Raw genomic sequence first — 54,989 nt, forward strand, 5'->3', positions numbered from 1 at the left:
TGATCAGCGCCCAGTCCTCCAAAGTGATCACTCTCCCATCGTCGAGTGCTCACTTTTCACCGCCGAAAGTGTTCAGTTTTCGAGCGCCGCCGACAGCATCGAACCGCAGTCGAGGTGCAACCATGCGGTACTCACGCGGGACAGGCCGGACAAACGGCGAATTTGTCCATGCCGTGGGAGCTGATCGCCTTGCCTACTTGTGTCTGGGGCTCGTTGCGTCACGGCCGTGACCCGGCCGCCGCATAGTCTGCGAAGACCGCGGCGCGGACATCACTTCGCATCACAGATGAGGAGTAGATGGCGCGAGACGACGTTCCTGATGAGGACCTCTGGCAGACGGTTAGCAGGGCATTCGACGGTGCCTCGGGTGGGCCGTTGGATCGGGCTGCCGCGTCGCGTCCTGCGCGTCTCACTCAGGATCAGCTGGTCGCGTGGGAGACGATCGAGGCAGCCCGCGAATCCGTTAACGCTGCGAGCCGTTCCTTCGCAGAGTTCCACCTGCCCGACGATGCTCAGCACGACGGCTTGCGAGGGGCGTTGGGCGACCGTGACACCGAGTGCCTCGTCGAGATCGCTCGTGGCTGGAAGGACAGCCTGAACTACGTACAGCGTCGGGCTGGGGCTGTGCTGGGTCACTTGGAACAGGCGTCGCGCGGGCTGAGTCACCGAGACGCCCCCGCCCATGGCATGGAAGAGATCAGGCCGTCCAGGCGCTGAGGAGGAGCACTGCCGGGGCGGTTCACACGTACGCGTCACTTGAGCCCTCGTGGGGTGGATGTCGTGTGCAACACTTCGAGCATGTTCAGGAGGCGGCGGACGGACCGGGGTGGACAGACGGACCGCACCTCTGGCGAAGAGGTTCAGACTGGTCTGCCGAGGACTGAGATCTTCGGTGTCACTACTGCTCCACGGCATGACGTCGCGAGTGGCGGCACCGGCCTGTACGAATTCTGGACCGCCGACGGTGTGCCGGTGTACCTGCACGACACCACTCTGGTCAGCATCGAACTGCGACCTCCCGAGCGGAGACTCATCGTTCGATTCGACTTTGGCAAGTCCCAATCGGCTCCAGCGGAAGCCGCTCGAACACCGATCATCGTGATGCGATCCAGTTCACCGCGGGGAGGCTGGCCGTCACACTGCAGCCCCGCCAGGCCTGACATGCGACCTGGTTGCTCTTGTGGTTGCAGTTCGAGGCCGCCGTCCGTCTTTGCGCCGTGCCCTTAAGGAGCAGGCCTCGGCCGCGAACTGCGGATACGGCTGCACTCTCTCCTCGTTCCGTTGGCTGGCCTCGACGAACGTTTGGGTGAGGACCTGTCCGGGGGCCAATGTGGCCAGACGTTCGAGCGTGAACTCGACGTGCCCTGTGTACCAGGAGTTGTCACGGGTCCAGCCGAATGCGACGTACCGAACGCCAGGCTGCAACTTCTCTGCCGGGCCGGCCAGACGCCATGACGCGGACGGCTTCGCAGTGTTGAGACTGGCGTGCATCGCGCTGGCGCGAGTCACCGGCGAAAGCGCGTCCCACTCCCCACTGACACCGAGGAATCGTCGTCGCCCGGGTCGGCGTCGGTTCGGTCGCGGTAGATCGTTGCCCCGTCGATGTGATCGTTGCAGAGCGCGAAGACGACGACCGGGAGACCCTCCCCGTCAACGCTGATCCCAGTCGAGCCCGGCGGGTGCGACAGTCTCACACCCGGTGAGGACCGCGACCGAAGTCAAGGCGAGCATGCCGTACGCCGAACTCACGAGCCAGCGAGGCCGGCAGGTCCATCGCACGCCAGACGTGTTCACGTGGCAAAACCTCGCATGCGCGCCCCACCTCAGGGGAACCCGTGGCCGAACTGCAACATCCGCACCCGCTGCGATCCGGTAGGCGGTGGATCGCTACCACACGGTAGTGGGGAGCACTGTTCCTCGATCTGTGTGATCGCTGCTCGATCCAGGTGCAGGGCGCTGCGGCTCGCCTCCATGAACCACAGCGCCTCGAAGGCGGCATGGTGCAGCCAGAATGACTCGTCGTCCTCGAGGATGGTTTGCCAGGGCGCGTTGTCGTCGTTCTCACGTTCGACGTACTCACCGGTGTGTTTGCGGGCCCCACAGCCAAACGCCCTGGTTCTCAACAACCAGTATCTGTACACCTCGGTCTTCCCAGGGCTGTGGGGGCACACGGTTGAACCTGAGGAGCGGCTTCACGAGGGCGGCACTGTCGGGCTGTCGGGCTGTCGGGCTCTGGCGCCGAACCAGAGTTCGACCCATTCATGAAGAGCGGCGGGCACGACCACATCATCTCCAAGCAGAGGCATCCGACGGACACCCGTGGTCAGAGTTTGGTGACGATGCCGCCGATGATGACCCAGACGAACAGGGTGATGTTGAGGAGGAGGGCCAGCCAGGCGATGGATTTGCCGCGTTGGCCGGACCATTGGATCTGGCGGAGCGCGGTGATGGACAGGTAGATGGAGACCGGGGAGCAGAACGGGACGGTGAGGAGTGCGGCGACGGCCTGGCGGCTCACGCCTGGGCGTCGGGGCTGGTACGCCGGGGCGGTGAACGGGTTGTTGTACGGCGGGGCCGTGTACGAGTCTTGGCGCGGCGGTGGCGTGTAGGGGTTCCGGCGCGGTGGGGAGTACGAATCCCGGTAGGTGGTACCGGCGCCGGTGGACCATTCGAAGGGGTCGTCGTCTGGCTCGCGGCGCGCGTCTTGCGTCGGCGCGGTTGGTGGTTTGGGGTCGAGGAGGAGGGCGTAGTCGGCGCGGCGGGCTGGGTCGGAGAGGATCTCGTAGGCCCGGTTCAGCTTGGCCTGTTGGGTGGCGTTGCCGCCGACGTCGGTGTGGTGGCTGCGGGACAGGCGGCGGTAGCTGCGTTTGATCTCTTCGGGGCCGGCGTCGCGGGCTACGCCCAGCAGCTTCCAGGGGTCGGCTCCGTCGAGGTCCCGGAAGTCCCGGCGGGAGCTCATCGAGCGACGTCCGCCTGGTAGCAGGTCAGGCGCCAGGACGCTTGCTGCGGGTCGGCACCGGTGGGCAGGGTGCGGTGGCCGGACGCGAACGTGACAGTCCGGTCGCCCGCGAGGTAGACCCACAGGTCGAGGTCTTCGTCGTTGCCGTAGTAGTAATACCGGTAGTGCTTGATGGCCTGCGACCCGAGGAACGGGGTCTGCAGACGCTGCTGCGCTTCCAGCGGCAGGTTGCCGAGCGTCCCCCGCATGTCCTGCGTGAGCTCGAGCTGCGGAGCGGGCGGCGAGGGCTCGTCCCGGCCGCGGGACACGAGCGAACGGAGACCGCCGCGCGGCCTCGACGGTTGCTGCTGTACGACGGCGTGCTTGATACTCCCCGGCACGAACGCGTCGATCCGCACGCTCTGCGTCCGCTGTCCCTGGTTGTTGACGCGCGGAGTGGTCACCGCCAGGCCCTGAGGCCCGAGCACGACGGCGTACGGGCGGTCGCGCTCGCGCTCGTGCAGGTCGGCCCACCACTCGATCGAGGGTCCGACCTTGCGCTCGACGTACGCCTTGACGTCGTCGTGGATCTCCGCCCACCAGTGGAACCGGTCCGGGCTGGGCACGAACCCCAGCGGACCTGCCTCGTGCGCGGCAGGCATCCGCGGCGCGGCCGGTGCGCGCTCCACGCCGCCACCAGCGGGCCTGTGCTCGGCCGGGCGTCCCCGAGAGTGCTCGGGCAGGTTGTCACGCGTCATAAGGGCAGCGGCGTGGGGCGGCATGCATAGTCGGCAGCTTCCAATACGCCCCGTACCCAGGTCAACTCTGGTGCCGGCACAGGACAATGACCTTCATGGACCACGCGGAGTTCTACCGGCGCTATATCGAGCACTGCAACGAGCGGCAATGGGACGAGCTCGGCGCTTTCGTCGCGGAGAACGTGCAGGTGAACGGGGTCACCGAAGGGCTCGAGAGCTATGCCGCCGGTCTGCGGGACGTGGTCGAGGCCTTCCCCGATTTCCGCTGGGAGGTGCAGGAGCTCGTGGTCGAGGCCGACGTGCTCGCGGCCCGCCTCACCAACTCGGGCACCCACCGCGGCACGTTCGAAGGCGTCTCGGCGACCGGACGGCGGGTCGCCACCACGGAGCTGGCGATGTACCACCTCGACAGCGGGAAGATCACCAAAGCGTGGGGCGATCTGGGCTCAACCATCCGCAACGAGCTGCTATCGGGCGAGGGCTTTCGCGCGGAGTAGGACAGCGTCGAGCATCTCTTCGGTGAGCTTGCCGGTGAAGGTGTTCTGCTGGCTGGGGTGGAAGCATCCGAGGACGCTGACTTCGCCTTGTGGGGTTGAAATCCGGTACTCGACCGCGTGGCCGAACTTCGGCCGCGGCCGCGGTACGTCGGCGCCGAGCGCGACCAGTGCGGCGAGCAGGGCGTCGTACGCGAACTTGCCGAGGCAGACGATCGACCTCGTGGCTGGAAGGACCAGCTCGAGCTCGCGCCGGTACCACGGGGCGCAGGTGTCGCGCTCGACCGGCGTGGGTTTGTTGGCGGGTGGGGCGCAGCGAACCGCGGCGATCATGCGCGTGCCGATGAGGTGCAGCCCGTCCCCGGCGTGTTCGCTCGTGGGCTGGTTGGCGAGGCCGACGCGATGCAGGCTGGCGAACAGCCAGTCGCCCGAGCGGTCGCCGGTGAAGACGCGGCCGGTGCGGTTCCCGCCGTTCGCGGCCGGCGCGAGACCGACGATCAGGATCCGCGGGTCGGCGACGCCCCAGCCCGCGATCGGCCGCCCCCAGTACGGCTGGTCCGCGAACGACTTCCGCTTGCCGACCGCAACGTCTTCGCGCCACTCGACCAGCCGTGGGCACGCCCGGCACACCGACACCCGCGCCTCGAGCTGCGCCAAATCGTCCGTCGCCGCGAGCCGCACCACCTCCGACGCATCCCGCGCCACCGGAGTACGGCGCGCAGCGGGATCCTCCGGCCACCCGCTCCCCGGCGGCACCGGGCTGTCGAACAACTCCCCCGTCAACGGATGCGGAAGCTTCATCCGGACAGCCTAGAGGGCCGGGCCGGGGAGGATATTCCGCCCGATTCGGCACCCGATCCTCCCCGACCCGGATGGTCAGGCGGCCAGCTGCTCGACAGGTTGTGGAGCGGGGGCGGCCGGCGTACGGCGGTGGCTCGGGATGGCCAGGGCGAGTACGACGGCCGCGGCCGCGAAGGCCGACAGGAGGAGGAAGGTGTCGGTGAAGCCGGACTCGGCGGGGAGGCCGGAGGGCTGGATGTGGCCGGTGATGATGGAGCTGGCCAGCGCCGTGCCGATCGAGCCGCCGATGGTGCGGATGTTGGCGTTCATGCCGGTGGCCGCGCCGGTCTGTTCGCGGGGGACGTTCTGCACGATCAGGCTGGTCATGGCCGCGTAGGCGAGGCCGAGCCCGACACCGAACAGGGCCGTCGAGACCGCCACCTGCCACTGCGCCGCGTGGAACTCGGCGAACATCAGCGCCGCGACCAGGCTCAGCGCCGATCCGGACACCACCTGCGCCTTGGCGCTGAACCGCGCCGCGAGCGGACCGCTCACCGACCCGGTGATTGCCATCGTCACCAGCATCGGCAGCATCAGCAGCCCGGCCTGCGTCACGCTCGCGCCGAAGCCGAACCCGGCCGCCTTGGGGATCTGCAGGAACTGCGGCACGAACGCGTACACCGCGAACATTGCCGCCCCGAACAGCAACGCCACCAGGTTCGTCGTCCAGACCGCCGGGCGGCGCATCATCCGCATGTCGATCAGCGGGTTCCGCGAGCGCAGTTCGACCATGATCCAGCCGGCGAACAACACGACGGCCAGCCCGAAGAGCCCCGTCGTACGCAACGAGCCCCAGCCCCACGACCGGCCCGTGCTCAGCGGGAGCAGGAGTGCAATCAGCCAGCCGGACAGGAACGCTGCGGCCAGCCAGTCGATCCGGCCGGGGACACGGTTCGGCGACTCCGGGACGTAGCGCCGGACCAGCAGCGTCGAGACCGCGACGACCGCCATCGGGATCCAGAACAGCCAGCGCCAGCCGAGCCACTCCACGATCGGCCCGGCGAGCACGATCCCCAGTCCGCCGCCGGCCGCGATGATCGCGGACACCACGCCGACCACCGACGGCACCCGCTCGGCCGGGAACTCGTCCCGGATGATCCCGAACGACAGCGGGAAGACGGCGCCGCCGACGCCCTGGAAGACCCGGGCGGCGATCAGTACGCCGACGTTCGGCGCGAGCGCGGCGATCAGGCAGCCGACCGCGAGCGCGATCAGCGCGACGAACAACGTGCGCTCCTTGCCGACCATGTCGCCGATCCGGCCGAGCAGCGGTGTTGCGACCGAGACCGAGAGCAGAAGCGCGGTGAAGACCCAGGTGACCGTGCCGGGGGTGGTGTGCAGGTCGTGCTGGATGACGGGCAGCGCCGGGCTCACCAGCGACTGCAACATCGAGAACGAGGCGACGACCGTGGCGAGCACCGCCAAGGTCACGCGGGGGTTTCCAGACCTGATGACAGGCATGCAGAAAGTCCTTCGAAAGGGGTGTGTGCGCCACACAGAGGGGCGCGAGATCTCCCCGGCCTGGTAAAGTCGAGGTATGCCTCCACTATAGCGGAGGGATGCCTCCGCTATCAACTGGCTAAGGTGATCGAATGGAGCAGAGCAGGCCTGTGTTGCAGGTCGACGTCCGGCGGCCGCAGCGGGCGGACGCGCGGCGCAACTTCGACGCACTGCTGGCCGCCGCCCGGGACGCGTTCGCGAGCAAGGGCGTCGGGGCGTCGCTCGAGGACATCGCCCGGCAGGCCGGCGTCGGGATCGGCACCCTCTACCGGAACTTCCCGGCCCGTCAGGACCTGCTGAACGCGGTCTACTTCGGCGAGATCGAGGAGCTGTGCCTCGCGGCGGAGCAGGCGGCCGACCTCCCGCCGTGGGAGGCGCTCACCACCTGGCTGCACCGCTTCGTCGGGTACGCCGCGACGAAACGCGCGATCTGGGAGTCGCTGAACCGGGAGGCCGACAGCTTCAAGGCGGCCCGCGAGGCGATGTACGCGGCGGGCGCACCGCTGTTCGAGCGCGCCCAGGAGGCGGGCGAGGCGCGTAACGACGTGTCGTTCGACGACCTGCTCCGCATGGTCAGCGGCCTGACCGCCGCCGGCTTCGTCGACCAGGCGCAGCGCGACCGCGTCCTCACCATCGCCCTGGACGGCGTCCGCGCCCGCTAACCGATCAGGCGCGCGGGCTGACGACCGCGAATCCGGCGTCGCTGGCAGCCCCGGCAAGCCGATCGTCGTACGTCACCAAGCCCGTGAGGTCCTGCCCCAACACCCGGGCGGTCGCAAGGTGTATCGCATCGAGCGACCGCAGCATGCGATCCGGCTCGTTCATCGCGGCATCCACGATGTCGTCGTCGATGCTGATGAAGTCGAACGCGAGCAGCAGGTCCCGCGCATCCGGCAACAGGGCCGGAAAGACCCGCGCGACCGCGCGCATCACTTCGATCCGCAGCAACGCCGAACTGACCCACGTCGCACTCGTGGCCTCGTCGTAGAAGGCCGCAAACGCCTTCGAGTGCGTTTCCTCCACCAGCAACTTCAGGGCGGCGGAGGTATCGACGTAATAGAGCGTCACCAACGCTCCTCGTCGCGCAGCGCGGCGAGGGAATCGCTCAGCCGGTCGGTGCCGTCGGCTGCCCGCATGCGCGGCCGGTACCCGGGCCGCACCGCCTGACGGACCCGCCCCTCCGCAGTGAGTCGATCCAGCACCGGAGTCGCATCACGCTCCTCCACTGGCACGATCCGCGCCACCAGGCGCCCGTACTCGGTCACATCAACCGTCTCGCCGTGCCGGACACGAGCCAGCACCTCACTGGTGTGGTGCCGCAACTCGCGCAGGCCAACGGCATGCTCGTTAACCATCGCCATGCACTCAAAGTAGCACAATTTTGTTGCACATCTGAGGGCTGGATCAGGCGAGCGAGAGGGCTACGCCGTCGAGGATGTCGTGTTCGGAGACGGTGAGGGTGTCGACGGGGAGGCGGTCGACGAGGCGTTGCAGGATGAGGGCGCCGGCGCCGATGACGTCGACCCGGCCGGGATGGATCGAATGGACGGCCGCCCGGGCCGCTCGGGTCGAGGTGGTCAGCCACGTGGCGGTGTCGCGGAGCTGAGTCGCGCTGAGGCGGGCGCGGTGGACGGCGTCGCGGTCGTACTCCGGAAGGTTCAGGGCGACCGCAGCGACAGTGGTCGCCGTACCCGCGACGGCGATCAGGGCCCGCGCGTCGGCCAGTGGGACCTTGGTGCCGGCGAGCAGGGCGTCGATGTCCTGGGTGATCGCGGCCAGCTCGGGCGCGGAGGTCGGGTCGGTGGTGACGTGGCGTTCGGTGAGGCGGACGGAGCCGATGTCGAGGGACTCGGCGGCGATGACGCCGGTCGCGTCGCCGAGGACGAGCTCTGTGGAGCCGCCGCCGATGTCGGCCACCAGGTACGGCGCGGGCAGGTCGAGCGACGTGGTGGCCCCGCGGAAGCTCAATTCGGCTTCTTCGGTGCCGGTGATGATCTCGGGTCGTACGCCGAGGCGCTCCTCGATGCCGGCTGCGAACGTGTCCCGGTTGCTGACGTCACGGGCCGCGGAAGTCGCCACGAAGCGGAGCCTGCTGACGGCCTGGGACTGGATGACAGCTGCGAAGTCTTCGGCGGCCCGGAAGACCCGGGCCAGCGCCTCCGGCGCGAACGCGCCCGTCGCGTCCACGCCCTGACCGAGCCGGACGATCGCCATCCGGCGGTCGACCTCGACCAGTTGACCGTCGACGAGGTCGGCGATCAGCAACCGGATCGAATTGGTCCCGCAGTCCACCGCCGCAACCCGCACACCGCCGTCAGACACAGGGGCCCCGGCGGCCCCAGTCCTCCAGGGCTTCGAGGGCCTCGTCGCCCAGCGGGTTGACGCCCGGGCCTGCCGCCAGGGAGTGGCCGACCAGGACGTGCAGGCACTTGACGCGGTTCGGCATGCCGCCGGCGGTGATCCCGGCGATCTCCTCGACGTGTTCGATCGACTCGCGGTGCGCGAGGTACGACTCGTGAGCCGCGCGGTACCGGGCGGCCAGCTCCTCGTCGGACTCCAGCCGGTCGGTCATCTCCTTCATCAGGCCGGAGGACTCGAGCGTGCCGATCGCGGACGCGAGCCGCGGGCACGTCACGTAGTACGTGGTGGGGAACGGCGTACCGTCCGGGAGCCGCGGCTCGGTCTCGACCACGTCGGGCAGGCCGCAACTGCAGCGATGGGCGATCGACCGGATCCCGCGGGCCGTGCGGCCGAGCTGCTTGCTGACCGCTTCCTCGTCCGACATGCTCACCGGGTCGCCTCGGGGGTCGGTGTGAGGATCGTCGACGGCGTCGGCTTGGCGGGAGCCGGAGTGGCCGGCGCCGGCGGCGTGCCCGCGCCCTCGACGCTCCCCCACAGCTTGGTGTACCAGGTCGGCTTCTGCGCGTCCGTCGTACCGTCCGAGGGCGCGGACGGCTCCGGCGGGGCACCGACCGGCTTGCCGTCCGCGCCGATCACGCGGTACCCGACCTCGCCGGGCATCACCCATCCGAGTCGTTGCCGGGCCTGCGCCTTCACATAGGCGTCGTCGCCCCAGCGGGCGATCTCGTCGTTCAGCTCGGCGACCCGCTTCTCCCGGTCGCGGATCTCCTGCTGCAGCGCGCTGACCTGCTGGTGCTGGTCGAACCAGACCCGCAGGCTCTGCGCGTACGACACGATCAACGCGCCCAGCACCAGCAGTACGACGGCCGCGCGCCCGGTCAGGTTGCGCGACCCGCGGGTCCTGGCCGGCTCGGCCGCGGTCCCCGCCGTACGGCGTTTGGGCTGGTCGCCCCGCCGGGCCGGTGGGCGCGACTGGGTCCGGCTCGACGGACGCGAGCCGGGTCGTGCACCGGAATCCCGACGGGACGACATAGCTGAACCTCCGCAGAAATCAGACGCAGTATCAGCCCTGGAAGCGCGGGAAGGCCGAGCGACCGGCGTACGTCGCCGCGTCGTCGAGCTCCTCCTCGATCCGGAGCAGCTGGTTGTACTTGGCGGTGCGGTCGGACCGGGCCGGGGCGCCGGACTTGATCTGGCCGCAGTTCGTCGCGACCGCGAGGTCGGCGATCGTGGTGTCCTCGGTCTCGCCGGAACGGTGGCTCATCATGCAGGTGAAGCCGTTGCGGTGGGCCAGGTCGACCGCGTCCAGGGTCTCGGTCAGCGAGCCGATCTGGTTCACCTTGACCAGCAGGCTGTTCGCCGACTTCTCGGTGATGCCGCGCTGCAGGCGCTCGACGTTGGTGACGAACAGGTCGTCGCCGACCAGCTGGATCTTGCTGCCGAGCTCACCGGTGATGGCCTTCCAGCCGTCCCAGTCCTCCTCGTTCAGCGGGTCCTCGATCGAGACGATCGGGTACGACGCGACCAGGTCGGCGTAGTAGGCGATCATCTCGTCGGCGGACTTCTTGCCGCCCTCGAACGCGTACACGCCGTCGGTGAAGAACTCGCTCGCGGCCACGTCCATCGCCAGCGCGATGTCCTTGCCGAGCTGCAGGCCGGCCTTCTCGACCGCGACCGCGATCAGGTCCAGGGCGGCCCGGTTGCTGTCCAGGTTCGGCGCGAAGCCGCCCTCGTCGCCGAGGCCGGTGGACAGGCCGCGCTCCTTCAGCACCGCCTTCAGCGCGTGGTAGACGCCCGCACCCTGCATCAGCGCCTCGCCGTACGTCGCGGCGCCGATCGGGGCGATCATGAACTCCTGGACGTCGACGTTGCTGTCCGCGTGCGCGCCGCCGTTGAGGATGTTCATCATCGGCACCGGCAGGACGTGCGCGTTCGGGCCGCCGACGTAGCGGAACAGCGGCAGGCCGGAGCTGTCCGCCGCGGCCTTCGCGACCGCCAGGCTGACGCCGAGGATGGCGTTCGCGCCCAGCTTGGCCTTGTTCGGGGTACCGTCCAGGTCGAGGAGCGCGTGGTCGATCAGGCGCTGCTCGTGGACGTCGTACCCGACGATCTCCTTGTCGATGTCCTCGAGGATCGCGGTGACGGCCTTCTGCACGCCCTTGCCGCCGTAGCGGTCCTTGTCGCCGTCACGCAGCTCGACGGCCTCGAACTGGCCGGTGGACGCGCCCGACGGGACGGCCGCGCGGGCAATGGTGTCGTCGTCGAGCAGAACCTCGACCTCGACAGTGGGGTTGCCGCGCGAGTCGAGGATCTCGCGCGCGCCGACGGCCTCGATGGTGGCCACATTGACTCCCAAGTTCTCGATGACGAATCGCTGCTGAGCCTAGTCCCCAGACCAGCAGGCTCAGTGGACCGCGTCGACCCTAACAATCGCATCAGGAGGTACCTCGCGCGTCAGTAACACTCCGTTGGGAGCCCGATAGACGGCGAGATCACCGCAATCCACGCCCAGCAAGACTTCTACTCTTGTCCGCCGCCCGACGTGGCTGTCCTTCGAGGGCGCCAGGTGGACGTGTGTACGCCGTCCCGCCCGCAATCCCTCACGCTGGATCGCCGCGAGGACGGCCCGATTCGTGCCGTGCCACAGCAGATCTGCCGGGTAAACCCGTTCCCAACTGTTCTCCAACGCTTCACGTGTCACCGGCATCCCGGCCAGCGAATGCCCCTGGCACGCCCGGATCCGCTCCCCGTCGACCTGCAGCCGCTGCTTGTCGTTCTCCCGCACCGCGACGTCCAGCCGCTCGCGGGTGAGCCCGAGAACCCGCAGTACGTCGGGAATCGCGGCCCACCCGTCCGCACTCATCGTGAGGTCGTGTTCACCCGCGGTGTGACGGAGCAGGCGGGAGATCGCTCTGCTGTCGCGGCTCATGACAGAAAAGTACTAGTGGCCGAAGGAGCGGCGGGCGTCGGCCAGACCCTTGTGATTGTCTTCGGGGCCGGAAATACCGGTCAGGAGGTTGTTGGTGATCCGCCACGCGAAGTAGCCGGCCTGGACCGCGTAGCGGACGCGCAGGAAGGTGTTCAGGCCGCGCTCGACCTCGTCGGTCAGGTCGGGGCGCAGGCGGAGGTACGCCGGTACGACAGGCTCACCGTTGTACATGCGGGCCGACGCGACGTCGTACAGGATCGGGCCCCGCATCGCGCTCCCCCAGTCGATCAGCGCGACCTGCCCGTCCGGCTGCCGCACGAACGCCTCGGCCGCCGGGTCGCCGTGCAGCCAGGACCAGGACAGCGGGCCGAGCGCGACAGCGTCGGCAATCGCCCCCTCCACCGCTGGACGGATCCAGGGCTCGAGGTCCAGACACTCGTCGAACGGCAGGAGGAACCGCAGCCAGTCGGCGAGTTCGCCACGATCGACGGCAGCGGCCGAGTGCACACGCCCGAGCAGGTCCCCGATGGCCGCGTGATCGGCCATGGTCAGCGGCACCCCGTCGACGTACTCCAGAACCGCGACCTGCCGGCCGTCGACGCACTCGACGTACCGGCCGTGCTTGCCGGCCCGCGGACGCCCGGTCCGGATCCCGGCATCGTCGAGCCGCGCCGCCAGCTGCAGCCCCGGCTCGAACGCCGAGTCGCCGGCCTCCACAGCCTTCAGTACCACCCGCCACTCGTCCGCGCACGCCAGCCAGACAGCGGAGTTCATCCCGCCCGTCAGCACCTCGACCCGCACCGGCTTCAGGTCCCAGTACTCCCGCAGTACCGCGGCAACATCCACCCGCGCAACCCTGCCAGCCGGGCCCGGCGCCGTACATCCGATTTCCGGACGACGAGGGCCCGGCGAACGGGCCGCAGTAGGTCAGGAGGACTCGGCGGCGCGGATCTCGGTGGCCAGCTCTTGTACGGCGACGCGGAGGGACTGCTCGGCGTCGATGCCGAGCCTGCGAGCCTCGCGAACGACGGCCAGCAGTTGGTGGCCGATGCGGTCGGCGTCCGAGTCGCCGGGCGTGGCGAACTCGGCCGGGAGGACCTTCGCGGCGCGGCCCAGGACCTTGTCGGCGAGCGCGAGGGCGGGGAGCGCCAGCGGGATGCCCTCGAGGACCGAGGAGCGCTGCTTCTCGGCGGCCTTGATGGATTCCCAGTTCGCCTCGACGGCGGCCGCGTCGGCGGCGTCGACCGTGCCGAAGACGTGCGGGTGGCGGCGGATCAGCTTCTCGACGATTCCGCCGGCGACGTCGTCGATCGAGAACCCCTCGTCGGCGGAGTCCTCCGCGACCCGGGAGTGGAACACGACCTGCAGCAGCAGATCGCCCAGTTCCTCCTGCAGATGCGAGAGGTCGCCGGTGTCGATCGCCTCGAGGGTCTCGTACGTCTCCTCGAGCAAGTACTTCGCCAGGCTCTCGTGCGTCTGCTCCTGGTCCCACGGGCAGTTGCGCCGCAGCCGGTCCATCACCCGGACCAGGTCGATCAGACGCGAACCCGGGACGTCGTACGAGCCGTGCAGGATCTCCACCGCGTACGACGGTTCGCGGACGAGCTCGTCGGACACGACGCGGAGCAGTCCCGGCTCGCCGTCGTCAGCGGTCAGCCAGACGACCTGGCGCCCGTCCGCGGCCGCTGACGACAGCCACGTCCACGCCGCGGAGACGCCGGCCTCGACCTGGGTGACGACGAGGCCGGAACCGATCACCGCCTGGACGTCGGGCCGGTCGGGGCCGCCGGCCGCGCCGATCTCGTCGGCGGCCTCGAGGGCCTGCCAGGTGGCGCGGGTGAGCAGCCCGGGGGCGACACGAGGGCTCGTGAGGACGACCTTGATCCCGCCCGCGGACTCGTCAGGCATGCGGCGTCGTCAGCCCTGGCCCTGCTGCTGGGCGGCCTCGGCGGCCTTGCGCTTCGCGGCGGTCTGGTCGGACTCCTGCGACAGCGACCCGGAGATCGTGGTGTCGAGCTTGCCGTTGGTCCACTGGCCGTAGCGCGGGGACACCGTGACCTTGATGTCCTTCGACGCCTCCTTGACCGCTTCCGACCCCGCCTGCAACTGCTGCTGCGCGTCGGCGGTGTCCAGCCGGCCGTTGCCGCCGGCGAGCTTCGCCGAGGTGACCGCACCGGCGGCGATCTCCTTCAGGAACGCGCTGCTCAGCGGGTCGGCCTGGAGCTTCTTGGTGACCTGGTCGTTGAACATCAGCGGGATCGCGGCCGCGACCTCGGCGTCGCTGACCGAGATCGACTTCTGCTGCCCGACCTGCGCGGTCAGCGCGTCGCTGACCATCTGGTTGACGATCGCCGGGACCGGCACGCTCTCGCCGACCGCCGCCGAGAACGCGCGGGCGGTGTCGTCGACGTGGCTGCTGCTGATCTCCGTCCCGCCGACCACGGCGGCCGCGCCCGGGTGGGTGCCCGCCGCACAACCACCGGTCAGCAGCACGATCGCCGCCACCGCACCGAGAGCCCGAAGCCGTGTGCTCACCGAATCTCCTCGCCAGTGTTTGTCAGTTTCACGCCGGCACCACAATAGGTTCGCCGATCACGTCGTCGATCAACCGGGTGCACCATTGCAGCAGATCCTGGTCGCGGAGCGGCTGCCCGCCGATCTGCCTGGTCGCAGGTCTCGGCACCAGAATGGTATGCAGTTGCGGCTTCACCAGACTCTTCGGGTACAGCCTGTTCAGCCGCAGCACCTTGGAGTCGGGCAGCTCGACCGGCCCGAACCGGATCAGGTTGCCCTGCAGCGTGACGTCGTGCAGCCCCGCCCGGCGGGCGTGGTTGCGGAACTTCGCCACCTCGATCAGGTTCAGCACCGCCTGCGGGATGTCGCCGTACCGGTCGTGCAACTCCTCGACCAGCTCGGCGATGCCCTCGTCGTCGCGGACCGCCGCCAGCCGCTGGTACATCTCCAGCCGCAGCCGCTGCGACGGGATGTAGTCGTGCGGCAGGTGCGCGTCGATCGGCAGCTCGATCTTGACCTCGGGCTCCTCGGCCTGGGTGTCGCCGCGGTACTCCGCGACCGCCTCGCCGACCAGCCGGACGTACAGGTCGAAGCCGACGTCCGCGATGTGCCCTGACTGCTCGCCGCCGAGCAGGTTGCCGGCACCGCGGATCTCCAGGTCCTTCATCGCGACCGCCATCCCGCCACCGAGGTCCGCGTGCTGCGCGATCGTCGCCAGCCGGTCGTGCGCGGTCTCGGTGAGCGGCTTCTCCGGCGGGAAGAAGAAGTACGCGTACGCCCGCTCGCGGCCGCGGCCGACCCGGCCGCGGAGCTGGTGCAGCTGGGACAGGCCGAGCAGGTCGGAGCGCTCGACGATCATCGTGTTCGCGTTCGAGATGTCGATCCCGGACTCGACGATCGTCGTACACACGATCACGTCCGAGCGCTTCTCCCAGAAGTCCTGGATGACCTGCTCGAGGGTGTGCTCGTTCATCTGGCCGTGCGCGACGCTGACCCGGGCCTCCGGCACCAGCTGGCGGATCCGGGCGGCGGCCTTCTCGATCGTGTTCACCCGGTTGTGGACGACGAAGACCTGGCCCTCGCGGAGCAGCTCGCGCCGGATCGCGGCGGTCACCTGATGCTCGTCGTACGCGCCGACGAAGGTCAGCACCGGGTGCCGCTCCTCGGGCGGGGTGGCGATCGTGGACATCTCGCGGATCCCGGTGATCGACATCTCCAGCGTCCGCGGGATCGGCGTCGCGGACATCGTCAGGACGTCGACCGCGGTCCGCAGCCGCTTCAGCTGCTCCTTGTGCTCGACGCCGAACCGCTGCTCCTCGTCGACGATGACCAGGCCGAGGTCCTTGAACTGCACCTCACCCGACAGCAGCCGGTGGGTACCGATCACGACGTCGATCGACCCGTCGGCGAGGCCGTCCATGGTGGCCTTCGACTCCTTGTCGGTCTGGAACCGCGACAGCGGCGCCACATTCACCGGGAACGCGGCGTACCGCTCGGCGAAGGTCGCGTAGTGCTGCTGCACGAGCAGCGTCGTCGGCACGAGTACGGCGACCTGCTTGCCGTCCTGCACCGCCTTGAACGCGGCCCGCACGGCGATCTCGGTCTTGCCGTAGCCGACGTCGCCGCAGACGATCCGGTCCATCGGCGTGATGCGCTCCATGTCGTGCTTCACGTCGTCGATGGTGGCGAGCTGGTCGGGGGTCTCCACGAACGGGAACGCGTCCTCGAGCTCGCGCTGCCACGGGGTGTCCTTGGCGAACGCGTGCCCCTTGGTCGCCTGGCGCGCGGCGTACAGCTTGATCAGCTCGCCGGCGATCTGCCGGACCGCCTTCCGGGCGCGGCCCTTGCGCTTGGCCCAGTCGCCGCCGCCCATCTTGTCCAGGGACGGCTGTTCGCCGCCGACGTACCTGGTGACCTGGTCGAGCTGGTCGGTCGGCACGTACAGCCGGTCGCCGGGCTGGCCGCGCTTGCTCGGCGCGAACTCGATCACGACGTACTCGCGGGTGGCCTTCTGGGATCCGGTGCCGACGGTCCGCTGCATCATCTCGACGTACCGGCCGACGCCGTGCTGCTCGTGCACGACGTGGTCGCCGGGCTGCAGCTCCAGCGGGTCGATCGTCTTCTTGCGACGCGACGGCATCCGTTGCTGGGAACGGCGTTCGGCCGCCGAGCGCTGGCCGGACAGGTCGTTCTCGGTGAGCACCGCGAACTTGATGCCGTCAGCAACGAAACCCTGCTCGAGCTGGCCCTGCGAGATCAGCACGACCCCGGGCTCGGGGATCTCCTCGATCCCTTCGACCACCCGAGCCGGCAGCTCGGCCTCGGAGAACAGCTCTGCGAGTCGCTGCGCGGGACCGTGACCTTCGGTGACGCAGACGACCCGCCAGCCGTCCCGCAGCCAGCCGCGGATGTCCTCGGTCGCCGCGGCGGTCTCACCGCGGTACGGGTCGACCTCGTGGGCAGCCAGGATCCGGCTGGTGACCGCACCGGCCTCGGTGTCGATGTCGAACGCGACCCGCTCGCCCATCGAGTCCCGCAGCTCGGGCTGGTCGGTCGGCGCGGCCGCGAACGGCGACAGGCTCCACCACGCCAGGCCCCTGCCGAGCGCCTGCGACCGGACGTCGCCGAGCGACATGTACGCCGCCGCGCCCAGGTCGATCGGGGCCTCGCCGCCACCAGCGGCCGCGGCCCACGACGCCTCCAGGAACTCCTGGCTGGTCGCGACCAGGTCGTGGGCCCGCGCCCGGACCCGCTCCGGGTCGCTGACGACCACGTGCGTCCCGGCGGGCATCAGGTCGACGAGCAGCTCCATGTCGTCGACGAGCACCGGAGCCAGCGACTCCATGCCCTCGACCGCGTGCCCTTCGGCGAGCTTCTCGAACAGCTCGGCCAGCTCGGGGTGTTCCTTCGCCAGGACGGCGGCCCGGGCGCGGACCTCGTCGGTGAGCAGCAGCTCGCGGCACGGCGGCGCCCACAGGCCGTGCTCGGCAATCTCGAGCGAGCGCTGGTCGGCGACCGCGAAGTACCGGATCTCCTCGACGTCGTCGCCGAAGAAGTCCACCCGCAGCGGGTGCTCCTCGGTCGGCGGGAAGACGTCGATGATGCCGCCGCGGACCGCGAACTCGCCGCGCCGCTCGACCAGGTCGACCCGGTGGTACGCCGCACCGGCGAGCCGCTCGACGACGTCCTCGAGCTCGACCGTGTCGCCGACGTGCAGCTGGACCGGCTTCAGGTCCGCGAGGCCGGCGACCTGCGGCTGCAGGACGGATCGCACCGGCGCGACCAGGATCTTGATCGGGCCGGTCGTCTCGTCGGAAGGATCCGGGTGCACGAGCCGGCGCAGCACGGCCAGCCGCCGGCCGACGGTGTCGGACCGCGGGCTGAGGCGCTCGTGCGGGAGGGTCTCCCAGGCCGGGTAGTACGCGACGGTGCCGGGCTCCTCGACGAGGCACTGCAGAGCCTCGGTGAGCTCCTCGGCCTCGCGGAAGGTGGCGGTGACGGCCAGCACCGGCCGGCCGGCGCCGTTCTGCGCCGCGGCGATCGCGGCGAGCAGGACCGGGCGCACCGGCGTCGGCGCGCTCAGGTCGAGCGTCGTGACCCCGTCGTTGCGGGCGTCACGGACGGCCTCGGACACCACCGGATCGGTGATCAGGGTGTCGACCAGACCGCTGAGCTTCACGAGTTGTACTTCCCTTGGGTGGACTCGAGGCCGTCGGTGAGCAGCGACTCGACCGCGTCCGCGGTCCGGTCGACGGCGAACGGAAGGTCCTTGCGTTCGGCCGCGGAGAACTCGTTGAGGACGAAGTCGGCGGGCGCCTGCCGGCCCGGCGGACGACCCACACCGAACCGGACTCGATAGTACTCACCGGTGCCAAGCGACTTCCGCAGCGATTTCAGCCCGTTGTGGCCGTTGTCCCCGCCGCCGAACTTGCACCGCAGGACACCGAAGTCGATGTCCAGCTCGTCGTGCACGACGAGCAGGTTGGCCGGATCCAGCTTGAAGAACTTCAGCAGCCCGGAGACCGGGCCGCCGGACTCGTTCATGTACGAACGGGGCTTGGCCAGCACCGCCCGCAGGCCGCTGATCCGGGTCTCGATCACCTCGGCCTTGACCTGCTTGCTCTGCTTCCACTTCGCACCCGACCGGGCGGCCAGCTCGTCGGCGACCAGGTGCCCGATGTTGTGCCGGGTCCGGGCATACGAAGGGCCGGGATTCCCCAGTCCGACGACCAACCACACGTCGTCCGCCACGGATCCCGGCCCTCCCGAAGATGTCTGGTGCTGCGGCAGAGGTTACTCGGCCGCGGCGGCCACCGGCTCCTCGGCCGCGGTCGGCTCGTCGCGCTCGATGCCCGCCTCGGCCTCGGCCTCGGCCAGCTCGCCCTCGACCTGCTCGGCGGTCGGCTGCGCGGTGACGTTGACGATCAGCGTGTCGGGCTCGATCGCCAGCGTGGAACCGGACGGCAGGGTCAGGTCGGACGCGTGGATCTGGGCGCCGATCTCCAGGCCCTCGATGGAGACCACGATGCTCTCCGGGATGTGCGTCGCCTCGGCCTCGACCAGGACCGTGGCGTGCTCGGTGACGACCAGCGCATCGGACGCGGCCTCACCCTCGAGGTGCACCGCGACCTCGACCTGGACCTTCTCGCCGCGGCGGACGATCACCAGGTCGACGTGCTCGATGAAGCCCTTCAGCGGGTCGCGCTGGACCTGCTTCGGCAGCGCCAGGTGCGACTCGCCGCCCTCGACCTCGATCATCAGCAGGGCGTTGGCGGTCTTCAGGGCCAGCATGGTGTCGTGACCAGGCAGCGTGATGTGCACCGGGTCGGTGCCGTGGCCGTACAGGACGGCAGGGACCTTGTTGTCCCGGCGGATTCGGCGGGCAGCACCCTTGCCGAACTCGTTGCGCGCTTCGGCTTGGATCTTGACCTCGGCCACGAGATGACACTCCTCAAAAGCGTTGCGGTGATCTGTTGACTGGATGAAACTCGGCTGCGGCCTCAGCGGGCGCCTGCTGACCCCGAGAAGGTGTCAGGCAACGAACCACCGCGTCGATCACGGAGCCACGCCCAACAGTTCTCGGGGGGCGTCCCTCGCCGAGGCAACCAAAACAGTCTACCCACGAGCCTGCCCAGACGGGAAATCGGTCCTGCAAGGGCACTTTGCTCCGGCGACGGCGAGGTTCCCGGTGACCCGTTGCCGCACCCGATCTTCGGTACGTTGCCGAGGTGATCGCGCCGTTCGCCGTCCTGAGTCTGCTGCTCCCGCTGCTGTTCCTTGCCGGCGTGCTCGGCCTGGTCGTGTGGACCCAGCGCCGGCGGCGGGCCCGGCGGTTGCAGCGAGCCGCGGAGGTGGCGTCCGTCGGGTGGTATCCGGTTCCGCCCAGCCCGTGGCTGCTGCAGATCGCGGCGAACCTGTTCCGCGAGGGTCAGCCGGGTGAGGCATACGCCGGCGAGTACCTCGGCCGCGGCATGTGCGTGCTGGATTACACCTATGTCACCAGCAATGGGAAAACGCAGCAGACGCACACCGTGAACCTGGTCGCCCTGACGCTGCCCGTGGGGCTGCCACCGCTCACGGTCATGCACGAATCAGGGCTGCGGCGGATGTTCCGCGGGCGCGATCTCGAGTTGGAGAACGAGCAGTTCAACGACCGGTTCCGGGTGGAATGCGACGACGACCGGTACGGCTCAGCCCTGATGCATCCCCGGATGATGGAGTGCGTGCTGGTCAATCCCGGCCTCGAATGGCAGATCGCCGGCAACGCGTTCGTCTCCTGGAGCGCCGGCGGTTTCGCCGTACCGGACGTCTTCGCCCGCCTCGACGCGATGACCCGCCTGATCGACCTCATCCCGCCGTTCGTCCTGCGCGACTACGGTCAGCCGACCTACTGAGCGGCCCTCGTGTAGGTCGACCTGGGAGTGCAATCCCGCTTTGAGCACCCATCAACCATTTCGGACGCCGCGAACTGGTTGGTGGGGGCTCAAGGTCATGCCCTAAGTGAGCTTGGTCCAGACCTGGCGGAGGGCTCGGGCCGCGTCGCCTTCGAGGCCGGCGGCGTCCAGGGTCTCGGCGAGTTCGTCGAACTCGGGGCCCCAGCGCCACGCAACGCTGCGGAGCTGCTCGGGCAGTCCCGGATCCTTCAAGGACCCGGCGTCCGCCCGGGTGTGCTGCGCGATCAGCGCGTCGGTCACGCCGTGCTTGTCCGCCAACTGGAACGCGAGCACCGCCAGCGCTGCCTTGCCCTTGTTGTAGAGCGCGTACGACGACTTGGCCGCGCTCGCCGCGCCCGGTTCGGCGCCGACCACCATCGGCGTGACCGCCGTACCGGCCCACAACCCCGCCGCGGTCTCGGCCTCCGCCCCGGACAACATCAGATGCGTCGGACTCGCCCCGCCCGTGGGCGGCGGCCCGACCACGCCAGCGTCGACGAACCTCGCCTCGGGTACGGCGGAGCGCGCCTCCTCCAGCGACGCCGGGGACAGCGGGTTCGCCTCGACGTACAGACCGCTGAAGCCCGCACCGCCGACCTGCCGGGCGATGTCGACGGCGCCCTGCGGCGCGCAGGAGCAGAGGATCGCCTCCGCGGCCCCGACCGCCTCGGCGAACGGCGTACCGATCAGACCGGCCTCGTCGGCCCGCGCCTTGCTGGCGGCACTGCGGCCGTCCGGCACCCAGTGCACCTCGTGACCGGCGACAACCAGCTGCGCAGCGAGTTTCGAGCCCATGGCTCCCGGGTGGAACACGGTGATCCGCATGCGGCGTCCGATCCTCGATCCGGTCAGTTACCGCCCAACCTATGTCAGTCACCGTCCCCGGCGAACCGTTGTCACATCGCCGTGCCCGGGTGCAGCGTGGACAGGAACAGCGGTTCTCAGGGGGAGGGTTTCATGAGCGAGAACGCGATCGGGCGCCGGCAGGCGCTGAGGGGTGCGGGGATGGCAGCAGGAGGTGTCGCCGTCGCCGGTCTGGCGGCGACCACACCGGCGATGGCCGACAGCGGCGGAGGGTTGCTGGGAAGCTGGATCTGCACGCGGCAGGACGACGGATCGGCCGACAAGGTCCGTCTGGTACTGAGTTTCGCTGGCGGCGGGGTGATCGTGTCGCACGACATCAGCCCGGCGGGGCCGCCTTTCACCGGGACCTGGGCATCGCACGGGAAGTCGTTCCGGCTGACGATGTGGACCGGGATCGCCGGTGAACAGGGGCCGGAATCGGTCGGGCCGACGATCCGCGTGCAGGCCTGGGGCTCGGTGTCCCACGGCACGATCACGGCGAAGTACCGCTTCACCGTGTTCGCACCGGGCAGCCTCAGCCAGGTTGTGGACTCCGGCACCGGAAAGCTGAGCGGACGCCGGATCACCGCCTGACCGGCGCCGGCACTGCTGGGACGCGGCGGCACGGCTGGACGCCGCCGCGTCGGGAGGTCGCGGTCAGGCGCGGCCGTCGAACAGGCTGGTGACCGAGCCGTCCTCGAAGACCTCGCGGATGGCCCGGCTGATCAGCGGCGCGATCGACAGCTCGGTGAGCTTGTCGAAGCGGCGCTCCTCGGCGATCGGAAGCGTGTTGGTGACGATCACCTCGCTGGCCTGGCAGTTCTTCAGCCGGTCCACCGCCGGGCCGGACAGGATCGCGTGCGTGGCCGCGATCACCACGCCGGCGGCGCCCTCGGCGTACAGCGCGTCGGCCGCCTTGGTGATCGTGCCGGCGGTGTCGATCATGTCGTCGACCAGGATGCAGACCCGGCCCTTGACCTCACCGACGACCCGGTTCGCGACGGTCTCGTTCGGACGCTCGATGTCGCGGGTCTTGTGGATGAACGCCAGCGGCGCGTTGTTCAGCCGCGCCGACCACTGCTCGGCGACCTTGATCCGGCCGGCGTCCGGCGACACCACGGCCAGTTGCTGGTCGCCGTACTTGTCCGCGACGTACGAGCTGAGGATCGGCAGCGCCATCAGGTGGTCCACCGGGCCGTCGAAGAAGCCCTGGATCTGCGAGGTGTGCAGGTCCACGCAGATCAGCCGGTTCGCGCCCGCGGTCTTGAACAGGTCGGCCATCAGCCGGGCCGAGATCGGTTCCCGGCCGCGGTGCTTCTTGTCCTGCCGGGCGTACCCGTAGAACGGGAGCACCACGGTGATCCGCTTGGCCGACGCCCGCTTCAGCGCGTCGACCATGATCAGCTGCTCCATGATCCACTCGTTGATCGGCGAGGTGTGGCTCTGGATCACGAACGCGTCACTGCCCCGGACCGACTCCTCGAACCGGACGTAGATCTCGCCGTTGGCGAAGTCGTACGCCTGGGTCGGCACCAGACCGGACCCGAGCTCGGTGGCCACCTCCTCGGCGAGACCGGGATGCGCCCGGCCGGAGAAAACCATCAGGTTCTTCTCGGTGGTTCGTTTCATCCCGCTCATCGCCCGCGCCTCCCGTTGTCCTCGTACCGCTCAGGCCTGCTCGTCCGGCTGGTCCGCCGGCTGGTTCGCGAGCGCCGCCTCGGCCGCCGCGGCGGTCTTGGTGCCGGCCCGCTTGCGCGCGACCCAGCCCTTGATGTTGCGCTGCCGGCCGCGGGCGACCGCGATCTCGCCCGGGCCGACGTCCTCGGTGAGCGCCGTGCCGGCCGCCAGGTACGCGCCGTCCGCGATCGTCCGCGGCGCCACCAGCACCGAGTTGCTGCCGATGAACGAGTGCTTGCCGACGTGCGTCGGGTGCTTCGCGACACCGTCGTAGTTCGCGAAGATCGTGCCGGCGCCGATGTTCGCGCCCTCGCCGATCGTCGCGTCGCCGGCGTACGTCAGGTGCGGGACCTTGGCGCCGTCGCCGATGGTGGAGTTCTTGGTCTCCACGAACGTGCCGATCTTGCCCTTCACGCCGAGCTTGGTGCCCGGGCGCAGGTACGCGAACGGGCCGACGCTGGCCTGCGGGCCGATCTCGGCGCCGGAGCCGTGGGTGCGGATGATCGTCGCGCCGGCCCCGACGGTGATGTCGGTGAGCGTGGTGTCCGGGCCGATGGTGGCGCCCTCGTCGACCGTGGTCGCCCCGTGCAGCTGGGTGTTCGGCAGCAGGGTGACGTCGCGGGCGACCTGGACGGTCTGGTCGACCCAGGTGGTGTTCGGGTCGACGACCGTCACGCCCGCACGCATCAGACGGGTGAGCGTACGCCGGTTCAGCTCGGCGCGGAGGGTTGCGAGCTGAACGCGGTCGTTGACGCCCTCGGTCTGCATCGCGTCGTCGGTGACGTGCGACCCGACCCGCTTGCCGTCGTTCCGGGCGATGCCGATCACGTCGGTCAGGTAGAGCTCGCCCTGGGCGTTGTCGGTGGTCAGCCGGCTCAGGCCGTCCCGCAGGGTGGCCGCGTCGAACACGTAGATGCCCGCGTTGATCTCGTCGATCGCGCGCTGCTCGGCGGTGGCGTCCTTGTGCTCGACGATCGCCGCGACGGTGCCGTCCGGCCCCTGCACGATCCGGCCGTACCCGGTCGGGTCGGGCACCCGCGCGGTCAGCACGGTGACCGCGTTGCCCTGCTTGTCGTGGTCGGCGATCAGGTCGTGCAGCGTCTCCGCCTCGAGCAGCGGGACGTCACCCGACGTGACGACGACCGAGCCGTCGAAGTCGGCCGGTACGGCACTCAGGCCGGCGCGGACCGCGTCGCCGGTGCCCAACTGCTGCTCCTGGACGGCCGTGCGGGCCTCGGGATCGACGGCCTTCAGGTGTTCCTCGACCAGTTCGCGGCCGTTACCGACCACGACGACGAGGTGTTCGGGGCTGAGCGCCCGGGCGGTGTGCACGGCGTGCCCGACGAGACTGCGCCCGCCGATCTCGTGCAACACCTTCGGGGTCGCCGATTTCATCCGGGTGCCCAGACCGGCGGCCATGATGACGACCGCCGCGGGGCGATGGGAAGTCACGCGGTCTTCTCCTCGAGTTCCCTGCGAGTTTCTTTCAACAAGTATCAGCATGGGCACCCGAAACAGCGCCCGCGCAAGCCTACTTGCTGTCCGCGCGACCCCTCGCACGGGGACGGCGAGACCGATCTCACCCTTCCCCGCACCGTGCGTAGCGTGACCCGTTACTCTCCGTGGCATCGTGACCTACTTCACCGCTTGTGCAGTGCCGTAGGCCGGGGCAGGTCAGCGGGTGAACGCGGCCAGTGCAGTGAACGGGGACTGCGTGGACGCGGCCGACATGCCGACCGTCCACATCCGGTCCTTCGCGGTCGTGATGCCGGTGAGCGTGCCGGTCGCGGCCTTCGGTGCGGGCGCGGCGACGAGTTTCGAGCCGCTCAGTCGGAGGACGTACGGCGTCGCGGTCTGGTTGTCCTTGAACTGTTCACCGACCACGACAGGGCGCTTGTCGCGCAGCGCCACGTCGTACAGCTGGGCCATGCCGGCCGGGACCGCGACCTTGGTCCACTTCGTCCCGTTGTAGCGCAGGGCGAGCGGGGCGATACCCGACGTGTACTGGACGCCGACGAGCCAGATGTCCTTCGGACCGGCGGCCGCCATCGCGGTCGGGATCTGGGAACCGTCGGTGGGCAGATCCGTGACCAGCGTCCAGCGTTTTCCGTCGAAGTGCGCGAGACCGGCGTTGAGGCCCAGCCAGGCGTTCTTCGCGGACAGCACGGTCAGGACGTTGCCGTTGACGGAATCTTCCAGACCGGCGTTGAGTGCTTGCCACTTTCCGCCGGCGTAGCGGTAGACGACGGCGCGTTCCTTGCCGCCGACGTTCGCCCAGCCGGTGACCCAGACCGACGCGTCCGGCGCGATCACGACGTCGTCGAAGGATCCAGTAGGTACGGCGGGAGGCGTGACGACCTGCCACTTGGTGCCGCTCCAGTGCAGGGCGAGCGGTTTCGGCTTGTCCGGGTCGGTGCGGTCCTCACCCACGGCCCACACGTTCTTCGTCGTACCGACTGCGACGCTTTCCAGGGTCGCGTTGGTCTTCACCGGTTGCGCGGTCGTCTTCCAGGCCTCGCCGTCCCACCGCATCGCGAGCGGGCGCTGGTCCTGGAAGTCCTGCTTCTGGTCGCCGCCGACCGCCCAGGTGCCGCCCGCTCCGGTGGCCACGTCGTTGAACGTGGCGGGCTGCCGATGGGTCGCGGTCGTTGTCCAGCGCAACGAATCTTCCTTGGCCGGGTGGGCGGCCGCGGGTGCTGCCGTCAGCGCGGCGCCGGTCAGCGCGACCAGAATGCTCGTCCTCAACGATCCCCTCCGAGTGCGGCGTCATCTACACCTGTCCCGACGCCGCGACTCCGTCCCTGCGTTACACCGCGGATTCTGCGAGGGTGGGGAGATGGCCCTGACACTCGGAGCAATCGTCCTGAAAGTCCCGGAGACCGGACCCGCCGCGGAGTTCTGGCGCCAGGCCCTCGGGCTCACCGCCGACGACAACCCGGACTTCCTCGTGCCGCCACCCGGCACACCGCCCACCCGGATTCACCTCGACAGCACCGACCGCACCCATTTCGACCTCTGGGTGGACCACGAAACCTCCACCGCGGAAGCCGAGATCAACCGCCTCATCGGCCTCGGTGCCGAACGAGTCGAGGACTGGACCTACCCGCCGGACGCAGACTTCACCGTCCTCAAGGCCCCCGACGGAACCGTCTTCTGCATCATCGACTGATCAGCGCGGCGACCTGTGGGCTGTTGAAGAACCTCGCCGTCAGGGGCGCGTGACTGTCGCGGTCGTACGGGTCGTCGTCGTGGGCGTTGGCGATGATCAGGGAGTACGCGCAGCGGTAGAGCAGGAGCTGATCGGCGTCGTACCCGAGGCTGGTGGCGAACGCCGCGTCGTACGCCGCCTCGACCTCGCGGACCCGGGGCGACCAGAGGTCCATGACGCTCGCGGTGGCCGCGGCCTCGAACACCGGATCGCCGGCCATCGTCAGCAGGCCGAAATCGAGCAGCGTCACCGGGCGCAGGTTGTCGTCGACCAGGATGTTGCCGGCAGTGACGTCGCCGTGGACGAGCCTGGGCTCGGGCTCCTTCAGGTCGGCCAGCAGGCTCAGCAGCGCCTCGACCTTGGCGTCGAAGTCGTCGATCAGCCGCGCGTCGAAACGCGCTGCCCGGCGCCGGACGAGACCGCTCAGCGCCTCGCGCCACGACACGCCTGCCGGGCGGAACGGGTCGGTTTCGTCCAGGACCGACGTACGGGCGAGGACCTCCGGCGCCTCGATCTGCGCCAGCGCCTCGACCACCTCGATGACACAGTCCCGCACGCGCGCCCACCCCGGCGTCCCGAACTCCGGCGCCACCTCGTGCAGCGGGACGCCCGGCAGTTCCTCCTCGACCGTCACCCAGTACGGGCCGGGGTGATGCAGGCTCAGGATCTTCGGTGTGCGGTAGGGCAAGCCTTTGAGCTCGGCGTACAGCTCGGCCAAGGTGCGGAGCTCGCGCTCGTCCGCGTGGAACCAGATCTTCGCGACCTTTCCCGCGCCGAGCCGGTAGACCGCGCCCTGCATCCCGATCGCTAGCTGCTCCGCGTCGCGGTACCCGATGAGGCCGAGCTGTTCCTGCAGGAAGGCGTCCGGCAACGGCATGCCGAGAGACCTTAGCCGCCGGGCGAGGCGCTGTCGCCCGAATTGTCGGTGGGGCCTGGAACGCTTGCCTGCATGGGTGATTCGCTGGTCGACGTCGGCGGTGTCACGCTGTTCGTGCGGGAGCTCGGGCGGCGCGGCGACCGGCCTTCTGTGCTGGTCATGCACGGCGGGCCGGACGTCGGGCACGGATACCTGGTGCCCGGGTTCGAGCCGTTGGCCCGCGATCATCACGTGGTGCTGTTCGACTCCGCGGGTGCGGGCGGAGCAGCCGCGGATTGCCCGACGACGATCTGCAGCCGGAGTACGTCGTGCAGGACACGCACCGGTTGATCGACCGGCTCGGGCTCGGCGCGGTCGATCTGGTCGGGTTCTCGACCGGCGGCCGGGCCGCAATGCAGTTCGTGGACAAGCATCCGGAGCAGGTACGGCGATTGGTGCTCGCGTCGACGTCGGCGTACTCGTCGGCGGACGCGGCCGGTTATCTGGCGAGCTGGCACGAGTACCAGCGCCGCCGACGCATCGAGGACGAGGCAAAGGGCGCCCTGCGCAACTCGACGGTTTTCGTGTGGGACCTCGCCCGCGCACCGGCATACCTGCAACTGCTCGAGTCGCTCGGCACCGACCCCGGCGACTGGTCCGAGGAACGCGCGCTTCAGCGTCTCATGCACCCGTGGTGCCCCGGCGATCCCGAGCAGATCCTCCGCTCGTTCGCCAAGCCCGTCCTCATCCTGCACGGCGACAAGGACATGGGCTTCCCCGTCCAACTCGCCCACCGCCTCCACGAGGCCGTGCCCAGCCACCTGATCGTCATCCCCGACACCGCCCACATGTGCCACTTCGAACAACCCGAGATCTGGTCGTCCCACATCCGCGAGTTCCTGGACAGTTAGGGCGGTGAGGCTTGGAAAAGCCGGAGCAGATACGGATCTCACACGGCGTACTGGACACCGCCAGGGTCCCCAGCCCGAGCGGATCTCCGTCCTCGACCGCCCCTGCCAGTCCCCGACTGTGCCGTAGGCTGCGGTCTCGTGCAGGGGACACGGCTCGACATGGACCGGATTCGCGCGGCCCGGCAGGTCATCGCCCCAGTCTTCCTGGACAGTCCTCTCTATCGCTGCGAAGCACTCGAGCTCGGCTGCGCGGTCGACATCAAGCTCGAGACGGCGAACCCGCTGCGCAGCTTCAAAGGCCGTGGCACCGAGGTCGTCGCCAGCCAACTCGGCAGCTCAGGTGCCGTGGTCTGCGCCAGTGCGGGCAACCTCGGACAGGCGCTGGCGTGGTCGGCACGCGATCGCGGTCTGGACGTCACGGTCGTCGCATCACGGTTCGCGACCACGGCCAAGCTCGACCGCATCCGCGCACTGGGCGCCAAGCTCGAGCTCGTCGACGGTGACCACGAACTCGCCCGCGTCCGGGCCGCCGAGATCGCGCGGCACGACGGGATCCGGCTGCTCGAGGACAGCCTCGACCTCGAAACCTGCGAGGGCGCCGCGACCATCGGCCTCGAACTCGTCGACGCTCTGCACGCGACCGATCAGCGTCCCGCCGTACTGATCGCGCTCGGCGGCGGCGCACTGGCGACCGGCGTGGGGTACGTCCTGAAGGCCCTCGCTCCCGCCGTCGAGGTGATCTGCGTCCAACCGCTCGGCGCGCCGGCGTTGACGCGCTCCTGGCACGAGCGGCGCGTCGTCACCACCGAAACGGCCGACACGATCGCGGACGGCGTCGCCGGACGGATCCCGATCCCGGAGGTCCTCGGCGACCTGCTCGTCGTCGCCGACGACGCCGTCCTGGTCCAGGAATCCTCGATCGTCACCGGCCTGCGCCTGCTCCTCGACCACGCCGGCCTCGTCGTCGAACCGTCCGCCGCGCTCGGCATCGCCGCGATCCTCGAGGACCGCGACCGCTTCGCCGGCCGGCAGGTGGTCACGATCGTGTGCGGCAGCAACGTGGACCAGGACAAGTACCGGCGCTGGGTCGGCCTCTGATGGCGAGACTCGCGGTGAAGCTCCTGCTGCTCGACGAGGACGACCGCATACTCCTCATCCACGCCCGCGACCCGAAAACCCGGACCGACTGCTGGTATCCGGTCGGTGGCGGCGTAGACCCCGGCGAGACCCTGCAGTCAGCTGCAGCCCGCGAGGCGTACGAAGAAACAGGCCTCCGCGACCTACCACCCGGCACCCACGTGTGGACCCGCGACCACACCTACAAGTTCAACGGCCAAACCGTCGACGTGCACGAAGAATGGCTCCTGCACCGAGTCGGCCACTTCACCCCCACCCCAGCCGAACTCTCCCCGTACGAATCCACCACAATCCGCGGCTTCGCCTGGTGGACCGCAGACGACCTCCACACCACCACCGAAACCATCTACCCACCAGAGCTCGGCCAACTGATCACCAACGCGTCCACCAGAACGTGACGCCAGGCGGGTTCACAAGCTCGATTCAGCCTTACCGGAATTGGGTTGCCCAGGTCAGTGGACGAGCTGAGACTCGGGTGATGGCAACAGAGGAAGTGCGGTACGTCGAGTACGGGCCGGGAATGCTGCCCGCGGTGCTGAAGGCTCAAGTTCTCTCGTTCCTGCGGATCGTTTGGCCGGAAGGGTTCACCGGTGGGCTCAGGTATCGCGACTGGATCACCAACCCGGCGTACGAACCGCACCACCTCCTGTACGTCGCCGGCGACCTCGTCGTCAGCCACCTGGAGATCGTCCACGTCGACCTGCACCACAACGGCACGACCTACCAGGCCGCCGCCCCCACCAGCGTCCTGACCTTCCCGTCCTTCCGCGACGAAGGCTGGGCCGGCCGCCTCGTCGCCACCGCCTGCCGCCGGATCGAATCCAGCAACGCCGACCTGGGCCTCATCTGCTGCGACCCCCACAACCAGCCCTTCTACACCAAAACCTCCGGCTGGCCGGCCATCCCCGAAGCCAGGATCATCGCCGACGAAGCTCCCACATCCCAAGCAGTCCTCCTGCGCCTGCTCTCCCCCGAAGCCCGAGCCCACGAGCCCGACTTCCGAACCTCCCCGATCCACCTGAAAGACGAGCTGTGAACAAAGTGCGCGTCGCATCCGTCCGCCCAGCCCGCCTCGACGACCGGGAGCAAGTCTGGCCGCTGGTCCAGGCGTTCGCCGTGTCGTTCACGCCAGAACGCCGCGCCTTCGACACGACCTGGCCGCAGTTGCTCGACGTACCGAACACGCTGTTCCTCGTCGCAGAAGATGCCGACGGCACCGTCGTCGGCTACCTGCTCGGCAGCACCCACCTCACGTTCCTCGCCAACGGGCGCGTCGCGTGGGTCGAGGAACTCATGGTCGACGAGACCGTACGGCAGTCCGGAGTCGGCCGCCGGCTGATGGAACACGCGGAGCAAGGGGCCAAGTCCGCCGGCGCCGCCTACGTCGCACTCGCCAGCCGCCGAGCGGGACCGTTCTATCTCGCACTGGGCTACGAAGACTCCGCGGTTTTCTACAAGAAGCCGCTGACCTGAGCTACTGCGGAAGCCTCGGAAGCCCCAGCGTCTCCAGGAACCTGGCCGTCTTCAGTTCCACGAACACGTCCTCGTCCGGTACGTCGTCGTCCTCGTCGACGTCCGGTGCATCGTCGCGCGCCAGGAAAAGCTCGACCTCATCCGCGGCAGGAGACGCACCGAACAACCCAGCCCACGCGGCGAGCCCGGCCGCCTCGATCCCCGTATCACCCGCTGTTGGCGCGGCCGGATCGCCGAAGTACGCCCGCGGTGTGTACCCGAGAAACGCCTCCCCGGTCCCGGTACCCGCCGGCGCGTACTGGATCGCCGCGATGTCACTGTCATGGATCATCACGATCATGTACGGCTCGGACGGCCTGCCGCTGTCCACGTCCGGATCGACCTCGGTCCACGCGCGGTCGGCGTACACGTAACTTCCGAAGAACCCCACCCTCGTCCCCTCTCGTTCGGATGCGCCGAGGCTAGCCGAGCGGGACGGCCTCGAGCGTTCGCCACTCGTACATGCGGTTGTCGCGGTGCATCTCGATGAGGGAGACCGTGTTGAGGGTGAGATCGGCGGGTGCCGGGCTCACCCGGTCGAGGGCCACGACGGCGGGCGCCGCCGGCTGTGCGGTGTTGGCGTACGCGAGGCTGATGTGCGGGCGATAGCCGTCCACCATCTCGGGTACGCAGCCGAAAACGTCGGCGATGGCGGCGCGTACGGCGTAGCGGACGGTCTGCAGCGGTTCGGCAGGATCCGCTGGGAGGAGAACCGCCTCCCGACGTACGACACTGCGGTGGAAGCGGACCTTGACCGGCTCGAGCTCCGCCAGCCGTGCCCGTGCCGCGGCGAGCAACTCGTCCACTCGCACGTCCGGCACGTCCTCGCGGAACCCGACGCCCTGCATGGTCAGGTGCAACCATCGCAACGGGATCAGGTCGAGCCCGGGGACCGTCGAGAGCTCCTGCTGGTACGCCGTGGCGAGCCGACGGACCGGGTCCTCGAATGTGTTGATGTGCCACGCGTAGAACCGCGTACCGACCGTCCACCCCGGCCGCCACCACCAATGGTCGACCAACGCGTCCTCGTGCTCAGGCTCCGGCGAATCCATCCGTCAAGTGTCGTACCCGAGGCCGTCCCACGGCGCGTAGTACGCGATGAAGTCACCGGGCTCGATGTGGATCGAGTACGTCCCTTCGAACTCGTCACCGACCCAGCCGAACGTCACGCCGTTCCTCTCCACCGAGAACGGCTCGACATCGATCGGCTCGAGCACGTACTTCCCGAGCTCGGCGAGCCGCGCGGCGACAAGCCCATCCGCGCCCGCCGAAGCCGCCTGCCCAGGCGGAACCCCTGCAGCCCGGCGGACCTCGTCGACCTTCACCTCGTCGAACGTCCCGTCCGCGTTCCACAGGTACAACCCGACGTACGCCGTCCCCGGACCGAACAACTCATCACCGAGAAAGAACTTCCGCCCGTCCGCAGCCGTCCCCGCGTACGGCACGTGATAGTCGTCCGGCACGATCCTGAACCGCGCAGGCGCTCCACTCACAACCGCCTCCCCCTCCGACTCAACCGATGGCGCCCCACACCCGGCCAACGCCACAAACAACAAAACCAAGCCCCACCGCAGCCGATCCACGCCCAACAATGTAGCCACTCAAGGCACACCGACTGACCCGGTCGGCGAGCGCTGCAAGGAAGCGGAAGCGTGGCCGAGCTCTACGAGGGTGCGTCGGTGTGTCGCGTCCACGGGGCGCCGGGGTGCTGGCGGGAAGCGGATTCGCCGGGGCTCAGGTTGAGGACTTCGAGGAGGGTTTGGTCTTCGTCGATCGTGTGGCTCAGGTGGCCGATTTTGGCGTCGTTGCCGGCGTCTGTGGTGCCTATGAGTTGCCAGAGCTCGTCATCGGCCTCGTGGGCGATCAGGAGTACGGGCTCTTGCATCTCGAAGACCTGCGCCGTCTGGATGCAGCGGGTACCGAGCAGCCAGTGCCGCAGCCACCAGGCGCGGCGGTCCCGGGCGAAGGCGTAATCGGCCACCCACCATACGAACGGAAGGTCCGGGTGTGCGCGGGCCTGCTCGGCCGTGAGGTCCGGGCCGCCCTCCGGTACGTCCTCGAACGGCTCGTCCACGAGGCTGAACGCATACTCGCCGCCGTTGTCGAACACCACCGCGTGGAACGTCGCTCCACCCGGGTTTCCCGCGCCGATCCCGACCGAGATCCGGCCGATGTGCTGATCCTGCCCGGTGATCCAGCCAACGGCGTACGACGCGAGCTCACCCTGCGGCCCGACGAACTCCCCGAACGCCCGCCGATCCATCCCGGTCGCATCCGCGGTCGGGACCTCCACCAGTCGCCCCTCGATGATCTGAACATCCATCCGCGAACGTTAACGCCACTCGGGTCGACCCGATCTCTGATCGAGGCAAGCCTGGCGCACGATGCCGGCCAGTTCGCCGTCGGTCGGTTCCAGGGCTCACCGGCCTCGTCGTCGAGTGCGTCGATCCGGCCCAGCGGCTCTGCGAGTCCGCTCAGGTACAGGGTGGCGACGTGCTCGAGTGCGACTTTGAGCGTGGCCTGCCGCGAGGACATAGGCGGCACACCAGCTTCGGCCAGCGCCACCGGGAGCAGATCCCGAACCTCACGGGTGTCCCGCCCGCTGAGACCCGCGAGCTCCGCCAGTACGGCGCCGTCATACCCCTCAACAAGCCAGTTCGCGGCCCACATCGGGACGGCCTCCACCCGCAGCTCGCCCAGCACCAGCCAAGCAGCCACCAACTCAGGCGCCGGCGTCCCGCCACCCGGCACAAGCTCCTCCACCATGCACCCCATTGTGCGAAGCTCCCCGCGCAGCCGCATGCGGTTTGTGAGCCGCGTTGGTAGCTTCCCCGCCGCCTGACAACTGCCGTACTCAGGTCGAACTCAGAGACGTTGTCTTCAGGGGCAGCGGCATCCACAGTCGGACCTCATCGAAGACAAGGCCGTCATGATCGCGATATCCACCGGGCAGCCGGCCCCACACCTCGAAGCCGAGGCCGAGGTAGGCCGCCTCGGCGTGAGTGTCGCCGCGACAGCTGAGCTCGAGGATCGAGCAACCCCATTCGCCGGCCTGACTGGCCGCAGCGTCCACGATCCTGCGAGCGAGGCCTGTCCCACGAGCCGCGGGACGAATGACAAAGCCGCCGAGTTCGGCCCGATGCCTGCACAAGCGATGCTCGAGTCGCTTCACCGTGGTCATCCCCAGCACGCCTGCGTTCTGTTCGGCCGCCACGAGAAAGCGGAACTCGTGGCCCGGCTCCTGGTCGATCGCCGACGTGACCATTTCGGTGGTCTCTTCGATGGTCAGCCCACACAGACGGTTCTGGTGCAGGCTGTCGATGTCGCTCTCACGAACAGGGCGGATGATCATCCAGCGACGATAGTTGCGCCCGAGTCCCCAGCGTCTAAAGCCAAGGTGGGGCGTATCGGCTCACGTAGCCGCGGGCGCGTTCGGTCGGATCTGCCCAGTACTGACGTGGCTGTCGGTGGACGTGCTTTCGCAGAAGTGCCGGAGGTCGGTGGTGATGGTCTCCACCTCGCGGACGGGGAGGCCCTCGAAGTCGCTGTTGACCTGCAGGACTTCGGACTCGGGGTTCCAGCCCGACGCGTCGAACGCCCAGGTGCCCCACCTCGCGTACACGTGGAGTGGATGATCGAAATCACCCAGGTACAGAGCCGCCAAGGCGATCTCCTGATCGGGATAGAAATCCCGGCACGTCCAGGCGAGCACGTGGCAGGCGCCACTCCCGAAGAAGGCCTGGTCCGTTCGTCCCCAGGAGACTCTTTGATCGGCCCGCTCGATCGCGGTCCGCCGGAACACCCCAGAAGCCGTCGCTGTCACGCAGCGATGCTAGCCCGGCTCAGAGCGTCCCAAGCCGGGGTGTGCTGCTAGCTCCCCCGCCAGGTTTCGATCCTGGTCTTCGAGATTCAAAGTCTCGCGGGCTGCCGATTACCCCACGGGGGATCGTGGTTGCCGGGACAGTTTGCCATGAGTGGGGTGGATGACACGCTCAGGGGTTCCTTACCTACGGGTCCGTAGGTTACGGTGGCGTAGGTAAGGAACCCCTGACTCGAGGGATGAACAGCTATGACTCCACCCGCCGTAGCCACTCCGGACGCGCCCACCCGTACCGTGCCGGTCGACGAGGAGGTGCACACCGGGACGCTCGGTGGTGAGCAGAAGAAGGTCTGGGAGCAGGTCGCCCTGGCGCTGTTCATCGGGATCCCGTTCCTGGCGGTGCTGGCCGCGGTGCCGATCGCGTGGGGCGGGTTCCTGGGCTGGCGGGACGTCGTGCTCGCGGTGGTCTTCTACACGATCGCCGGCCACGGGATCTCGATCGGGTTCCACCGGCTGTTCACGCACAAGTCGTTCAAGCCGAACCGCCCGCTGAAGTACGTGCTCGCGATCGCCGGTTCGCTCGCGATCGAGGGCCCGGTGATCCGCTGGGTGGCCGACCACCGCAAGCACCACAAGTTCTCCGACCGTGACGGCGACCCGCACAGCCCGTGGAAGTACGGCAACACGCTGGGCGCCCTCACCAAGGGGTTCTTCCACGCGCACGTCGGCTGGCTGTTCGACACCGAGCAGACCCCGCAGCGCCAGTACGCGCCCGACCTGCTGAAGGACAAGGACATCGTCAAGGTGTCCCGGATGTTCCCGCTGCTGGTCGCCGTGAGCCTGCTGGCGCCGGCCGTCATCGGCGGCCTCTGGTCGTGGTCGTGGACCGGTGCGCTGACCGCGTTCTTCTGGGCCAGCCTGGTCCGGATCGCGCTGCTGCACCACGTGACCTGGTCGATCAACTCGATCTGTCACACGATCGGCGACCGGCCGTTCAAGAGCCGTGACAAGTCCGGCAACGTGTGGTGGCTGGCGATCCTGAGCCAAGGCGAGTCGTGGCACAACCTGCACCATTCGGACCCGACCTGCGCTCGGCACGGCGTGCTGAAGGGCCAGATCGACACGTCCGCGCGCTGCATCTGGTTCTTCGAGAAGCGCGGCTGGGTCTCCGACGTCCGCTGGCCGGTCAAGGAACGACTCGAGGCACGCCGTACCGACAACTGCCAGCGCATTCTCAAAGCGGCCTGACCGTTAAACCTCCGCAAGCAACACCCGAAGTACGGCATGATGCTGACGTGATCACGACGTGACGGAACCCAAACCGCGGCGGTCCGGCCGGATCCGGATGACCAGTGCCGAACGTCGCGAGCAACTCATCACCATCGCCCGCGGCCTGTTCGCCCAGAAGGGGTACGAGGCCACGTCGGTGGAGGAGATCGCGGCCCGGGCCGAGGTCTCCAAGCCGGTCGTGTACGAACACTTCGGCGGCAAGGAAGGCCTGTACGCCGTTGTCGTGGACCGCGAGGTCCGGGCACTGTTGGACGGTGTCACGCAGTCGCTGACGGCCGGCCGGGCGCACGAACTGGTCGAGCAGGCCGCGCTCGCGCTGCTCGACTACATCGAGAACAACTCCGACGGGTTCCGGATCCTGGTCCGCGACTCGCCGGTCGGGTCGGCGACCGGGTCGTTCATCTCGATCCTGAGCGACGTCGCGACCCGGGTCGAGCACATCCTGGCGGAGAACTTCAAGCGCCGCGGCCTGGACCCGAAGAACGCCCCGATGTACGCCCAGATGCTGGTCGGCATGGTCGCGCTCACCGGTCAGTGGTGGCTGGACGCCCGCAAACCGAAGAAGCCGGACGTCGCCGCCCACCTGGTCAACCTCGCCTGGAACGGCCTGTCCGGCCTCGAGGCCAAGCCCACCCTGTCCACCCGGCCGCACAAATAGGACGCCAGTAGTACACCGACATCAGCCCGCGGCATGACCCCCGCCGAAGAGCCAGCCCGTACCCTGGCCAGCATGACGGGGATCCTGACCGCGCGGCCGGTGCCTGCCCGGAGCAGGGCGTTCGATCTGCTGCTGGCCGGCAGCCTCTGCATGGTCTTCGGCTTCCTCTCGCTGGCTCAGGCGCACCTGAGCGGCATCCTCGCGTTCGGCATGCTGGCCCCGCTGATCTGGCGCCGCACCCATCCCGAACTGGTCTTCTTCGGCGTCTGCGCGGTCGCGGTGCTGCAATGGCTCGGCGGCTTCCAGCTGATGCCTGGCAACGTCGGCCTGCTCGTCGCCCTCTATGCGATCTCCGTGTACGGCGACGTGCGGCTGAGCCGGATCGCGCTCGGGATCGGCGGCCTCGGCGTCCTGATGGCGACCTCGCGGTACTGGGCCAACTCGGACTGGAAACAGCAGGTCACGATGATGGTCGCGCTCGGCGCGCTGGTCTTCGGCGTCTGGGCGTTCGGCGAGCGCCGCCGGACCCGCGGGCTGTACGTCGCGCAACTCGAGGAGCGGGCCGCCCAGCTCGAGCGGGACCGGGACCGCGAGGCGAAACTGGCCGTCAGCAACGAACGGACCCGGATCGCCCGCGAGATCCACGACGTGGTCGCGCACGGGCTGTCGATCATGATCGTCCAGGCCGACGGCGGGCTGTACGCCGCCGACCAGTCCCCCGACGCGGCGAAGAAGGCGCTGGCCACGATCGGCGACACCGGCCGCGCGAGTCTGACCGAGATGCGCAAGATGCTCGGTCTGCTCAAACAGGACGAGCGCGACCTCGACCCGAACCAGCCCCGCCCGCAGCCCGGCGTTTCCAGCCTCCCCGAGCTGATCGACAACGTCCGGGAGGCCGGCCTCAACGTCACGTACGACGTCACCGGCGAGCCCCGCGATCTGCCGGCGCTGCTGGGCCTCACGGCGTACCGGATCGTGCAGGAGGGACTGACCAACACGCTGAAACACGCCGGGCCGGGAGCGCGGACCTCCGTCACCTTGGACTTCGGGCGCGAGATGCTGACCGTGGTGGTCACCGACGACGGCCGCGGCGCCGGCGTCGCGCCGAGCGCGGACCCGGGTCACGGCCTGGTCGGGATGCGGCAACGCGCGTCCGTCTCGGGCGGTACGGTGAGCGCCGGACCGAAGGCCGGCGGCGGTTACGAGGTGATCGCCAGGCTGCCGTACAACCTGCCGACTGGAGAGTAATGGAAGACGACGTGATCCGGGTGTTCCTTGTCGACGATCAGGAACTCGTCCGGGCCGGATTCACGATGCTGGTGGACTCCCAGGCCGACATGCGGGTGGTCGGGCAGGCCGGTGACGGCGGCGAGGCGATCGAGAAGATCCAGGTGACCGCGTCCGACGTCGTCCTGATGGACGTCCGGATGCCGCGACTGGACGGCGTCGAGGCCACCCGCCGGCTCCAGTCGTTGCCCGAAGCACCGAAAGTGATCGTGCTGACCACCTTCGACCTGGACGAGTACGCGTTCGCCGCGATCAAGGCCGGCGCGGCCGGCTTCCTGCTCAAGAACACCCCACCGGCCGACCTGCTGAACGCGATCCGGCAGGTGCACTCCGGTGACGCCGTGGTCTCGCCCAGTACGACGAAACGCCTGCTCGAGCACTTCGCCGGCGCCCTGCCCGACGAGCAGACCGAGCAGCCGGACCTGGCCGACCTGACCGCCCGCGAACGCGAGGTGCTGATCGAGGTCGCCCGCGGCCTGTCGAACACCGAGATCGCCAAGCTGTTCACGTTGTCCGAGGCAACGGTCAAGACGCATATCGGCCGCATCCTGGCCAAGACCGGCCTCCGCGACCGGGTCGCCCTGGTCGTCCTCGGGTACGAGACCGGGCTGGTCCGGCCCAGCAAGTAATACCCAGGTAGTACGCGGACTCCAGTCCGCGGTCCGACGAGATTCGCCGGCGAGATCACTAACTTCTTGGACAACAACGAATCCAAGGAGTGACATGAGCTTGCAGACCGGGGAGCTTGCGGCGGGGCGGCTGCCGCAGGACGGGGAGCCGCGGACCGCGATCCGGGCGCACGAGCTGCGCAAGGTGTACGGACAGGGCGACACCGCGGTCGCCGCGCTCGACGGGGTCTCGGTCGACTTCGGGGTCGGCCGGTTCACCGCGATCATGGGGCCGTCGGGCTCCGGCAAGTCGACGTTGATGCACTGCCTGGCGGGGCTCGACACCCCGACCAGCGGCCAGGTCCTGCTCGGCGAGACCGAGCTGACCCAGTTGCCGGACGCCGAGCTGACCAAGATCCGCCGGGACCGCGTCGGGTTCGTGTTCCAGTCCTTCAACCTGCTGCCGATGCTGTCCGCGAGCGACAACATCCTGCTCCCGCTCGAGCTCGGCAACCGCAAACCCGACCAGCAGTGGCTGACCACGCTGATCGACGTACTCGGCCTGCAGGACCGGCTCACGCACCGTCCGTCGGAGCTGTCCGGCGGCCAGCAGCAGCGGGTCGCGGTGGCGCGCGCGCTGGTCGGCCGGCCGGAGGTCGTGTTCGCCGACGAGCCGACCGGCAACCTGGACTCCCGGTCCGGCGCCGAGGTGCTCGGCTTCCTGCGGCGTTCGGTCCGCGAGTTCGGCCAGACCGTGGTGATGGTGACGCACGATCCGCTCGCGGCCTCGTACGCCGACCGCGTCGTGATGCTTGCCGACGGCAAGCTGGCCGGCGAGCTGCTGCAGCCGACCCCGGAGAGCGTTCTCGACGCACTGCGCCAGCTGGGGGCCTGACGTGCGACGCTCGCTCCTCTCCTCGTTGCGCGCCCACCTGGGCCGCCTGATCGCGGCCTGCCTGGCGATCGTGCTCGGGGTCGGTTTCGGCTCGCTGGCGATGATCGTGCACTCGTCCGCGTCGCACGGCGTCGACGCGACGATCGGCGCGCAGTACAAGGGTGTCGACGCCGTCGTCGCCCCGGACTCGTCGACCATCTCCCCCGGCGACATCGCGAAGGCCCAGAAGGTCCCCGAGGCCGCGTCGGTCGTCACGCTGACCACTGCCTACCTGGAGGTCGCGTTCGCCGACCTGGTCCGCCCGACCACGATCCCGATCGACGCGCTGTACGACAGCTCGAGGATCGCCGGCCCCGGCACCTCGTCCGGGCGGTTGCCAACCGCAACGAACGAGATCGCCTTGCCGGCCAGGACCGCCGCGAAGCACAAGGTCACCGTCGGTCAGACGCTGCGGATCAGCTCGTACGACGACAAGTCCTGGACCGTTACCGTCGTCGGGCTGGTGGACGACTCGCAGTACGTCGGAACCGCCTCCGCGGTGGCGACTCCGGCCGCGGTGAAGATCTTCGACCCGGGCGCGTACACCCGGGCGATCGCGCTCGCCGCGAAGCCCGGCGTCAGCCAGCAGCAGCTCGCCGACGCCACCCGGGCCGCGGTGACCGGCGGCGTGCAGACGTTCACCGGTGAGGCCTTCATCGACCACGAGGTGCAGAGCTGGACGAACGGTATCGACGTCCTCGGCGGCGTGTTCGGCATGTTCGCGGTGATCGCGCTGTTCGTCGCCTGCTTGGTGATCGGCAACACGTTCACGATCGTGATCGCCCAGCGCACCCGCGAGATGGCGCTGCTGCGCTGCGTCGGCGCGTCCCGGCGGCAGGTGTTCACGTCGGTGCTCGCAGAGGCCGCCGTGGTCGGTGCAATCGCCTCCACGATCGGCGTCGTGTTCGGCGTCGCGCTGTCCGCACTGGGTTTGGCGCTGTCCCGCGAGTTCGACTGGGGCATTCCGCCGCTCCCGCTGCATCTGGACCTGCTGTCGGTGTTCCTGCCGCTGCTGCTGGGCGTTGCGGTCACGCTGCTGGCAGCCGTCGTGCCGGCCCGCCGGGCGACCAAGGTGGCGCCGCTGGCCGCGCTCCGGCCCGAGGTGGCGCCGGCGGCCGCGAGCAAGGCCGGTCTGTTGCGCCTGATCCTCGGCTTCCTGCTCCTCGCCGGCGGCGGTGCGCTGCTGGCGGGCGGCGCCGTGCTGCAAGAGGTACTGATCGGTGTCGCCGGCGGCGCGCTCTCGTTCCTCGGTGTGCTCGCGATCGGGTCGCTGCTGGTGCCGTCGTTGATCCGCCTGATCGGCGCGCTCCCCGCCCGCGGTGGCGGCGTACCCGCCCGGCTCGCCGTCGCGAACGCGATCCGCAACCCGAAGCGTACGGCGGCCACCACGTCCGCCCTGCTCATCGGCGTGACACTGATCAGCCTGACCTGTGTCGGGATCGCCTCGGTCCGCAAGACGTTCGACGTGTCGATGGACGGGCAGTACCCGGTCGATCTGATGGTCACGACGTACCAGGAGAAGATGCCGGCCGGCGCCGAGCAGCAACTCCGTGACATCAAGGGCATCACCCAGGTCGTCCCGGTCAGCAAGCTGCTGGTGAAGTCCGGCGCCCAGGAGGTCGAGGTCACCGGCATCGACGCGGCCGCGGCCGGTTCGGTGATCCACAATCCGGCACTGGCGGCCCAGCTCGAGCCCGGTACGGCGCTGGTCGACCGCCAGACGATGGCGATGCTGGACGTCGAGGACGGGAGTCCGCTGACGATCGTGTCCGGGCAGCACAAGCTGACCGTGAAGGTCCAGCGGTCGAACGGGCTGGACCCGATCACGGTCGCGTCGACGGATCTCGCGAAGCTGGCGCCGAACGCGCCGGTGACCGGCTTCTGGCTGGCCTCGGACCCGAAGGCGGACGGCTCGGACGTGATCGACGCCGTGCAGCAGTCGATCCCGACCGTCAAGGAGTTGTCGGTCGACGGCGGGCTCGCGGAGCGGACCAGCTATACGAAGATCTTCGACGTGCTGCTGATCGTCGGGGTCGGTCTGCTCGGGGTCTCGGTGCTGATCGCCCTCGTCGGCGTCGGCAACACGCTCAGTCTGTCGGTGCTGGAGCGGACGCGGGAGAACGCGCTGCTGCGGGCGATGGGATTGTCCCGCCGCCAATTGCGCCGGATGCTCGCGGTCGAGTCGTTGCTGATGGCGCTGGTCGCGGCCGGTCTCGGGATCGTGCTCGGCCTGATCTACGGCTGGACGGGGACGAGCGCGCTGATGGGCGGTCAGACGGTCGACGGCAGCGTGGAGTACGCCGTCCCCGGGACGCTGCTGATCGCGATCGCCGCCGTGGCCGCGGTCGCGGGCCTGCTCGCCTCAGTGCTTCCCGCCCGCCGGGCCGCCAAGGTCGCCCCCGCCGGCGCACTGGCGACCGAATGAGCCGGCGGCTCGCCTGGCTTGAGGGGGCCGGGCGAGCCGCTGGGGGTGCAGGAGGACAGGAGGTGTCGCCCGATCGGCGGGCGCCGGGCGCCGGCGTGAGCGTGAATGCACCGCGCACACCGGGACATCTCCTGTCGAGCGTGCCCCGTCAGACGATCTCGACCCGGTTGCCGTGGCCGTCCTTGGTGTGGAAGCGCCGGCGGCCCGGGATCGTCTCGTTGTCCCACGTCACGGGGTAGCCCAGGTCGGTCAGCTTCGCCGCCAGGGCGTCCAGGTCGTCGACGGCCAGCGCCGGATGCGCCTTCTTCGCCGGCGTGAACCCCTCCTCCACGCCGATGTGGATCTCCGCGGCCCCGGCCCGGAACCAGCACCCGCCGCGCGGCTTGAGCAGCTCCGGCTTCTCCACCTCGGTCATCCCGAGCGCGTCCCGGTAGAACGCCCGCGCCACGTCCTCACCGCCCGGTGGGCACGAGACCTGCACATGATCGAGTCGCATCGTCAGCCCTTCTTGTGCGCCACGGCGAAGATCCGGCGGAACGGCAGCAGCGTCCCGTAGTCCTTCTGCGGATACGCCTCCGCCAGCCGCGCGCCGTACTCCGCCTCGAACCGCACCCGCACATCGTCCGGCAGCGACTGCAGCACCGGGCGCGCCCCGGTCCCCTTCACCCACTCCAGGACCGCGTTGTCGCCGGACAGCAGGTGGAAGTACGTCGTCTCCCACGCGTCCACGACGCACCCTTCCGCGCTGAGCGCTTCGACGTACTCCGCCGGGCCGGGGACGTCGGGGCGCAGCGACGCGTCCCTCGCGTACTCGGCGTACGGCGGCCTGTTGGCGAGCTCACGCAGGATCGCGTGCGACGGCGCGTCACCGTTGCCCGGGATCTGGATCGCCAGCCAGCCCCCGGGACGCAGCGCCCGTACGAAGCCGGGCAGCAGGTCGAGCTGCTCGGGCACCCACTGCAGGGTCGCGTTGGTGACGATCACGTCGAGATCGGCGCCGCTCCACTCGCGGACATCGCCGAGCTCGAAGCTCAGGCGGTCGTCGGCGAACTGCGCGGCGGCCTCGAGCATCTGCGGCGAGCTGTCGACTCCGCGGATGTCGGCGTCCGGCCAGACCTGCCGCAGCGTCGCGGTCAGCGCGCCCGGACCGCAGCCGAGGTCGACCACCGACCGGACGCCGGTCGCCCGGACCCGCTCGACGAGATCCCGGAACGGCCGGGCGCGCTCGTCGGCGTACGTGCCGTACTGCTCTGGACTCCACACCGGTGACGTGCGCATCGGCTTGCACCTCTCTGACGCGAATTTATCTTGATGTCGAGATACTCTAACCTCGCGACTTGTCTTGATGTCAAGAGTCTTGATGAGTACCCTCGAACCCATGGAGGACGAGGTCGATCGGCTGATCGAGGCCTGGCGGCGCGAGCGCCCCGACCTCGACGTGGCGCCGATGGAGGTGCTGTCCCGGGTCAGCCGGCTGGCGCGACACCTCGACCGGGCCCGCAGCCAGGCCTTCGACACGCACGGCCTGGAGTCGTGGGAGTTCGACGTCCTCGCAGCACTCCGCCGAGCAGGCACGCCGTACCAACTGTCCCCCGGCCGGCTGCTCAAGGAAACCCTGGTCACGTCCGGCACGATGACGAACCGGGTCGACCGGCTGGCCGCGCGTGGCCTGGTAGAGCGTCTCCCGGACCCGCACGACCGCCGCGGGGTGCTCGTGCAACTGACGCCTGCCGGCCGGGACAAGGTCGATGCCGCGATGGCCGACCTGCTCGCCCACGAGCGCACGCTGCTCGGCGGCCTCAGCGATCGCGACCAGCAGAAGATCGCCCGCGTACTGCGCGAACTGGTCCGGCCGTTCGACCTTGAAAAGCACTGAAACAAACCGGCCGGTAACCACCGACAAAGCCGGCTGTTCGTGCGGGCAAAGCACGGCCGGAATAACGCCGGAATTATCCGAAAAGACGACCCGTCACTTCCACCCCATCCGGATCGTTGCTAGTTGCAACGAGATCGTGAGATTGCTGTAGCCGTCGACTGTCGACACCGGTCGGGCCCACTACTAGGGTCGTCACCGTCGGTGGTTGATCGACTACAAAATGTCAGAACACGGTGACTTCGGCGGCAAGAGGTGGTCCGCCGAAAGCGGTCGCGCGGTGTCCGGGGCTCGGGGCCCGAACAACGCCGGCCGGCACGGGGCCCGCTCACCCAGAAGCTCGGCGCACCCCTCCGAATCACAGGGGATCGGAGGGGGCGCCGCGGCTCGGAACCCCTGCTATTCGGCGCGTTCGGCCGCTTCGAACCAGGCGGTCTCGAGCTCGCCGCGTTCGTCGGCGAGCTTGCGCAGCTCGGCGTCCAGCTCGGCGAGGCGCTCGTAGTCGCTCGCGCTGGCGGCCAGCTGGTCGTGCAGCTTCGCCTCTGCCTCGGTGAGCTTCGTGAGCTGCCGCTCGATCCGGTTCAGCTCCTTCTTCGCCGCCCGGGCCACTGCCGCGTCAGCCGTCGGACGCTCAACCACCTGCCCATTTCCGGTGGTCGCCAAATCACTGGACATCTCCGCCGCCGGTGTCAACGCATTTGACGCCGGCCGCCGCGGAATTCCGGCCGCGAGTTCCTCGAGATACTGCTCGACACCGCGCGGCAGATGCCGGACCCGGCCGTCGCCCATGATCGCGTAAACCATGTCGCTGACCCGCTCCAGGAAGTACCGGTCGTGGGTGACGGTGACGACGACACCCGGCCAGCTGTCGAGGAAATCCTCCAGCACGGTCAGCGTCTCGACGTCCAGGTCGTTGGTCGGCTCGTCCAGGATCAGCACGTTCGGCTCGTCGAGCAGGATCCGCAGCAGTTGCAACCGGCGCCGCTCACCGCCGGACAGGTCCGAGATCCTCGTCGTCAGCTTGTCGCCGGTGAACCCGAATCGCTCGAGCAGTTGCGCCGACGTCAGCTCACCGCCCCGGCCCGCCAGCGCCGCCGTACGCCGGATCGCGGTGATGTGGTCGAGGACGGTGACCGTGCCGTCAACCTCCTCCAGGGTCTGCGACAGGTTCGCGATCCGGACCGTCTTGCCCTGCTTCACCCGGCCGCGGTCCGGCGCGAGCTGCCCGGTGAGGACCTTGAGGAACGTGGTCTTGCCGGCGCCGTTCGGGCCGAGCAGCCCGATCCGGTCGGCCGGGCCGAGCCGGAACGTGACGTGGTCGAGCATCGTCCGGGCGCCGAAACTCAGGCTCACGTCCTCGACGTCGAAGACGTCCTTGCCGAGCCGCGCGGTCGCCAGCTGGGACAGCGCGAGTTTGTCCCGTGGCGGCGGCTCATTGGCGATCAGCGCGTTGGCTGCCTCGATCCGGAACTTGGGCTTGCTGGTCCGGGCCGGCGCGCCCCGGCGCAGCCAGGCGAGCTCCTTCTGCAGGAGATTCTGCCGCTTGGCCTCGGTGACCTGCGCGGTCCGGGCCCGCTCGGCCTTGGCGAGCACGTACGCCGCGTACCCGCCGTCGTACGACGTGACGCGGCCGCCCTGCACCTCCCAGGTGTCGGTGCAGACAGCGTCCAGGAACCAGCGGTCGTGAGTGACCACGATCAGCGCGCCGGCCCGGTCGACGACGTGCTCGGCGAGCCAGCTGACCGCCTCGATGTCGAGGTGGTTGGTCGGCTCGTCGAGGATCAGCAGGTCGACCTCGGTGAGCAGCAGCCTGGCGAGCGACGCCCGCCGGCGCTCACCACCGCTCAGGCTGCCGACCCGCGCCTGGTGGTCGACCTCGCCGAGCAGGTGCTCCATCACCGAGCGTGCCCGCGGGTCGGCCGCCCAGGTGTAGGTCTCGACGTCGCCGAGGACCGCGTGCAGCACGGTCTGGTCGGGGTCGAGGTCGTCGCTCTGCCCGAGATACCCGAGCCTGAGGTCGCGGTTGTGGGTGATCCGGCCGCCGTCGGGCTCCTCACGCCGGGCCAGGACCTGCAGGAGCGTCGACTTGCCGTCGCCGTTGCGCCCGACCACGCCGATCCGCTCACCACGGCCTACGCCGAGACTGACCGAGTCGAGCAGGGTGCGGGTCCCGAAGCCCTTCGAAACAGCTTCCAGATTGACCAAGTTAGGTGCCGCCATAACGCGCCCAAGGGTAGCTGACCGCGGGAGGCGTGCCAGGATCGTCCAGGTGCTGACCTCCGCCTGGCTCGACGGCCTGTCCCTCGGCGACCCGATCGCGGCCGATCCACTGGAAGGCGGGTACGCCAGCAGGACGTTCCGGGTGCGGACGTCGCTGGGCGAGTCGGTGGTCGTGAAAACGCAGGACAACCTGCCGGAGGACCTGTACGCGCTGGAGGCGGACGGGCTCGACGCGCTGCGCGCACCGGGCGGGTTCGCCGTCCCCCAGGTGCTCCGTGTGACGCCGTCGTACATCGTGCTGTCGGACCTCGGTACGTCGGAACCGTCGCCGACGTACTGGGAGGACGCGGGGCGGGCGCTGGCGCTGCAGCACCAGCAGACCGCGGACAAGTTCGGGTACCACGTCGACAACTACCTCGGCACGCTCCCGCAGCGGAACCCGTGGACCGGCGACGGGCACACGTTCTTCGCCGAGCACCGGCTCCTGCGCTACCTGGAGGAGCCGAACTGCCACAACCAGCTCCCCGCGGCCGACCGCCGCCGACTGGAGCGCATCGCGGGCAATCTGGTCAACCTCGTCCCGGCCCAGCCGCCGTCCCTGCTGCACGGCGACCTGTGGCACGGCAACCTCCTCCCCGCCCCGAACGGCGGGCCGGCGATGATCGACCCCGCCGTCCACTACGGCTGGCCGGAAGCCGACCTCGCCACGCTCCTCATCTACGGCCGGCTGTCCGAGACCTTCTTCGACGCCTACGAAGAAGTCCACCCGCCGGCCCCCGGCTGGCGTGCCCGCCTCCCGCTCCTGCACCTGCGGGAACTCCTCTGCATCACCGCGCACTGGCCCGACCGCGCCGAAACCGTCACCGAGATCTCGGCCATCCTCAGGCAGTACGCCTGACGAGGGCGGATCTGTGCCACTCACCAACCGCCGTGCGCGGGCGTCGGCGGCCCGCTGCTGAGCGTGAACCGCGACGTTGACCTGCCGTTGATGGGTGGCACACGTCCGCTCACGACTGGTTCAGGTGGAGGACGTACTGCTTCTCGTTGAGCGGATTGCCGTCCGTGCGCCTGCGGATCGGGGCGGGGCCGGAGACCGGGGTGTAGGTGTGGAACGCGGTGGTGAGGAGACCTTCGCCGTGGGTGAGGGTGGGGAGCTGGGACTCGAAGGCGTGCGTGGTCGCCGCCGGAATCGTGCCTTCCAGGTGGGAGTCGGTCGCCTGGCTGAGGATGCCGCGGTGTTCGGCGATATGGGCCAGGACACGCGAGACGGCGTCCGGCGGGACGTCGAGCTCGAAATGGTTCACCGGCTCGAGGACCGTCGTACCGGCCTCGGCGATCGCTTGCATCAGGATGACCGGCACCAGCCTGCGGAAATCGGCCGCCGTCGTACCCGCGCTGTCGTAGGCCGTATGCGTCAGCGCGACCCGGATGTCCGGGATCTCCCACCCGAACAGCCCCTGGTGCAGCGTCTGCCGGACCGTCTCCTCGATGGCGGTGTGAAAGGCCCGCGGCAGCCCGCCGAGCTCCACGTCCAGCGTGTACTCGAGTCCGTCGCCGCCCGGTGAGACCCGGAAACCGACACCGGCCAGCCACGGCCCCTCGGTGATGTCCCGGGTGGCCGCGCCGACGCCGATCAGCCGCTCGACGTGGATCGGCGTCGTCTCGCTGAAGCTGACCTGGACGCCGTACTCCGACTCCAGCAGCGACGCGATCACCTCCTTCTGCACCTCGCCGTACAGGCTCACGGTCAGCTCGTCGGCCTTCCGGACCCGGATCAGCGGATCCTGCTCGGCGAGCTGCGTCAGCGCCTGGAACAACCTCACCCGGTCGCGTGCACGCACCACGGTCTCCAGCGTCGGCGGCGCGAACAACCGCCCGACCTGCGTCGCCGGTACGCCGAGCTGGTCGCCGATCCGGATGCTCTTCAGCCCCCGCAGCGCGACGATCTGCCCGGCCTCGACCCGCTCGACGGACTGCCGCGCGCCGTGCGCGAACACCTCGACCACACTCGGCCGCACCTGGTACTCCGGGCCGTCCACGGGGTGCACCGCGACCGGCGTCCGCGCCGTTAGCGTCCCGCTGACCACGCGCGCCGACGCGATCTTCTGGCCCGCCGCGCCGCGCTCGACCTTGAACACCCGCGCGCGCAGCTCGTCGCCCGGCGCTCCAGTTGCCCGCGGCAACCACGTACGGATGCCCTCGATCAGCTCCGGTACGCCGGTTCCGGTCATCGCCGACCCGAAGTACACCGGGTGCACCTGCGCGGTCCCGACCTGCCGGCGCAGCTCGGGCGCCTGGTCCACCGCGGCGTCCTCGAGGTACGACTCCAGGAACGAGTCGCTGCGCTCGGCAAGAATCTCGGCGAGTTCCGGGCGCTGCACCGTCAGCAGTTCCACGGAGGCCGTGCGGGTCCCCAGGTCGGTGACGGTCGCCATCGGTACGGCAGACGGCGTCAGCAGCCGCCGGATGTCGGCGAGCAACTCGTCGTACCGCGCGCCGACCCGGTCGATCTTGTTCACGAACAGCAGCGTCGGGATCCGCAGCCGGAGCAGGGTGCGCATCAGCAGCCGCGTCTGCGGCTGGACGCCCTCGACCGCGGACAGCACCAGCACCGCGCCGTCCAGCACGGACAGGGCGCGCTCGACCTCGGCGATGAAATCCGAGTGTCCGGGCGTGTCGATCAGGTTCACCGGCAGGTCGCCGAGCGCGAACGACACCACCGCCGAGCGGATCGTGATGCCCCGTTTCCGCTCGAGATCCATCGAGTCGGTCTGCGTGTTCCCGTCGTCGACGCGACCGACCCGGTCGATCACGCCGGCGGCGTACAGCAGCCGCTCGGTCAGGCTGGTCTTACCGGCGTCGACATGCGCCACAATACCCATCGTCAGAGAGTTCAAGAGTCCTCGCGAATGCGTCGAAGCGATCAGTACCCATGGGGTGGATCGATCCGCGGCGCATCCCGGTCTCCTGTCTGTCGATGAGGGGTCTTGCGGTGAAGCTAGCACCGGCCGTGCGCGGTGGCGAACGGATTTTCAGGCTGCGAGGACCGCTACGTCGTACTTCTGGATGAACCGATCCCGTGTCACCAGCGTCAGGCGCCCCGCGACCGCCTGCGCCACCAGCATCCGGTCGAACGGGTCCCGATGGATCATCGGGAGCCAGGCAGTGCCCGGCGCCGAGGTCATGACGGCAGACCGAAGTCGTCCGCGATCTGCTCGTTCACCTCGGCCGAGTCCCAGTCGGGGGACAGCCGGATCCGGCCCGCCGGCGAGCCCCTACCCGTGCGCCGCCGCACGTCCGTCAACGGGACGACCTTGGCGACCGGCTTCCCCGCCCGGCTGATGAGGACGGTCTCACCGTGCTCCACCCGCTCGACGATCCGGGACAGCTGCGTCTTCGCATCGTGCATGGTGTACGGAGTCGGCGCCACCGGTCCTCCTAGTCCACTTAGCTAAGTGCACTACCGGCTGACGATCGCGGGCAGGATCCTGGCGCCCGGCACCGGGCCCTCGGCCTGGCGGACCATGCGGCAGCGGCCGGACTCGGCGAGTTCGACGGCCAGGTCGACGGCGCTGCGGCTGTCGGCGGCGAGGAAGAGGCAGGTCGGGCCGGACCCGGAGATCTGCGCGGCCAGCGCGCCCTGGTCGAGGCCGAACTGGAGTGTGTCGCCGAGCTCCGGGCGCAGCGACAGTGCGGCCGCCTGAAGGTCGTTGCTGAGCGCAACGGCGAGCGCGCCGGGCTGGCCGGACAGCAGCGCGGCCATCAGTTCCGGGCGGACCTGCGGCGGCTCGACGCGCCGCAGCGGGCGCATCCGGTCCAGCTCGCGGTACACGTCCGGCGTGGACAGCCCGCCGTCGGCGATCGCGAACACCCAGTGGAACGTCCCGCGGGACATCACCTCGGTGACCTGCTCGCCGCGCCCCTGGCCGAGCGCCGTGTGCCCGACCAGGCAGAACGGGACGTCGCTGCCGAGCTCGGCAGCATGGTGCTGCAGCTCGGTCTGGGTCAACTGCAGGCCCCACAGCCGGTTGCACGCCACCAGGGTCGCCGCCGCGTCGGTCGAACCGCCGGCCATCCCGCCGGCCACCGGGATCGTCTTGCGGATCGTCAGGTCGACGCCCTCGTCGACGTCGTACTCCGCCTGCAGCAACTGCGCCGCCCGGACCGCGAGGTTGGTCTCGTCGGTCGGTACGTCGTCCGCGAAGTCCCCGGCGATCTCGACCGAGATCTCGCCGTCGTCGTCCCGCAGGACCGCGGTCACGTCGTCGTACAGGGCAACGGCCTGGTATACCGTGGCGACCGGGTGGAACCCGTCCGGCCGCGGCGGACCGACCGACAGACCCAGATTGATCTTGGCCGGCGCCCGCACCGTGACCTCAGCAGAAGGTGGCACGTCGGACAGGCTAGTGCCTTACCCAGTCCTTGCTGCACCGGCGAGGGTGGCGAACTCTGTGATCCCGAGCATCTCGCCGCGCACCCGGGGGTCGATCCCGGCGGCGGCCAGCACCTCGTCCAGGCGGTCGCGGTCCGGCATCCAGCGGGCCAGCGCGGACCGGATCGTCTTGCGGCGCTGCGAGAACGCCGCCTCGATCACCGCGAAGACCTCCTCGCGGCTCGCCGCCGTCGCCGGCGGGTCGCGGCGCTCGAACGCGACCAGCCCGGAGTCCACGTTCGGCGCCGGCCAGAACACGTTCCGCCCGATCGGCCCGGCGCGCCGCACGTCGGCGTACCACGCGGCCTTCGCCGACGGCACGCCGTACGTCCGCGAGCCCGGCCCGGCGGCCAGCCGGTCCGCGACCTCGGACTGCACCATCACCAGACCGTGCCGCAGCGAGTCCGAGACCTCGAGCAGATGCAGCAGCACCGGTACGGCGACGTTGTACGGCAGGTTCGCGACGCACGCGGTCGGCGTACCGATCTCGGCCGGCCCCACGTCCATCGCGTCCGCCTCGACCACGGTCAGGCTCTCCGCCTGCTGGGGCGCGTACGTCACGACGGTGGACGGCAGCGCCCGTGCGAGCAGCGGGTCGATCTCGACCGCGGTCACCCGGTGACCGTCCGCGAGCAGCGCCAGCGTCAGGGACCCGAGGCCCGGCCCGATCTCCAGCACGGTCTCACCGTCGGACAACTCGGCGGCGCGCACGATCCGGCGGACCGTGTTCGGGTCGATGACGAAGTTCTGGCCGCGCTGCTTGGTCGGGCGGACCCCGAGCGACGCGGCCAGTGAACGCACATCAGCCGGACCGAGCAGTCTCGGTCCGGCTGATGTGGATGAATCGGACGAGGTCACCTCGTCAGTGTTTCACTACGCCCGCTTGCCACAGACAGGCCACGCGCCGTAGCCACCGCGGTCGGCCTTGACCTTCTCCGCGATCGCGATCTGCTGCGCCTTCGACGCGCCGTTGGCGTTGTAGGCGTACGCCGTACCGCCGTAGGCCGCCCAGGTGCCGTGGTCGAACTGCAGACCGCCGTAGTACCCGTTGCCGCTGTCGATCGCCCAGTTGCCGCCGGACTCGCACTCGGCGATCCGGTCCCAGGCGCTGGTGTCACCGGTCGACGGGGTATCGGTCTGGGTGGTGACGGTGGGCTCCTCCGGCTTCGGCTTGGTGCCGACCAGGACCTGCTCGTCGACCGCCTTGGTCACCAGCTTCGACCCGACCACCTTCGTGGTCGACAGCTTGCCGTCGAGGTAGGTGTACAGGTACGTGACGGCCTTGGCGCCGTTCGTGCCCTTCACCGTGGTCTTCTTGGTGCCCTCGAGCAGCGTCGCCGACTTCGTCTCGTCGGTGCCGTGCGCGACCGCCTCGGTCTTGGTGACGGTCTTCTGCAGGACCTGCACGAAACCGACCTTGTTCACGCCGGCCTTGAGCGGGGTCGCGGCGGCCGGGGTGATCCGGTCGTCGGCGTCCCAGCGCAGCTTCGCCTCGGTCAGCGCCTCACCGACGGTGCCGGCCAGCGACTTGATCGTCACGGTCTTGCCCAGGTGCACGATCTGCACGGTCTTCGGCGTGGTGACGGTCAGCTCCAGCCCCTGGCGGCCCAGTGGCGCGCTCCGGCTGGTGGACAGCTGGGCCCCGTCGTACCGCAGACCCAGGTCGGCGAGCGCCTCGTTGACGCTGTCGGCCGTGGTCCAGTAGGCCTTCTTGGTGCCGTCGGCGTTGACGGTCAACTGCCGCCCGTACTGCACGGCGATCTCCTGGCCGTCCTTCAGCTTCGAGTCCACACCAGGCGCGACGAGGTCGTGCGCACCGATCTGAACTTTCTCGGCCTTCAGGGCGTCTGCCACGGTGGATCCGAAGGTGTGCACCTTCCGCACCTGGCCGTCGACGGAGAGGCTGACGGTCTTGCTCTTCGCGGCATACGCCGCGGAGCCACCCGCGACAGCAAACGCGGCCGTCGCACCGACGGCCACGATGATGGACTTACGCACTAACGCTCCCAGGTAGGGCTACCCGGGCACGGGGTGGGACAGCACAGGCCGATCACGAACGCCGGACTGGCTGCCCGGAGCCCCTGATCCCGCCGAGGGGTTGTGCCGTCCGGAATCTTCCCCGATCCCGGCCAACATCACGGGACCATAACGAAGAAGATGCGGAAGTGCCAATCCTCTGGTCGGCGAGTCGCAAAAAGGTGTAACGGGACCCTTACGCCGTGTGATGGCCCCACTGCCCCCGATGGACCACTTCGGCGGTCGTCCGGCGCCCTCGTTTCAGTGACGGCGAGCGCTTGTCCGGGGCCCGGTGACCGACCGACAGCACCCCGACCAGATCGAACCCGTCCGGCACCCCGAACTCCTTGAGCAACCGGCCCGCCTTGTCCGCAGGAGGCCCGAAAAAGCAGGCTCCCAGGCCTTCGTCGACGACCGTCTGCAACATCAGCAGGACCGCCATCCCGGTGTCGACGTACCAGTACGGCGCGGTCCAGCGGCCCTCGTCGCGATCGGTCCAGCCCTTGTCCGGTTCGGTGTACCGATCGAGGTACGCGTCCTTGTGCGCGAAGGCCAGGATCAGCAGCGGCGCCCGGCGCAGCCCTGTGATCCAATCCACATACTTCTCGTCCGGATTCTCGGCCGCGATCCGCCAGTACCGCTCGCGGTCGTCCCCCTCCAGCGTCAGGAACGCCCACCCCTGGCTGAACCCACCCGACGGCGCGCGCAGCCCGTTCTCCAGGATCCGCTCCCGCACCTCCGCGGCCACCGGCCGCTCGGGGTCGTAGTTCCGCACCATCCGCCGCCGCCGCACGACCTCACTGAACTCCATGAGGCCTGTCTATCAGGCCCTCTCAGCCGCCCCCCGGCGCCCGCGGCCCCGACGGCCGGCCGGGACCCTGCCGCCCACGCGAGCCGTCGCGTGGCCCTGCCTGCCCGCGATCGACGCTCGGCCTTCGACCGGTCGCACCGGCCGCCGGAGCCTGGCCGTTCGTCACGGCCAGCAGCCGCGCACGCTGCGCGTTGTCGATCCGGTACTTGCGTTCGACGCGATTGATCGCGGCGTCCAGCCCTGCGATCGCCTGTTGAGCGGCCTCGGTAGCGGCCGCGGTGTTCTGCTCGACCCCCAGTGAGTCGTCCGATTCGACAGCCTCCAAACCGGAGAACGCGGCGCGTAAGGGCGCAACCAGCTGCCGACGTACGTCGGCACGATCCGCCTCCGGCATCAGGCCGGGCTTGGCAAGACGTGCGTCGATCACCAGGTCGGCCGCGACGTTCCAGCGTTCGGCGTCGTCGGCCAGCATCAGCGTGTGAGTGACCTGCTCAAGGGTCAGCTCGCTGCGCTCCGCCAGCGCCTGATCGAGATCGCGAACCGCGGAGGTGTAGGCGGGGTAGGCATCGATGCTCGTCTGGGACAACACCGCGGCCTGCACGTGCTCCAGCCCGGCGTCCGGAAAGACATCGCGGATGATGGTGTCGAGATTGGCATATGTCCAGTACTCGGTGCGGCCTTCGTTGTCGGCCTCCGCCGCGGAGTCGTACGGGTACGCCTCCGGCGCCGTCTCGTCGCCGAGCTCGGTGAGCAGATGTGCGGCCTCGTGGGCGAGCGTCCCGATCGCGTCGCGGAGCTCCAACGCTTCGCCGGCGGTCAACGGCCGGTCGAGATCCCGTGCCTTGCGCAACGGCTCCAGGACGTTGACGACGGACACGGACATGCTGCCGTCGTCATCCGCCGTTCCGAGGAAGTTCGGATCGGTTTCTTCGAGCAGCAACCCGGTCCATCGGGTCCGGGGAGCAGCGGCGGTCCCGCCGACCCGCTGATCGACGGCGAACACCACCGCGGCCACCAGCCGGTACTCCCAGGACGCCGGGGAGATCTCGGCCTCGGTCACGCCCCGCTGTCCTGACCATCACGCCGGCGACGCTCGATCAGGCGCTTCAGGGTCGAGTTCATCCGCAGGATCGTGCGGAACTCGCTGCGCGGCGCCTGCCGTGCCAACGCACCGATCTCGGTGATCGCGCGCTCAGCGTGGTCGATCTGCTCGGCCGGCGTGCCGTTGTCGTTGACCGCCTGCGTGACCAGGCTCGCCGCGCGCCAGTACTGCGGGCTGCTGCCGGGCCGTGGTCCGCTGATCAGCTCGGGCAGCTTCTGTGCTCTGATCAGCGCCAGTTCGCGATCGCGCTCGTCGGCGATCTGTTCCGCCAGGGCCTTCAGGCGGTCGACCTCGGCGGCCACGGTGGCCTCGTCGGCGCCTCGGAGCGAGTCGGCGAGGGCGAGGACCTGCGCGTCCACGTCGTCGTACCGGACCATTACCAGGGGCCCCCGAAGGCGCGGTTCGCGTTGTCGTTGAGGGCTCCGCAGAGTTCGGCGACCGAGATGTTGAGGACGTCGGCCATCTTGCGGACCGTGTGCGGGATCAGGTACGACGCGTTCGGCTTGCCGCGGTACGGCGACGGGGTCAGGTACGGGGCGTCGGTCTCGACCAGGATGCGGTCGAGCGGGGTGACGGCCAGGGCGTCGCGCAGGGACTGCGCGTTCTTGAACGTGACGACGCCGGCGAAGCTCAGGTAGGCGCCGCGGTTGACGCAGGCGCGGGCGAATTCGGTGTCGCCGGAGAAGCAGTGCATCACCAGCCGGTCCGGCACGCCTTCGCGGTCCAGGATCCGCAGGATGTCGTCGTGCGCGTCCCGGTCGTGGATCATCAGCGTCTTGCCGAGCCGTTTCGCCAACTCGATGTGCGCGGCGAACGACTCGTGCTGCGCGGACTGCCCGTCGGCGCCGGTGCGGAAGTAGTCGAGGCCGGTCTCGCCGATCACCCGCACCTTGTCCGAGCTCGCCGCGAGCCGTTCGATCTCGGCGAGCGCGCTGTCCAGCTCGCCGGCCGCCTTCAGCTTCGGCGCCTCGTTCGGGTGCAGGGCGACGCCGGCGACCAGGTTCGGGTACTGCGTGGCGGCCTCGACCGCCCACGCCGCGCCCGGCAGGTCACACCCCACCTGGACGATCCGGGTGACGCCGACCGACGACGCCAGCCGGAT

The 54,989-nt window shown here is 69.4% G+C and carries 61 protein-coding genes and 1 tRNA gene (1 of these 62 running past the window's edge); 19 read left to right on the forward strand and 43 right to left on the reverse strand.

Going from position 1 to position 54,989, the window contains the following annotated elements; translation table 11 throughout:
- Positions 1 to 1,823: 1,823 nt before the first annotated feature.
- From ABZX12_RS39880 to ABZX12_RS39890, 3 genes are all read right to left on the reverse strand, one after another.
- Positions 1,824 to 2,141: a hypothetical protein gene (locus ABZX12_RS39880; RefSeq protein ID WP_355700673.1), complete on the reverse strand. Its 318-nt coding sequence runs from the start codon at positions 2,139 to 2,141 to the stop codon at positions 1,824 to 1,826.
- A 182-nt stretch (positions 2,142 to 2,323) separates the two neighbouring features.
- Entirely contained in the window at positions 2,324 to 2,959 is a 636-nt protein-coding gene (locus ABZX12_RS39885; protein ID WP_355700674.1) for a DnaJ domain-containing protein, read from the reverse strand.
- Positions 2,956 to 3,627 carry a hypothetical protein gene (locus tag ABZX12_RS39890; RefSeq protein WP_355700675.1) on the reverse strand — a complete coding sequence of 224 codons (672 nt, stop codon included), beginning with the start codon at positions 3,625 to 3,627 and terminating at the stop codon, positions 2,956 to 2,958. Before ABZX12_RS39890 ends, ABZX12_RS39885 begins: the two co-directional genes overlap by 4 nt.
- Before the next feature lie 164 nt (positions 3,628 to 3,791).
- Here ABZX12_RS39890 and ABZX12_RS39895 point away from each other — a divergent pair, with 164 nt between their 5' ends.
- The gene (locus tag ABZX12_RS39895; protein WP_355700676.1) at positions 3,792 to 4,193 is read left to right on the forward strand and encodes an ester cyclase; all 402 of its coding nucleotides are present in this window, start codon (positions 3,792 to 3,794) and stop codon (positions 4,191 to 4,193) included.
- On the opposite strand, the gene ABZX12_RS39900 is transcribed toward ABZX12_RS39895, so the two are convergent.
- Positions 4,164 to 4,991 carry a uracil-DNA glycosylase gene (locus tag ABZX12_RS39900; RefSeq protein WP_355700677.1) on the reverse strand — a complete coding sequence of 276 codons (828 nt, stop codon included), beginning with the start codon at positions 4,989 to 4,991 and terminating at the stop codon, positions 4,164 to 4,166. The two genes, ABZX12_RS39895 and ABZX12_RS39900, sit on opposite strands and share 30 nt — an antisense overlap.
- 75 nt (positions 4,992 to 5,066) lie before the next feature.
- Positions 5,067 to 6,491, reverse strand: a complete 1,425-nt coding sequence (locus ABZX12_RS39905; protein ID WP_355700678.1) for an MFS transporter — start codon at positions 6,489 to 6,491, stop codon at positions 5,067 to 5,069.
- 131 nt (positions 6,492 to 6,622) lie between these two features.
- On the opposite strand from ABZX12_RS39905, the gene ABZX12_RS39910 reads away from it, so the two are divergent.
- Positions 6,623 to 7,192, forward strand: coding sequence for a helix-turn-helix domain-containing protein (locus ABZX12_RS39910; RefSeq protein ID WP_355700679.1), 570 nt, complete (start codon positions 6,623 to 6,625; stop codon positions 7,190 to 7,192).
- A 4-nt stretch (positions 7,193 to 7,196) separates the two neighbouring features.
- Here the strand turns inward: ABZX12_RS39910 and ABZX12_RS39915 are convergent, their stop codons facing one another.
- From ABZX12_RS39915 to ABZX12_RS39975, 13 genes are all read right to left on the reverse strand, one after another.
- Positions 7,197 to 7,598 (reverse strand): type II toxin-antitoxin system VapC family toxin, encoded by a 402-nt coding sequence (locus tag ABZX12_RS39915; RefSeq protein ID WP_355700680.1) that lies wholly within the window; start codon positions 7,596 to 7,598, stop codon positions 7,197 to 7,199.
- Positions 7,595 to 7,891, reverse strand: a complete 297-nt coding sequence (locus tag ABZX12_RS39920) for a type II toxin-antitoxin system prevent-host-death family antitoxin (protein ID WP_355700681.1) — start codon at positions 7,889 to 7,891, stop codon at positions 7,595 to 7,597. Before ABZX12_RS39920 ends, ABZX12_RS39915 begins: the two co-directional genes overlap by 4 nt.
- 43 nt (positions 7,892 to 7,934) lie before the next feature.
- Complete coding sequence (locus ABZX12_RS39925; protein ID WP_355700682.1) at positions 7,935 to 8,822, reverse strand: Ppx/GppA phosphatase family protein; 888 nt, start codon at positions 8,820 to 8,822, stop codon at positions 7,935 to 7,937.
- Between the two features lie 22 nt (positions 8,823 to 8,844).
- A complete protein-coding gene (locus ABZX12_RS39930) occupies positions 8,845 to 9,315 on the reverse strand; it encodes a DUF501 domain-containing protein (protein WP_355700826.1) in 471 nt (156 codons plus the stop codon).
- Between the two features lie 2 nt (positions 9,316 to 9,317).
- Positions 9,318 to 9,923: a septum formation initiator family protein gene (locus ABZX12_RS39935; protein ID WP_355700683.1), complete on the reverse strand. Its 606-nt coding sequence runs from the start codon at positions 9,921 to 9,923 to the stop codon at positions 9,318 to 9,320.
- Between the two features lie 31 nt (positions 9,924 to 9,954).
- Entirely contained in the window at positions 9,955 to 11,235 is a 1,281-nt protein-coding gene (gene eno / locus ABZX12_RS39940) for a phosphopyruvate hydratase (protein ID WP_355700684.1), read from the reverse strand.
- 60 nt (positions 11,236 to 11,295) lie between these two features.
- On the reverse strand, positions 11,296 to 11,820 hold the full coding sequence (locus ABZX12_RS39945; protein WP_355700685.1) for an RNA 2'-phosphotransferase: 525 nt from the start codon (positions 11,818 to 11,820) through the stop codon (positions 11,296 to 11,298).
- 12 nt (positions 11,821 to 11,832) lie between these two features.
- On the reverse strand, positions 11,833 to 12,666 hold the full coding sequence (locus tag ABZX12_RS39950; RefSeq protein WP_355700686.1) for a phosphotransferase: 834 nt from the start codon (positions 12,664 to 12,666) through the stop codon (positions 11,833 to 11,835).
- Between the two features lie 81 nt (positions 12,667 to 12,747).
- The gene (locus ABZX12_RS39955; RefSeq protein ID WP_355700687.1) at positions 12,748 to 13,728 is read right to left on the reverse strand and encodes a MazG family protein; all 981 of its coding nucleotides are present in this window, start codon (positions 13,726 to 13,728) and stop codon (positions 12,748 to 12,750) included.
- Between the two features lie 9 nt (positions 13,729 to 13,737).
- A complete protein-coding gene (locus tag ABZX12_RS39960; RefSeq protein WP_355700688.1) occupies positions 13,738 to 14,355 on the reverse strand; it encodes a hypothetical protein in 618 nt (205 codons plus the stop codon).
- Between the two features lie 28 nt (positions 14,356 to 14,383).
- Positions 14,384 to 18,013 (reverse strand): transcription-repair coupling factor, encoded by a 3,630-nt coding sequence (mfd, locus tag ABZX12_RS39965; protein WP_355700689.1) that lies wholly within the window; start codon positions 18,011 to 18,013, stop codon positions 14,384 to 14,386.
- Positions 18,010 to 18,585 (reverse strand): aminoacyl-tRNA hydrolase, encoded by a 576-nt coding sequence (gene pth, locus ABZX12_RS39970; RefSeq protein ID WP_355477158.1) that lies wholly within the window; start codon positions 18,583 to 18,585, stop codon positions 18,010 to 18,012. Before pth ends, mfd begins: the two co-directional genes overlap by 4 nt.
- Before the next feature lie 42 nt (positions 18,586 to 18,627).
- Positions 18,628 to 19,272: a 50S ribosomal protein L25/general stress protein Ctc gene (locus ABZX12_RS39975; protein WP_355700690.1), complete on the reverse strand. Its 645-nt coding sequence runs from the start codon at positions 19,270 to 19,272 to the stop codon at positions 18,628 to 18,630.
- 290 nt (positions 19,273 to 19,562) lie between these two features.
- Here ABZX12_RS39975 and ABZX12_RS39980 point away from each other — a divergent pair, with 290 nt between their 5' ends.
- Positions 19,563 to 20,228 (forward strand): DUF3137 domain-containing protein, encoded by a 666-nt coding sequence (locus tag ABZX12_RS39980; RefSeq protein WP_355700691.1) that lies wholly within the window; start codon positions 19,563 to 19,565, stop codon positions 20,226 to 20,228.
- 102 nt (positions 20,229 to 20,330) lie between these two features.
- On the opposite strand, the gene ABZX12_RS39985 is transcribed toward ABZX12_RS39980, so the two are convergent.
- Entirely contained in the window at positions 20,331 to 21,092 is a 762-nt protein-coding gene (locus ABZX12_RS39985) for a DUF1932 domain-containing protein (RefSeq protein ID WP_355700692.1), read from the reverse strand.
- A 132-nt stretch (positions 21,093 to 21,224) separates the two neighbouring features.
- Here ABZX12_RS39985 and ABZX12_RS39990 point away from each other — a divergent pair, with 132 nt between their 5' ends.
- The gene (locus ABZX12_RS39990) at positions 21,225 to 21,704 is read left to right on the forward strand and encodes a hypothetical protein (protein ID WP_355700693.1); all 480 of its coding nucleotides are present in this window, start codon (positions 21,225 to 21,227) and stop codon (positions 21,702 to 21,704) included.
- A gap of 63 nt (positions 21,705 to 21,767) precedes the next feature.
- On the opposite strand, the gene ABZX12_RS39995 is transcribed toward ABZX12_RS39990, so the two are convergent.
- The 3 genes from ABZX12_RS39995 to ABZX12_RS40005 form a co-directional block, all read right to left on the reverse strand.
- Positions 21,768 to 22,748, reverse strand: a complete 981-nt coding sequence (locus ABZX12_RS39995) for a ribose-phosphate diphosphokinase (protein ID WP_355700694.1) — start codon at positions 22,746 to 22,748, stop codon at positions 21,768 to 21,770.
- Positions 22,749 to 22,778: 30 nt separating this feature from the next.
- On the reverse strand, positions 22,779 to 24,239 hold the full coding sequence (glmU, locus tag ABZX12_RS40000; protein ID WP_355700695.1) for a bifunctional UDP-N-acetylglucosamine diphosphorylase/glucosamine-1-phosphate N-acetyltransferase GlmU: 1,461 nt from the start codon (positions 24,237 to 24,239) through the stop codon (positions 22,779 to 22,781).
- A gap of 222 nt (positions 24,240 to 24,461) precedes the next feature.
- Positions 24,462 to 25,532: a hypothetical protein gene (locus ABZX12_RS40005; protein ID WP_355700696.1), complete on the reverse strand. Its 1,071-nt coding sequence runs from the start codon at positions 25,530 to 25,532 to the stop codon at positions 24,462 to 24,464.
- Positions 25,533 to 25,623: 91 nt separating this feature from the next.
- Here ABZX12_RS40005 and ABZX12_RS40010 point away from each other — a divergent pair, with 91 nt between their 5' ends.
- Entirely contained in the window at positions 25,624 to 25,956 is a 333-nt protein-coding gene (locus ABZX12_RS40010) for a VOC family protein (RefSeq protein ID WP_355700697.1), read from the forward strand.
- Here the strand turns inward: ABZX12_RS40010 and ABZX12_RS40015 are convergent.
- Positions 25,946 to 26,872, reverse strand: a complete 927-nt coding sequence (locus ABZX12_RS40015) for a phosphotransferase (RefSeq protein WP_355700698.1) — start codon at positions 26,870 to 26,872, stop codon at positions 25,946 to 25,948. The two genes, ABZX12_RS40010 and ABZX12_RS40015, sit on opposite strands and share 11 nt — an antisense overlap.
- A 72-nt stretch (positions 26,873 to 26,944) precedes the next feature.
- Between ABZX12_RS40015 and ABZX12_RS40020 the strand changes: the two genes are divergently transcribed.
- The 6 genes from ABZX12_RS40020 to ABZX12_RS40045 all read left to right on the forward strand — a co-directional run bounded on the left by ABZX12_RS40020 (position 26,945) and on the right by ABZX12_RS40045 (position 30,372).
- Complete coding sequence (locus ABZX12_RS40020; protein WP_355700699.1) at positions 26,945 to 27,202, forward strand: hypothetical protein; 258 nt, start codon at positions 26,945 to 26,947, stop codon at positions 27,200 to 27,202.
- Positions 27,148 to 27,762 carry an alpha/beta hydrolase gene (locus ABZX12_RS40025; protein WP_355700700.1) on the forward strand — a complete coding sequence of 205 codons (615 nt, stop codon included), beginning with the start codon at positions 27,148 to 27,150 and terminating at the stop codon, positions 27,760 to 27,762. The genes ABZX12_RS40020 and ABZX12_RS40025 overlap by 55 nt, the downstream gene beginning before the upstream one ends.
- 138 nt (positions 27,763 to 27,900) lie before the next feature.
- The gene (locus tag ABZX12_RS40030) at positions 27,901 to 28,860 is read left to right on the forward strand and encodes a pyridoxal-phosphate dependent enzyme (RefSeq protein ID WP_355700701.1); all 960 of its coding nucleotides are present in this window, start codon (positions 27,901 to 27,903) and stop codon (positions 28,858 to 28,860) included.
- Positions 28,860 to 29,297, forward strand: coding sequence for an NUDIX domain-containing protein (locus tag ABZX12_RS40035; RefSeq protein WP_355700702.1), 438 nt, complete (start codon positions 28,860 to 28,862; stop codon positions 29,295 to 29,297). The genes ABZX12_RS40030 and ABZX12_RS40035 overlap by 1 nt, the downstream gene beginning before the upstream one ends.
- 80 nt (positions 29,298 to 29,377) lie before the next feature.
- A complete protein-coding gene (locus ABZX12_RS40040) occupies positions 29,378 to 29,935 on the forward strand; it encodes a GNAT family N-acetyltransferase (protein ID WP_355700703.1) in 558 nt (185 codons plus the stop codon).
- Positions 29,932 to 30,372 carry a GNAT family N-acetyltransferase gene (locus ABZX12_RS40045; RefSeq protein ID WP_355700704.1) on the forward strand — a complete coding sequence of 147 codons (441 nt, stop codon included), beginning with the start codon at positions 29,932 to 29,934 and terminating at the stop codon, positions 30,370 to 30,372. Before ABZX12_RS40040 ends, ABZX12_RS40045 begins: the two co-directional genes overlap by 4 nt.
- A 1-nt stretch (position 30,373) precedes the next feature.
- Here ABZX12_RS40045 and ABZX12_RS40050 read toward each other — a convergent pair whose 3' ends face one another.
- The 7 genes from ABZX12_RS40050 to ABZX12_RS40080 all read right to left on the reverse strand — a co-directional run bounded on the left by ABZX12_RS40050 (position 30,374) and on the right by ABZX12_RS40080 (position 34,357).
- Entirely contained in the window at positions 30,374 to 30,802 is a 429-nt protein-coding gene (locus ABZX12_RS40050) for a hypothetical protein (protein ID WP_355700705.1), read from the reverse strand.
- A 31-nt stretch (positions 30,803 to 30,833) separates the two neighbouring features.
- Positions 30,834 to 31,463: a 2'-5' RNA ligase family protein gene (locus tag ABZX12_RS40055; protein WP_355700706.1), complete on the reverse strand. Its 630-nt coding sequence runs from the start codon at positions 31,461 to 31,463 to the stop codon at positions 30,834 to 30,836.
- A gap of 3 nt (positions 31,464 to 31,466) precedes the next feature.
- Positions 31,467 to 31,904 (reverse strand): hypothetical protein, encoded by a 438-nt coding sequence (locus ABZX12_RS40060; RefSeq protein ID WP_355700707.1) that lies wholly within the window; start codon positions 31,902 to 31,904, stop codon positions 31,467 to 31,469.
- 170 nt (positions 31,905 to 32,074) lie between these two features.
- Entirely contained in the window at positions 32,075 to 32,734 is a 660-nt protein-coding gene (locus ABZX12_RS40065) for a hypothetical protein (RefSeq protein ID WP_355700708.1), read from the reverse strand.
- 531 nt (positions 32,735 to 33,265) lie between these two features.
- Complete coding sequence (locus ABZX12_RS40070; protein ID WP_355700709.1) at positions 33,266 to 33,763, reverse strand: GNAT family N-acetyltransferase; 498 nt, start codon at positions 33,761 to 33,763, stop codon at positions 33,266 to 33,268.
- A 60-nt stretch (positions 33,764 to 33,823) separates the two neighbouring features.
- The gene (locus ABZX12_RS40075; RefSeq protein WP_355700710.1) at positions 33,824 to 34,234 is read right to left on the reverse strand and encodes a hypothetical protein; all 411 of its coding nucleotides are present in this window, start codon (positions 34,232 to 34,234) and stop codon (positions 33,824 to 33,826) included.
- A 51-nt stretch (positions 34,235 to 34,285) separates the two neighbouring features.
- Positions 34,286 to 34,357, reverse strand: a tRNA-Gln gene (locus ABZX12_RS40080).
- A gap of 123 nt (positions 34,358 to 34,480) precedes the next feature.
- Here ABZX12_RS40080 and ABZX12_RS40085 point away from each other — a divergent pair.
- The 6 genes from ABZX12_RS40085 (at position 34,481) to ABZX12_RS40110 (ending at position 41,433) form a co-directional block, all read left to right on the forward strand.
- Entirely contained in the window at positions 34,481 to 35,479 is a 999-nt protein-coding gene (locus ABZX12_RS40085) for an acyl-CoA desaturase (protein WP_355700711.1), read from the forward strand.
- A 58-nt stretch (positions 35,480 to 35,537) separates the two neighbouring features.
- The gene (locus ABZX12_RS40090) at positions 35,538 to 36,179 is read left to right on the forward strand and encodes a TetR/AcrR family transcriptional regulator (protein ID WP_355700712.1); all 642 of its coding nucleotides are present in this window, start codon (positions 35,538 to 35,540) and stop codon (positions 36,177 to 36,179) included.
- A gap of 72 nt (positions 36,180 to 36,251) precedes the next feature.
- Complete coding sequence (locus tag ABZX12_RS40095) at positions 36,252 to 37,427, forward strand: sensor histidine kinase (RefSeq protein ID WP_355700713.1); 1,176 nt, start codon at positions 36,252 to 36,254, stop codon at positions 37,425 to 37,427.
- Positions 37,427 to 38,095, forward strand: a complete 669-nt coding sequence (locus ABZX12_RS40100; protein WP_355700714.1) for a response regulator transcription factor — start codon at positions 37,427 to 37,429, stop codon at positions 38,093 to 38,095. Before ABZX12_RS40095 ends, ABZX12_RS40100 begins: the two co-directional genes overlap by 1 nt.
- 94 nt (positions 38,096 to 38,189) lie before the next feature.
- On the forward strand, positions 38,190 to 38,969 hold the full coding sequence (locus ABZX12_RS40105) for an ABC transporter ATP-binding protein (RefSeq protein ID WP_355700715.1): 780 nt from the start codon (positions 38,190 to 38,192) through the stop codon (positions 38,967 to 38,969).
- Position 38,970: 1 nt separating this feature from the next.
- A complete protein-coding gene (locus ABZX12_RS40110) occupies positions 38,971 to 41,433 on the forward strand; it encodes an ABC transporter permease (RefSeq protein WP_355700716.1) in 2,463 nt (820 codons plus the stop codon).
- Positions 41,434 to 41,581: 148 nt separating this feature from the next.
- Here the strand turns inward: ABZX12_RS40110 and ABZX12_RS40115 are convergent, their stop codons facing one another.
- Together ABZX12_RS40115 and ABZX12_RS40120 are read right to left on the reverse strand one after the other, a co-directional pair.
- Positions 41,582 to 41,929: a VOC family protein gene (locus ABZX12_RS40115; protein ID WP_355700717.1), complete on the reverse strand. Its 348-nt coding sequence runs from the start codon at positions 41,927 to 41,929 to the stop codon at positions 41,582 to 41,584.
- A 2-nt stretch (positions 41,930 to 41,931) separates the two neighbouring features.
- The gene (locus ABZX12_RS40120) at positions 41,932 to 42,711 is read right to left on the reverse strand and encodes a methyltransferase domain-containing protein (protein WP_355700718.1); all 780 of its coding nucleotides are present in this window, start codon (positions 42,709 to 42,711) and stop codon (positions 41,932 to 41,934) included.
- A gap of 82 nt (positions 42,712 to 42,793) precedes the next feature.
- Here ABZX12_RS40120 and ABZX12_RS40125 point away from each other — a divergent pair, with 82 nt between their 5' ends.
- Positions 42,794 to 43,309 carry a MarR family transcriptional regulator gene (locus tag ABZX12_RS40125; RefSeq protein ID WP_355700719.1) on the forward strand — a complete coding sequence of 172 codons (516 nt, stop codon included), beginning with the start codon at positions 42,794 to 42,796 and terminating at the stop codon, positions 43,307 to 43,309.
- Between the two features lie 396 nt (positions 43,310 to 43,705).
- Here ABZX12_RS40125 and ABZX12_RS40130 read toward each other — a convergent pair whose 3' ends face one another.
- Positions 43,706 to 45,526: an ABC-F family ATP-binding cassette domain-containing protein gene (locus tag ABZX12_RS40130; protein ID WP_355700720.1), complete on the reverse strand. Its 1,821-nt coding sequence runs from the start codon at positions 45,524 to 45,526 to the stop codon at positions 43,706 to 43,708.
- Positions 45,527 to 45,575: 49 nt separating this feature from the next.
- Between ABZX12_RS40130 and ABZX12_RS40135 the strand changes: the two genes are divergently transcribed.
- A complete protein-coding gene (locus tag ABZX12_RS40135) occupies positions 45,576 to 46,424 on the forward strand; it encodes a fructosamine kinase family protein (RefSeq protein ID WP_355700721.1) in 849 nt (282 codons plus the stop codon).
- A 109-nt stretch (positions 46,425 to 46,533) separates the two neighbouring features.
- On the opposite strand, the gene ABZX12_RS40140 is transcribed toward ABZX12_RS40135, so the two are convergent.
- The 10 genes from ABZX12_RS40140 to ABZX12_RS40185 form a co-directional block, all read right to left on the reverse strand.
- Positions 46,534 to 48,408: a translation factor GTPase family protein gene (locus ABZX12_RS40140; RefSeq protein ID WP_355700722.1), complete on the reverse strand. Its 1,875-nt coding sequence runs from the start codon at positions 48,406 to 48,408 to the stop codon at positions 46,534 to 46,536.
- Positions 48,409 to 48,558: 150 nt separating this feature from the next.
- The gene (locus ABZX12_RS40145; protein WP_355700723.1) at positions 48,559 to 48,711 is read right to left on the reverse strand and encodes a hypothetical protein; all 153 of its coding nucleotides are present in this window, start codon (positions 48,709 to 48,711) and stop codon (positions 48,559 to 48,561) included.
- Positions 48,708 to 48,956, reverse strand: a complete 249-nt coding sequence (locus ABZX12_RS40150; RefSeq protein ID WP_355700724.1) for a type II toxin-antitoxin system prevent-host-death family antitoxin — start codon at positions 48,954 to 48,956, stop codon at positions 48,708 to 48,710. Before ABZX12_RS40150 ends, ABZX12_RS40145 begins: the two co-directional genes overlap by 4 nt.
- Before the next feature lie 30 nt (positions 48,957 to 48,986).
- Positions 48,987 to 49,919, reverse strand: a complete 933-nt coding sequence (locus ABZX12_RS40155) for a 4-(cytidine 5'-diphospho)-2-C-methyl-D-erythritol kinase (protein ID WP_355700725.1) — start codon at positions 49,917 to 49,919, stop codon at positions 48,987 to 48,989.
- 18 nt (positions 49,920 to 49,937) lie between these two features.
- Positions 49,938 to 50,759, reverse strand: a complete 822-nt coding sequence (gene rsmA / locus ABZX12_RS40160; protein WP_355700726.1) for a 16S rRNA (adenine(1518)-N(6)/adenine(1519)-N(6))-dimethyltransferase RsmA — start codon at positions 50,757 to 50,759, stop codon at positions 49,938 to 49,940.
- A gap of 72 nt (positions 50,760 to 50,831) precedes the next feature.
- Positions 50,832 to 51,956 carry a ubiquitin-like domain-containing protein gene (locus ABZX12_RS40165; RefSeq protein WP_355700727.1) on the reverse strand — a complete coding sequence of 375 codons (1,125 nt, stop codon included), beginning with the start codon at positions 51,954 to 51,956 and terminating at the stop codon, positions 50,832 to 50,834.
- A 214-nt stretch (positions 51,957 to 52,170) separates the two neighbouring features.
- Positions 52,171 to 52,785, reverse strand: a complete 615-nt coding sequence (locus ABZX12_RS40170; protein ID WP_355700728.1) for a nitroreductase family protein — start codon at positions 52,783 to 52,785, stop codon at positions 52,171 to 52,173.
- Positions 52,786 to 52,807: 22 nt separating this feature from the next.
- The gene (locus tag ABZX12_RS40175; RefSeq protein WP_355700729.1) at positions 52,808 to 53,845 is read right to left on the reverse strand and encodes a hypothetical protein; all 1,038 of its coding nucleotides are present in this window, start codon (positions 53,843 to 53,845) and stop codon (positions 52,808 to 52,810) included.
- Positions 53,842 to 54,264, reverse strand: coding sequence for a hypothetical protein (locus ABZX12_RS40180; protein ID WP_355700730.1), 423 nt, complete (start codon positions 54,262 to 54,264; stop codon positions 53,842 to 53,844). The genes ABZX12_RS40175 and ABZX12_RS40180 overlap by 4 nt, the downstream gene beginning before the upstream one ends.
- Positions 54,264 to 54,989, reverse strand: partial view of a TatD family hydrolase gene (locus ABZX12_RS40185; RefSeq protein ID WP_355700731.1) — the 3' portion only. Its footprint extends 186 nt past the window's final position; 726 of the gene's 912 nt are visible here — the last part of the coding sequence; its start codon lies beyond the right edge, outside the window; its stop codon occupies positions 54,264 to 54,266. Before ABZX12_RS40185 ends, ABZX12_RS40180 begins: the two co-directional genes overlap by 1 nt.

The sequence above is a fragment of the Kribbella sp. NPDC003505 genome (genome assembly GCF_040610875.1).
Taxonomy (GTDB): Bacteria; Actinomycetota; Actinomycetes; order Propionibacteriales; family Kribbellaceae; genus Kribbella.

What these genes read in the sequence shown, in the direction of transcription:
- ABZX12_RS40010 (WP_355700697.1), top strand. Translation starts at nt 25,624, where the DNA reads ATGGCCCTGACACTCGGAGCAATCGTCCTGAAAGTCCCGGAGACCGGA.
- ABZX12_RS39905 (WP_355700678.1), bottom strand. Translation starts at nt 6,491, where the DNA reads ATGCCTGTCATCAGGTCTGGAAACCCCCGCGTGACCTTGGCGGTGCTC.
- ABZX12_RS40040 (WP_355700703.1), top strand. Translation starts at nt 29,378, where the DNA reads ATGGCAACAGAGGAAGTGCGGTACGTCGAGTACGGGCCGGGAATGCTG.
- ABZX12_RS40180 (WP_355700730.1), bottom strand. Translation starts at nt 54,264, where the DNA reads ATGGTCCGGTACGACGACGTGGACGCGCAGGTCCTCGCCCTCGCCGAC.
- ABZX12_RS40170 (WP_355700728.1), bottom strand. Translation starts at nt 52,785, where the DNA reads ATGGAGTTCAGTGAGGTCGTGCGGCGGCGGCGGATGGTGCGGAACTAC.
- ABZX12_RS39885 (WP_355700674.1), bottom strand. Translation starts at nt 2,959, where the DNA reads ATGAGCTCCCGCCGGGACTTCCGGGACCTCGACGGAGCCGACCCCTGG.
- ABZX12_RS39945 (WP_355700685.1), bottom strand. Translation starts at nt 11,820, where the DNA reads ATGAGCCGCGACAGCAGAGCGATCTCCCGCCTGCTCCGTCACACCGCG.
- ABZX12_RS39900 (WP_355700677.1), bottom strand. Translation starts at nt 4,991, where the DNA reads ATGAAGCTTCCGCATCCGTTGACGGGGGAGTTGTTCGACAGCCCGGTG.
- ABZX12_RS40105 (WP_355700715.1), top strand. Translation starts at nt 38,190, where the DNA reads ATGAGCTTGCAGACCGGGGAGCTTGCGGCGGGGCGGCTGCCGCAGGAC.
- ABZX12_RS40035 (WP_355700702.1), top strand. Translation starts at nt 28,860, where the DNA reads ATGGCGAGACTCGCGGTGAAGCTCCTGCTGCTCGACGAGGACGACCGC.
- ABZX12_RS40095 (WP_355700713.1), top strand. Translation starts at nt 36,252, where the DNA reads ATGACGGGGATCCTGACCGCGCGGCCGGTGCCTGCCCGGAGCAGGGCG.
- ABZX12_RS40115 (WP_355700717.1), bottom strand. Translation starts at nt 41,929, where the DNA reads ATGCGACTCGATCATGTGCAGGTCTCGTGCCCACCGGGCGGTGAGGAC.
- ABZX12_RS40055 (WP_355700706.1), bottom strand. Translation starts at nt 31,463, where the DNA reads ATGGATTCGCCGGAGCCTGAGCACGAGGACGCGTTGGTCGACCATTGG.
- ABZX12_RS40145 (WP_355700723.1), bottom strand. Translation starts at nt 48,711, where the DNA reads ATGACCTCGGCGCCGGGCACTGCCTGGCTCCCGATGATCCATCGGGAC.
- ABZX12_RS40100 (WP_355700714.1), top strand. Translation starts at nt 37,427, where the DNA reads ATGGAAGACGACGTGATCCGGGTGTTCCTTGTCGACGATCAGGAACTC.
- ABZX12_RS40070 (WP_355700709.1), bottom strand. Translation starts at nt 33,763, where the DNA reads ATGATCATCCGCCCTGTTCGTGAGAGCGACATCGACAGCCTGCACCAG.
- ABZX12_RS39910 (WP_355700679.1), top strand. Translation starts at nt 6,623, where the DNA reads ATGGAGCAGAGCAGGCCTGTGTTGCAGGTCGACGTCCGGCGGCCGCAG.
- ABZX12_RS39995 (WP_355700694.1), bottom strand. Translation starts at nt 22,748, where the DNA reads ATGAGCGGGATGAAACGAACCACCGAGAAGAACCTGATGGTTTTCTCC.
- ABZX12_RS39930 (WP_355700826.1), bottom strand. Translation starts at nt 9,315, where the DNA reads ATGTCGGACGAGGAAGCGGTCAGCAAGCAGCTCGGCCGCACGGCCCGC.
- ABZX12_RS39895 (WP_355700676.1), top strand. Translation starts at nt 3,792, where the DNA reads ATGGACCACGCGGAGTTCTACCGGCGCTATATCGAGCACTGCAACGAG.
- ABZX12_RS39935 (WP_355700683.1), bottom strand. Translation starts at nt 9,923, where the DNA reads ATGTCGTCCCGTCGGGATTCCGGTGCACGACCCGGCTCGCGTCCGTCG.
- ABZX12_RS39985 (WP_355700692.1), bottom strand. Translation starts at nt 21,092, where the DNA reads ATGCGGATCACCGTGTTCCACCCGGGAGCCATGGGCTCGAAACTCGCT.
- ABZX12_RS39990 (WP_355700693.1), top strand. Translation starts at nt 21,225, where the DNA reads ATGAGCGAGAACGCGATCGGGCGCCGGCAGGCGCTGAGGGGTGCGGGG.
- ABZX12_RS39920 (WP_355700681.1), bottom strand. Translation starts at nt 7,891, where the DNA reads ATGGCGATGGTTAACGAGCATGCCGTTGGCCTGCGCGAGTTGCGGCAC.
- ABZX12_RS40065 (WP_355700708.1), bottom strand. Translation starts at nt 32,734, where the DNA reads ATGGATGTTCAGATCATCGAGGGGCGACTGGTGGAGGTCCCGACCGCG.
- ABZX12_RS40120 (WP_355700718.1), bottom strand. Translation starts at nt 42,711, where the DNA reads ATGCGCACGTCACCGGTGTGGAGTCCAGAGCAGTACGGCACGTACGCC.
- ABZX12_RS39955 (WP_355700687.1), bottom strand. Translation starts at nt 13,728, where the DNA reads ATGCCTGACGAGTCCGCGGGCGGGATCAAGGTCGTCCTCACGAGCCCT.
- ABZX12_RS40085 (WP_355700711.1), top strand. Translation starts at nt 34,481, where the DNA reads ATGACTCCACCCGCCGTAGCCACTCCGGACGCGCCCACCCGTACCGTG.
- ABZX12_RS40125 (WP_355700719.1), top strand. Translation starts at nt 42,794, where the DNA reads ATGAGTACCCTCGAACCCATGGAGGACGAGGTCGATCGGCTGATCGAG.
- ABZX12_RS40015 (WP_355700698.1), bottom strand. Translation starts at nt 26,872, where the DNA reads ATGCCGTTGCCGGACGCCTTCCTGCAGGAACAGCTCGGCCTCATCGGG.
- ABZX12_RS40140 (WP_355700722.1), bottom strand. Translation starts at nt 48,408, where the DNA reads ATGGGTATTGTGGCGCATGTCGACGCCGGTAAGACCAGCCTGACCGAG.
- ABZX12_RS40130 (WP_355700720.1), bottom strand. Translation starts at nt 45,526, where the DNA reads ATGGCGGCACCTAACTTGGTCAATCTGGAAGCTGTTTCGAAGGGCTTC.
- ABZX12_RS40020 (WP_355700699.1), top strand. Translation starts at nt 26,945, where the DNA reads ATGGGTGATTCGCTGGTCGACGTCGGCGGTGTCACGCTGTTCGTGCGG.